Below are 56,437 nucleotides of genomic sequence, written 5' to 3'. Positions count from 1 at the left end.
ACCGTGCTGAGCTATTGCGGAAGCGATTCCGACTGGTGCTCTTGCGGAGTCGTCAGGCGGATCGCCATGAATAGCGCACCGATCAGCAGCATCAGCAGATAGATTTTCATGGTGTTCTCCGCTGGCCCATTGCAGCCTCTCAACGGGGTTTTTGCAAAACACGTTCCGGGCCCTTCCAATGACAGTCGCGTGATAAGAAATGGTTAATCAGAGGTAACGGCATGGCCGAACAATTGAACGATCGTGAGAGTTCCGGCCTGGCCGACAAGCTCATGCAATATCTGCCGGCGCGCTTCCGTCCCGGCACGGCCGTGGTGCCGGTGGTGCGGCTGTCCGGTGTGATCGGCGCGGTGACGCCGCTGCGTCCGGGTATGACGCTCGCGACCGTTTCGCGGGTGCTGGAGCGGGCGTTTTCGACGCGCAACGCCAAGGCGGTGGCGCTGGTGATCAATTCGCCCGGCGGCTCGCCGGTGCAGTCGCGCCAGATCTACCTGCGCATCAAGCAGCTCGCGGCGGAGAAGAAGCTGCCGGTGCTGGTGTTCGTCGAGGACGTCGCGGCCTCCGGCGGCTACATGATCGCCTGCGCCGGCGACGAGATCATCTGCGATCCGTCCTCGATCCTCGGTTCGATCGGCGTGGTCGGCGGCAGTTTTGGTTTCCAGGAGGCGATCAAGCGGCTCGGCATCGAGCGGCGCCTCTACACCGCCGGTGCGCACAAGGCGATGCTCGACCCGTTTCTCCCTGAAAACCCCGACGACGTCGCCAAGCTGAAGGCGCTCCAGCGCGAGATCCACCAGATCTTCATCGCGCTGGTGAAGGAGAGCCGCGGCGCGCGGTTGAAGGGCTCCGACGACACCCTGTTCACGGGCGAATACTGGGCCGGCGAGAGTTCGATCGCGCTGGGGCTCGCCGACAGCATCGGCGATCTCCGCTCAACTCTTCGTGCCCGCTATGGCGAGAAGGTTCTCACCCCCGTGATTGCCCAGCCGACCGGTCTGCTCTCCAGCCTTTTGGGCCGGAAATCGCCCGGCGCGGGGCAGCTTTCGGCCCTGGAATCGATAGCCGGCCTGCCGGACGACCTGATCTCGGCGGTCGAGACGCGCGCGATCTGGGCGAAATTCGGGTTCTAGACGGAGCCCCTCCGCGCCATTTGGTCCCAAGGAGACTTGAGGCTGAGCCAATTGCGGCGCGGCCCGGTCTGCGCAAGAATGCGCGTGGGGGCTGAGCATTGAACAAGGATCGACCGATGCCGCCGTTCGTCGCTTTCGCGGGCGTCTTGGGCGGGCTTGCCGTGGTCCGCTGGGCCTACAAGACCGCCGTCAGGATCAACCAGGAGCTGGAGGAGATGCGCCTCTCACGCGTCGCCGAGGCCGCCCATAGGGGGGCCGTCCAGACGCTGAAGCAGGATCCCGTGACCGGAGCCTATCGGCCGGGCTAGCTGGCGTCTTTCCATACGCCGTCATTCCGGGGCGATGCGAAGCATCGAACTAGGGTGCGCAGTTGCGCACCTGAGAAGCTCGAGATTCCGGGTTCGCCCTTCGGGCGCCCCGGAATGACAGCCCATTTCAACCCCCCTTTGCCTTGATTCCCACCCCTGCCGTCGATACGGTCCCGCGCGATTCAACCCCCCGCGAGAGCCCGATCTGACGATGGACGCCTCCTTGCCCGCCCATATGCGCCCGGAACGCTCGTTCCAGGGTTTTATCCTCGCGCTCCAGCGGTTCTGGGCCGAGCAGGGCTGCGTGATCCTGCAACCCTACGACATGGAAATGGGTGCGGGTACCTTCCATCCGGCGACCACGCTGCGCGCACTCGGGCCCAAGCCCTGGAATGCGGCCTATGTGCAGCCCTCGCGGCGTCCCAAGGACGGCCGCTACGGCGAGAATCCGAACCGGATGCAGCACTACTACCAGTTCCAAGTGATCATGAAACCGTCGCCGCCGAACCTTCAGGAGCTGTACCTGAAGTCGCTCGCCGCGATCGGCATCGATTCCGCCATGCACGACATTCGCTTCGTCGAGGACGATTGGGAGAGCCCGACGCTGGGCGCCTGGGGCCTCGGCTGGGAGTGCTGGTGCGACGGCATGGAAGTCAGCCAGTTCACCTATTTCCAGCAGGTCGCGGGTGTCGAATGCGCGCCGGTCGCGGGCGAGCTTACCTACGGGCTCGAGCGGCTCGCGATGTACGTGCAGGGCGTCGATCGCGTCTACGACCTGAACTTCAACGGCCGCGAAGGTGACGCCAAGGTCACCTATGGCGATGTCTTCCTGCAGGCCGAGCGGGAATATTCGAAGCACAATTTCGAAGTGGCCGACACCGCGATGCTGTTCGAGCAGTTCAAGATGGCGGAATCTGCCTGCCGGAAATATCTCGAGGCAGGTTGGCAAAAAAATTCGGAGTCCGGCAAGCGCGAGGCCCATCTGATGTCGCTGCCGGCCTATGACCAATGCATCAAGGCAAGCCATGTGTTCAACCTGCTCGACGCGCGCGGCGTGATCTCGGTGACCGAGCGGCAGAGCTACATTCTTCGCGTGCGCGAATTGGCAAAGGCTTGCGGCGAGGCCTGGATACACACCGAAGCCGGTGGAGCGGCCTGATGCCTGATTTGTTGCTTGAACTGTTCTCCGAAGAAATCCCCGCGCGCATGCAGGCGAAGGCGGCGGAGGACCTGCGCCGCATGGTCACCGACAAGCTCGTCGCCGAAGGCCTCGTCTACGAGGGCGCGAAGGCGTTCGCGACGCCGCGCCGCCTCGCGCTCACCGTGCACGGCATCCCTGCGCGCCAGCCTGACCTGAAGACCGAACGCCGTGGACCGAAGATCGGCGCGGCCGATGCTGCCGTGCAGGGTTTTCTGAAAGCGACGGGTTTGACGTCGCTGGACGAGGCCAAGATCCAGCGCGACCCGAAGGGCGACTTCTACATCGCGCTGATCGAGAAGCCCGGCCGCGACGCCATCGACGTGCTCGCGGAAATCCTTCCCGTCATCATCCGCACTTTCCCCTGGCCGAAATCGATGCGCTGGGGCGCGCGCTCCGGCAAGCCGGGCTCGCTGAGCTGGGTGCGCCCGCTGCACGCGATCACCGCGACGTTCGGGCTCGAAACCGAAGAGCCCGACGTCGTGAAATTCGCGGTCGATGGCATCGAGGCCGGCCAGACCACCCACGGCCATCGCTTCATGGCGCCGGATGCGATTTCCGTGCGCCGCTTCGAGGATTACGAAGCGAAGCTGAAGGCGGCAAAGGTCATCCTCGATCCGCAGGCCCGCAAGGACATCATCTTTGCCGACGCCAAGGAACTGACCTTCGCGCAAGGGTTCGAACTGGTCGAGGACCAGGTACTGCTCGATGAGGTTTCGGGCCTGGTCGAATGGCCCGTCGTCATGATGGGATCGTTCGAAGCGGAATATCTCGCGATTCCCGACGAGGTGATCCGCGCCACCATCCGCAACAACCAGAAGTGCTTCGTCGTCAAAGATCCCAAGACGGGCAAGCTGACCAACAAGTTCGTCCTCACCGCCAACATCGAGGCGCCCGACGGCGGCAAGACCATCGTCGCCGGCAATGAACGCGTGATCCGTCCGCGCCTGTCGGATGCGAAGTTTTTCTATGAGACGGATTTGAAGACGAAGCTGGAAGACCGGCTGCCGAAGTTCGAGCAGATCGTGTTTCACGAGAAGCTCGGCACACAGGCTGAACGCATCAAGCGGATCGAACGTCTCGCCGCCGAGATAGCGCCGCTGGTCGGCGCTGATGTCGCAAAGGCCACGCGGGCCGCGCATCTGGCGAAGGCGGATTTGCTGACCGAAGTCGTCGGCGAATTCCCCGAGGTGCAAGGCCTGATGGGCAAGTACTACGCGCTGGCCCAGGGCGAGGACGCCTCCGTCGCCGCCGCCTGCGAAGAGCACTACAAGCCCCAAGGTCCTGCCGATCGTGTGCCGACCGATCCGGTCAGCGTCGCGGTGGCGCTCGCGGACAAGCTCGACACGCTGGTTGGCTTCTGGGCGATCGACGAAAAGCCGACGGGCAGCAAGGACCCCTATGCGTTGCGTCGCGCGGCGCTAGGTGTGATCAGGCTGATCGCTGAGAACGCACTGCGTCTGTCCATCATGAAGATGGCGGCGTCCGCACTCGCCGGCTTGTCCTTGAAGCCTGCCGATGCGCAGAAGCTTCCGAGCGACCTGCTTGCTTTCTTCGCAGACCGGCTGAAGGTTCAACTCCGCGAGCAGGGCGCGCGGCACGATCTGGTCGATGCCGTGTTCGCGCTCGGCGGCCAGGACGATCTCTTGATGATCGTTCGCCGCGTCGAGGCGCTCGGCAAGTTTCTCGAGACCGACGACGGCAAGAACCTGCTCGCCGGTATCAAGCGCGCCAGCAATATCCTCGGCATCGAGGAGAAGAAGGATAAGCGCACGTTCGACGGCGCGCCCGATGCTGCACTCTACGGCCTCGGCGAGGAGAAGGCGCTGGCCAAGGCGATCGGCGAAGTGAAGGCGGAAGCCAGCGCTGCTGTCGCGAAGGAAGACTTCGCTGCCGCGATGAGTGCGATGGCCAAGCTACGCCCGCCGGTCGATGCGTTCTTCGAGAAAGTTCGCGTCAACGACGAGGATGCGAAGGTGCGCGAAAACCGCCTGAAGCTGCTCAACGAGATCCGCAGCGCCACGCGTGCGGTGGCGGATTTCTCGAAGATCCAGGATTGACCTCGTGCCCCGGACGCGGCGCAGCGCTTCTTAGCGGTGCGCTGCAGAGCGGGGCCCATGCCGCCGCAAAAGATTCTGGGTCCCGGCTCTGCGCCGCAACGCTACGCGCTGCGTCGCGTCCGGGACACGAGAGCACGCACACACGAAGCACAAAAAGCCCCGCCCGGCGGGGGGAGGACCGGGCGGGGCCTGATGTCCGACTCTACTGCTCGCGTCAGCCTGATTGATGTGACGCGCCGGACACCTAGTCGATCCCTGAAGACGCTAGTCCATCACCTCGACGATGCGCCGCGAGCGCGGCTCGACCAGCACGGTCTCGCCGTTCACGACGGTGTAGCGATAGGTGGTGGCGCCGAAACGTTGCGGCACGTCATAATAGGTCACGCCGCTTTCAGGTAAGGTGGCACCGACCACCACGCGATCCGGGATGCGGAAAGCCGGCACACGTTGTTCGACGACATAGTCGCGGAACGCCGGCCGCTGCTCGACCGCAATGGTCGGACCGACGACGACGGGTGCGCGTCCCACTGTGACGCTGCTTTGCGCCTGCGCCGCAAGGGGCGAGCCGATCGCGGCCGCGAGCGCTGCAAGAGCAAGAATCCTGTTCCGCATGGGCAACTCCTTCGAGAAGGTTTTCGGGAAGCGCCAATGGCGCGACCGGTTGCCAATGCATGCGTCTTCGCGATGTTCCGGAAAACGGCCGCCGCATTCGCGGCATTTTCGGGCAGTTTTCGCGAAGCCGGGAACTCGCGCCCGCCCAGTGCGTCTCTACCCGCGGAACCTAGTCCGCTATGATCCCGCCGCGATTCGCCCCCACCCCACGGAAAGAAAGTTCATGCACATCACCGTCGCCCATATCTCGCCGATCCTGTCGCTGCTTGCGGGTGTGCTCATCCTGATCATGCCGCGCCTGCTGAACCTGATCGTCGCGATTTTTCTCATCATAAATGGTGCGATCGGGCTCGGATTGTTGAAGTGGCTCCATCTCTAGGCCTTCATTCTACGGAACTCTTCGACTTGCGCGGACCTGCCCAAAGTGGTGTAAGGCCCGCGATTACCCATTCCTCTCGCAGGTTGTGTGCAAGCTATGGCCAAAGCCGCCTCGAAAACTTCAGCGAAAATGCCAGCGAAATCAAAGTCCTCTGCCAAGGCGAAAGCCGCGCCGGCGGCCCGCAAGGCACTTGCCAAGCGCGCCCCGAAGCCCGTGGCCAAGGCTGCTGCCAAGCCGGCTGTGAAGCCTGCGGCCAAGGCCGTTTCCAAGGCTGTTGCGAAGGCGCCGAAGAAGCCGGTTGCGCCGAAGGTCGCCGCGAAGTCGGTACCGAGCAAGGCTGCTTCAACCAAGGCGGCGCCTGTTGCGGCCAAGGCCGGCAAGTGGGTGTTCACGTTCGGGGACGGCGAGGCCGAGGGCAAAGCGGAGATGCGCGACCTGCTCGGCGGCAAGGGCGCCAACCTCGCCGAGATGGCCAATCTCGGCCTGCCGGTGCCTCCGGGCTTCACCATCCCGACCTCGGTCTGCACCTATTTCTACGCGCACGACAAATCCTACCCCAAGGAATTGAAGTCGCAGGTTGAGAAGGCGCTCGATCATGTTGGCAAGTTGACCGGCAAGATCTTCGGCGATTCCAGGAACCCGCTGCTCGTTTCCGTGCGCTCCGGCGGCCGCGCCTCGATGCCGGGCATGATGGACACCGTGCTCAATCTCGGCCTCAACGACGAGACCGTGGAAGCGCTGTCGGAACTGTCGGGCGATCGCCGCTTCGCCTATGACAGCTATCGCCGCTTCATCACCATGTATTCGGACGTGGTGCTCGGCTTCGAGCATCATCATTTCGAGGAAATCCTCGACACCTTCAAGGACAGCCAGGGCTACACGCTCGACACCGATCTCACCGCCGACGACTGGGTCGATCTGGTCGGCAAGTACAAGGACGCGGTCGCGCGCGAAACCGGCAAGGATTTTCCGCAGGATCCGCACGACCAGCTCTGGGGCGCGATTGGCGCGGTGTTTTCATCCTGGATGAACGCGCGCGCGGTGACCTACCGCAGGCTGCACGACATTCCGGAATCCTGGGGCACCGCGGTCAACGTGCAGGCCATGGTGTTCGGCAACATGGGCGAGACCTCGGCGACCGGCGTTGCCTTCACGCGCAATCCCTCGACCGGCGAGAGCAAGCTCTACGGCGAGTTCCTGATCAACGCGCAAGGCGAGGACGTGGTGGCGGGCATCCGCACGCCGCAGGACATCACCGAGGAAGCGCGCAAGGACTCGGGCTCCGACAAGGCGTCGATGGAATCGGCGATGCCGGAAGCCTTCAACGAGCTGACCCGGATCTACACGCTGCTCGAGAAGCACTACCGCGACATGCAGGACATGGAGTTCACGGTCGAGCAGGGCAAGCTCTGGATGCTGCAGACCCGCGGCGGCAAGCGCACCGCGAAAGCGGCGCTGCGCATCGCGGTCGAGCTCGCCAATGAAGGCCTGATCACCAAGAAGGAAGCGGTGACGCGGATCGACCCCGCCTCGCTCGATCAGCTGCTGCATCCGACCATCGACCCCAATGCCAAGCGCGACGTGATCGCGACCGGCCTGCCGGCCTCGCCGGGTGCGGCCTCCGGCGAGATCGTGTTCTCCTCGGACGAGGCGGCCAAGCTTCAGGCCGACGGTCGCAAGGTGATTCTGGTCCGGATCGAGACCAGCCCCGAGGACATCCACGGCATGCACGCCGCCGAAGGCATCTTGACCACCCGTGGCGGCATGACCTCGCATGCTGCGGTGGTCGCGCGCGGCATGGGCAAGCCCTGCGTCTCCGGCTGCGGCACCATCCGCGTCGATTACGGCCGCGGCACCATGAGCATCGGCTCGCGCACCTTCAAGACCGGCGACGTGATCACCATCGACGGCTCGCTCGGTCAGGTGCTCGCCGGCCGCATGCCGATGATCGAGCCCGAGCTGTCCGGCGAGTTCGGCACGCTAATGAAATGGGCCGACCAGGTCCGTAAGATCGGCGTGCGCGTCAACGCGGACACGCCGGAAGACGCGCACACCGCGATCAAGTTCGGCGCGGAAGGCATCGGCCTGTGCCGTACCGAGCACATGTTCTTCGAGGAGACGCGCATCCGCACGGTGCGCGAGATGATCCTCTCCGAGGACGAGCAGTCGCGCCGCGCTGCGCTGGCAAAGCTGCTGCCGATGCAGCGCGCCGACTTCGTCGAGCTGTTCGAGATCATGAAGGGTCTGCCCGTCACGATCCGCTTGCTTGATCCGCCGTTGCACGAGTTCCTGCCGCACACCCATGCCGAGGTCGAGGAAGTGGCGCGCGCCATGAACACCGACCCGCGGCGCCTGGCCGACCGCGCGCGCGAGCTGTCGGAGTTCAACCCGATGCTCGGCTTCCGCGGCTGCCGTATCGCGATCGCCTATCCCGAGATCGCCGAGATGCAGGCGCGCGCGATCTTCGAAGCGGCAGTCGAGGCCGAGAAGCGCACCGGCAAGGCCGTCGGCCTCGAGGTGATGGTGCCGCTGATCGCCACCAAGATGGAGCTCGACCTCGTCAAGGCGCGCATCGATTCCACCGCGAAGGCGGTGATGCGCGACACCAACACCAAGCTGACCTACCAGGTCGGCACCATGATCGAGCTGCCGCGCGCCTGCCTGCTCGCGGCCGAGATCGCGGAGAGCGCCGAGTTCTTCTCGTTCGGTACCAACGACCTCACGCAGACGACCTACGGCATCAGCCGTGACGATGCCGCGAGCTTCCTCGGCACCTACGTGTCCAAGGGCATCCTGCCGATCGATCCCTTCGTCGCGCTCGACCAGGAAGGCGTCGGCGAGCTCGTCAAGATCGGCGTCGCACGCGGCCGCAAGACGCGCGCCTCGCTCAAGGTCGGCATCTGCGGCGAGCACGGCGGCGATCCCGCCTCCGTCGCCTTCTGTCACGCGATCGGCCTCGACTACGTCTCCTGCTCGCCCTACCGCGTCCCGATCGCCCGCCTCGCCGCCGCGCAAGCCGCGCTCGGCAAGGCGGTTGCGAGCCAGGCATAAGCGACGAGTTGAAATGTTGAGAACGAAAGAGGCGGGGGCTAAACCCCGCCTCTTTTGTTTGGAGCGATGCTCTCGCCACGCCGCCATTGCGATCACCGCACACTCGCTGTCATCGCCCGGCTTGACCGGGCGATCCAGTACGCCGAGACGTTAGTGCTTGAACGCAGAAGCCGCGGCGTACTGGATGCCCCGCCTTCGCGGGGCATGACAGCTACTGTTGATGTGGCGATGGGACCGAACCTATCGCGTCCCGTAATGACACGTGCGAGCAAGAGTTCCTTCACCATTCGCGTTGACCAATTGTTTACCGCGCAGCGTGAGGGCGCGTTTACCAATGCGCATCGTCGCCCCGTGAAAACACCTGCGATTGCTTGCGTGTGCCGCATGCGCAACGCCGATTAACGCCCCGGCAACCTAAATTAGATACTCACGATAAAGATCGAATTGCACGGATGTACTGCGGCTCGATTTTTCTAGCGTAAGCGTAGCGTGAGCGTATCGATGTTTTTGTTGCGTACCCATCCGAAGGGCGCGCGGTTCGCGTCCTTCGGCATCGGTCTCTGCATCTTCGCATTGATGCCGAGAGAGACCGGCTATCAGGACGTTGCCTCGCTGCTGGCGCGCCAACCCGGCGTCGCGGAGCGTTGGCAGAAGCAGGTATTCTCTGCTGCGTCCTCCATACAGCTGGCCACTTACAGTTTTTCCCGGCCGATCGGCACTTCGGCTCCGCAGAGCGCGATGGTTCGTCTCGCGAGCCTCGACGGCCGCGACGTCACCGGCGCGATCAGCCGCAATCCGGCGCTGCAGGCGCCGCCGCGCTACCAGGCCGCCGATTTTCCCAAGGTCGATCGCTCGATGAAGGGTGACCGCCTCGCAACGGTCACACCGACGCAGGCTCCCGAAGCGGGCGCGCCGACGGCAGCGCCGACGCAGGAAGATCCCGCGACGTCGAACAGCTCGGTGTTCGGCGCCAAGACCGTCGCGCTGCCACAGGCGATGTCGCCGGAGTCCGCGGCCGCGCTCGATCCCGAACTCGCGGAGGCGCTGCGCGCGCCGCCGCTGCCGCAATACACCAATGCGCCACAGGCCAGCGACGCCGCGCGCTCGATCGCGCTCCAGCCGCTCGAAGCGCTGAAGCAGGCCACCATTCCGGCTGCACCGCCGCGCGATCCGTTCCGCGTCAAGACCTCGAACCTATTCTTCGGCAGTTCCTCGCTCGGCGGCAATGTCGAGAGCATCGAGAGCTGGCAACCGGGTGCGGAGCCGCTGATCGTGATGCCCGACCCCGACATGAAGGTGACGGCCTCGCTGTCGCCGCCGTCGGAGGATATTGCGAAGGATATCGAAAGCGGCGAGAGCGTCGCGCCGAAGGGTGAGGTCAACGTCGACAACCAGCGCGCCAGATCGCCGGCGGAACGGCTCGCGCTCGACGACAAGTCGCGCGCGAAGTCCGAAAAATGCCTCGCGGAGGCCGTCTATTTCGAGTCCCGCGGCGAAGCCGTGCGCGGTCAGATGGCGGTTGCGCAGGTGGTGATGAACCGCGTGTTCTCCGGCAAATATCCGGACACGGTGTGCGGCGCCGTCTATCAGAACAAGCACCGGCATCTCGCCTGCCAGTTCACCTTTGCCTGCGACAACAATGCCGACGTGATCCGCGAGCCCGAGATGTGGGAGCGTGCGAAAAAGATCTCGAAGGCCATGCTCGACGGCCAGATCTGGCTGCCCGAGGTCGGCAAGTCCACGCACTACCACGCCTACTGGGTGCGCCCGTCCTGGGTCGCCGAGATGAAGAAGATGTACAAGACCGGCGTCCACACCTTCTATCGCCCACGCGCCTGGGGCGACGGCAGCGAGGAACCGAGCTGGGGCACGCCGGCGCAGACCGCCGCGCTCTCCGCCGAACTCACCCAGGAAGCCAAGAGCTCCGCCGAGATGGGCACGACCGAGCGAAGGTAGCGCCTCACATCTCGATATCCAGCGCGCAGTCGAAATTCGGTGCCGAATGCGTCAGCGCGCCGGCTGAAGCGTAGTCGACGCCGGTCGCCGCGATGGCTGCGATCGAGCCCAGGGTGACGCCGCCGGATGCCTCCAGCTTGAGGCGTCCCTCGTTGATCCCAACGGCCTCGCGCAGCGTCGCAATGTCCATGTTGTCGAGCAGCACGGCGTCGGCAAGGCCGGTGTCGAGCACCTCGCGCAACTGCGTCAGCGTGTCGACCTCGATCTCGATCTTGACGAGATGGCCGGCATGGGCGCGGGCGCGCTCCAGCACGGGGCGGATACCGCCGGCGACCGCGACGTGGTTGTCCTTGATCAGGATCGCGTCGTCGAGCCCGAAGCGGTGATTGAAGCCCCCGCCGCAACGTACCGCGTATTTCTCCAACGCCCGTAATCCCGGCGTGGTTTTTCGCGTGCAGCAGATCCGCATCCGGGTGCCCTCGGTGCGCGCAACATAGTCCGCCGTGAGCGTCGCAACGCCTGACAGGCGGCCGACGAAATTCAGCGCGGTCCGCTCCGCCGTGAGGACGGCGCGTGCCGGCCCCGAGATCGTCAGCACCTGCTGCCCGCGGGCGACGCGCGCGGCGTCGCGAACATGTGCGCGTACCTCGATGTCGGGCGAAAGCCTTTGCAGGGTGGCGAGCGCCAGCGGCAAGCCGGCGATCACGCCGGATTGCCGTGCGACCAGGATCGCTTGCGCCTTCGTTGCCTCGGGGATCGTCGCAAGCGAGGTGATGTCGCCGGCGCGGCCGAGATCCTCATCGAGCGCGCGGTGCACAGCCTCGTCGATCGCGAGCGGGGAGAGGAAGGCGTCGGGGTAGAGCAGAGAGGTTGGGGTGATCATGGCGGACTCCGTCAAGCGATCATGGGTTGCGCGATGCGTGGTGTCGGGCGTTCGGTTAGGCCATCTGCGATCTCGCGCACTGCTGCGAGCGTCGTCATCGTGCGTTGCGCGAGCGCGGGAACGTCCGCGGAATGGTCGGAGCGGAAATGCGCGCCGCGGCTCTCGCGCCGGTTCCAGGCCGACGCCGCCACGAGCAGGGCTGCCGTTGCCATGTTGCGGACCGTGATGCTCGCGGCCTCGCATTCGAGCGCGGCGAAGCTGCGGACCGCCTCCGCAAGCCCCTCACCATTGCGGATCACGCCGACATGCGCGCTCATCAGCGTCCGCAGCCGGTTCACGTCCGCAGCATCCGGCGCGTCGCCCCGCGGCGTCGGCACGTCCGCAAGGCGCGCGGGCGAGGGAATGGTGCGGCCGGCGATGTCGTCGGCGATGCGCGCGGCGTAGACCACGGCCTCCAGCAGCGAATTCGACGCAAGCCGGTTCGCGCCATGCGCGCCGGTGGACGACACTTCGCCGCCGGCCCAGAGCCCGTCGATCGAGCTGCGGCCGCGATCGTCCACCGCGATGCCGCCCATGTGATAGTGCGCCGCCGGTGCGATCGGGATGGCCTGCGTGGCGGGGTCGATGCCGGCGGCGATGCAGCTTGCATGAACGGTCGGGAACCTGTCGGCAAAACGTGCGCCCAGCGCCTGCCGCGCATCGAGGAAGGCGCCGCGCCCGGCCGAGATCTCCGCGAACACGCCGCGGGCCACGATGTCGCGCGGTGCGAGCTCGGCGAGCGGATGGCGCGCCGCCATGAAACGCTCGCCACGGCCGTTGATCAGCGTCGCGCCTTCGCCGCGCAGGGCTTCCGTGGCGAGCGGCGCGGGATCGCGGCCGACCATGATGGCGGTCGGGTGAAATTGCACGAATTCGGGATCTGCAATGACCGCGCCGGCGCGTGCGGCGATCGCAAGGCCGGATCCGCTGGCCTCGCGCGGATTGGTGGTGACGGCATAGAGATGGCCGATGCCGCCGGTGGCGAGCACCACCGTCCGCGCAGCGAGGAGGACCGGCCGTGCGGCGTAATTGCGGACTTCGCGCAGTTGAAGGCCGATGACAGCGCCGTCCTCGGTCAACAGCGCTTCGGCGACAAAGCCTTCGATCAGCCGGATCGATGGTGTGCGCCGCACGGCCTCGCTCAGGGCTGCGATGATGGCGGCGCCCGCGCCGTCGCCGCGCACATGGACGATACGCCGCGCCGAATGTGCGGCCTCGCGCCCGACGGCGAGCCTGCCTTCGAGATCGCGGTCGAACGGCACGCCATAGGCGAGAAGATCGTGAATCCGCGGCGCGGCCTCGCGCGCGATTTCCAATGCGACAGCTTCGTCGACGATGCCGCCGCCAACGGCGATCGTATCCGCGGCGTGCGCTTCCGGCGTATCGCCTTCAGCTATTGCGGCGGCGATGCCGCCTTGCGCCCATGCGGATGACGCGCCCTGTCCGAGCGGCGCGGCCGAGATCAATGTCACCGGCCGCGGCGCGAGCTTCAATGCGCAAAAGAGTCCGGCGAGACCGCCGCCGACGATGACGACATCGTCGGCGCTGCGGGCGAGGGGGTGGATGGTGTTTGTTGTCATAGCTTTCTCCAAGCTCTCAGCTGTCGTCCCGGCCTAGTGCGCAATTGCGCACTAGGCCGGGACGACCGCTGTGTGTGTTGCTAGTTCTTCAGATTGATCATCCGCTCGACCGAGCGCCTTGCGCGGTCCGCAAGCGTGGGATCGATCGTGACCTCGTCGCGAAGCGTCAGCAGGCTCTCCAGAATGTTGGCGAGCGTGATGCGCTTCATGTGCGGGCAGATGTTGCAGGGACGCAGCATCTCCACATCGGGCAGCTCGGCGCGCACATTGTCGGCCATCGAGCATTCCGTGATCATCACCAGCCGCCGCGGCCGCCGCTCGCGCACCCAGTTGATCATGTGCGCGGTCGAGCCCGTGAAGTCGGCCTCGGCCAGCACGTCCGGCGGGCATTCGGGATGGGCGATGATCTGAACGGAGGGATCGGCCTCGCGGTAGCTGCGCAGCTCGGCGCCGGTGAAACGCTCGTGCACCTCGCAGGCGCCCTTCCAGGCAATGATCTTCACGTCGGTCTTCGAGGCCACGTAAGTGGCGAGATAGCGGTCGGGCAGGAAGATCACGCTGGGCGCGCCGAGGCTCTCGACCACCTGAACCGCGTTCGACGAGGTGCAGCAGATATCGACCTCGGCCTTCACCTCCGCGGAGGTGTTGACATAGGCAACGACAGGCACGCCGGGAAATTTTTCGCGGAGCAGGCGGACGTCGGCGCCAGTGATGCTGGCGGCGAGCGAGCAGCCCGCGCGCGTATCAGGGATCAGCACCGTCTTGTCCGGATTGAGCAGTTTCGACGTCTCCGCCATGAAGTGCACGCCGCACTGGACGATGATGCCGGCCTTCGCCCTGGTGGCTTCGACCGCGAGCTGGAGCGAATCACCGCCGATGTCGGCGACGCAGTGGAAGATCTCCGGCGCCTGGTAATTATGCGCGAGAATCACCGCGCCGCGCGCCTGCTTCAGTTCGTTGATCGCCTTGATCGTCGGGGCCATCAGCGGCCATTCGATCGGCGGGATCACCTGTTTCACGCGCTCGTAAAGCGGTGCGGTGGCTCGCTCGACCTCCGGCGTCCATTCCAGTGAAGGCATCGGCAGCGGAGGTCCGGTTCGCGCCTGCCCCGGCCGTGCCGGCGCGATGACGTGGCCCTGCGGCCGGTTGGCAAAGTCGTCGGGGCCGTAAATTCCAGTTAGCGGCATCGAAGCCTCCCGAGTATGTCAGTTGTACTCAATATGAGTATATTTGTGGCCTGAGAAATCCGGCCAAGGGGGCCGGTGGACCTTCGATATGCTCAACTTGAGTAAATCGAAGATAACACGGCGCGCGGCGGGCCGCCAGATCTTGCCGCACACATTTCCGTCAAGTCCGGCGCCCGGCGCGTCGGCTAAGGTCGCGAGGAAATGCAATGCTCCCGCGCCAGCTCTTCGCGGAATGCAATCGTTTTTGACTTGGGGTTTTCATGCAGATGCATTAAACGAGCTGGCTCGCGGCTGCCATTTGCGAATCCGCGACGACGCACGAGGAACAGCATGTCGACACAGATGGGCGAGCTCGGTTCGGTCTCCCGTTCCTCCTCCTGGCGTACGCCGGCGATCATCATTCTCTGCGGCTGCGCGATCGGGATGCTCGGCTTCGGGCCGCGCTCGGCGCTCGGTTTCTTCGTACAGCCGATGAGCCATGAATATGCCTGGGGCCGCGACGTGTTCGGCCTCGCGATCGCGTTTCAGAATTTGCTGTGGGGACTGGGCCAGCCCGTCGCCGGCGCGGTCGCCGATCGCTTCGGCCTGTTCCGGGTAATGTGCGTCGGCGCTCTGCTCTATGCCGGCGGCTTGCTCCTGATGCGCTATTCCTCGACGCCGCTGTCGCTCAACATCGGCGCTGGCGTCATGGTTGGCTTCGGTCTCGCCGGCTGCTCGTTCAATCTGGTGCTCTCGGCATTTACCAAGCTCTTGCCGGCCGAGAAGCGCGGCCTTGCGCTTGGCGCCGGCACTGCGGCGGGATCGTTCGGGCAGTTCCTGTTCGCGCCGATCGGTGTGGCCCTGATCGACAATTTCGGCTGGCAGCAGGCGCTCACCGTGTTCGGCTTCCTGATGCTGCTGATCATCCCGCTGGCGCTGGCGCTCTCGACGCCGCCGGTCGCAAGCACGGCAAACGCGGCGCCCGCGGACCAGCAGACTTTCACCAAAGCGCTCGCGGAAGCCTTCGGCCATCGCTCCTACGTGCTGCTTGTGCTCGGCTTCTTCACCTGCGGCTTCCAGCTTGCCTTCATCACGGTGCATCTGCCGGCCTTCCTGGTCGATAACGGCATCTCCACGCAAATCGGCGGCTGGGTGATCGCCGCGATCGGCCTGTTCAACATCATGGGATCGCTGAGCGTCGGCTATCTCCAGAACTCACTTCCCAAGCGCTACATCCTCTCGAGCATCTATTTCACCCGCGCGCTTGCGACGTTTGCCTTCATCTCGTTCCCGATCACGCCATTCTCGGCGATTGCGTTCGGCGCGGTCTCCGGCCTGACCTGGCTGTCGACCGTGCCGCCGACCTCGGCGCTGGTCGCGATCATGTTCGGCACGCGCTGGTTCGCCACCCTCTATGGCTTCGCCTTCGTCAGCCATCAGGTCGGCGGCTTCCTCGGCGTCTGGCTCGGCGGCATTGTGTTCGAGCGGTTCGGTTCCTACACGCCGATCTGGTGGCTCTCGATCCTGTTCGGCGTGCTCTCGGCGCTGATCAATCTTCCGATCGTGGAAAAACCGGTCCAGCGGGCGGTTGCGCAGCCTGCCTGATCGGCTAAACATCCCCTGAAACAAGTCAGGGAGTTTTGCTGTGGCGACGTTCAAGGCGATCCGGATCGACAAGGCGGACAAGGGCACCACCGCGCAGCTCACGCAGTTCGACGAAGCCGAGCTGATGGAGGGCGACGTCACCGTCCGCGTGGAATGGTCGACATTGAACTACAAGGACGGCCTTGCGCTCACCGGCAAGGCGCCGGTGGTGCGCCGCTTTCCGATGATTGCCGGCATCGATTTCGCCGGCACCGTCGAGCAGTCCTCGCATCCGCAATGGAAGGCGGGCGATAAAGTCGTCTGCACCGGCTGGGGCATGGGGGAGACCCATCTCGGCGCCTATGCCGAGAAGGCGCGGGTGAAAGGCGACTGGCTGGTCGCTCTTCCGCAGGGCCTGTCGGCGCGCGACGCCATGGCGATCGGCACCGCCGGCTTCACCGCGATGCTGTCCGTGCTGGCGCTGGAGAAGCACGGAGTGTCGCCGAACAGCGGTCCGGTCGTGGTGACGGGCGCGGCGGGCGGCGTCGGCTCGGTTGCGACCGCCGTGCTCTCGAAGCTCGGCTATCACGTCATCGCGTCCACCGGCCGTGCCTCCGAAGCCGACTATCTGAAAGAGATCGGCGCGACTGAGGTGATCGACCGCAACGAATTGTCAGCGGCCGCCAAGCCCATCGCCAAGGAGCGCTGGGCGGGTGGCGTCGACAGCGTCGGCTCGACCACGCTCGCAAATCTCCTGTCGATGACAAAGTATGGCGGCGCGATCGCGGCCTGCGGCTTGGCGGCCGGCATGGACCTGCCGTCTTCCGTCGCGCCCTTCATTTTGCGCGGGGTGTGCCTTCTCGGCATCGATTCCGTGATGTGCCCGATCGAGCCGCGGAAAGCCGCCTGGCAGCGCCTGGCGTCCGATCTGGATCGGACAAAACTAGCTGAAATTACTCACGAAATTCCGCTTTCCGAAGTTCCGGAGTGGGGCGCGAAAATCCTGGCCGGCCAGGTCCGCGGTCGCACCGTTGTAAAAATTCTCTAACGGCGTTCAGACTTTACCAACCATGCTGCTTCAATGTCGCCATGGTTAGTATGGTAAGCAGCGGGTAAAGAGATAAGGCATAGCCCGCTGCGGGGTTGGTTCGGAGTTGAGCATGCTTGCGCGTATTGTGTTGGGGGCGGTCACGGCGGTAGCGACGTTTGCGCCGGCCATTGCTGGAAGCATGAACGCCGATGAGGCGCGCCGCTTCGTCGCCGGGAAGGTGTTTGCTTTCACCTGCTTTGACGGCACCCGCGGGGCTGGCCGCATCATGGACGACCTCGGCGCCGCCGGCGCCGTGCAGTTCTCGGGTGCAGGTCCGGTGAAACATCTCCGTCTGCCCGGCAACACGCTTCAGATCCGCGGCCAGAACGTCTGCGCCTCGATCAAGGGCATTCCGTTCGAGCCCTGTTTCAATCTTGAAAAGACCGACGATCGCAGTTTCCGCGGCTCGGTGTCGGGGATGGGCTTTGCCTATTGCGACTTCCATCACCAAGGCGGCAACCAGATGCTGATGGCGCGCGCCGTCGCGCGGCCGCGCTCGCTGCGCACCTCGGAACACACGGGTTCGGTCGGCGCGACCAACACCGAAGTCGCCGCGCGTATCGAGACCCCACGCGTCGAGAGCAGCCGGCTCGAGCCGGTGAAGCCGCAAGTTAAATCGGAGCCCGCCAGGGACGACGCCCCGCTGGAGCTGCGCCGCTCGACCCAGTGAGTTGGCTGCGCAGGACAGTCCGCGCACTTTGTCGTTGAGAGCTGCCATCAAACACGAAGCCGCCGCGCCGTAGTCATACGGACGGCGGCTTTCATGCGTTGGTAGCTGTTCGCGCCCCAGTTTGCGTACGGCCGGGGGGCGCGGCCCGATCAAAGGGTTCAACGATGTCGCTGTACTTCTTCCGTATCAGCACGGGCCGCTATTCCGGTGCTGCCGACCAGCCATATGAGTTCGAGGACCGCGCCGCGGCCTGGACCGAGATGACCGAAGTCTGTGCCAATTTGCTCGGCGGCATCTCACGCGGCCTGAAACAGGACGCCGAATGGCGCATGGAGCTGCTCGACGAGAACAAGGAGCCGGTGTTCCGGATCAGCCTGATCGGCGAGAGCCAGAAAGCCCTTGGTCGCACTGGCTAAAAATCGGGCATCCTACCGCCGCGTGTGGTTAACCTGTTAAGCGCGCGGACCGTGCCATTTTTCAAGGGATTTCCCGGCGAAGCCGGTATTTGTCCGGGGGCGGCCGTTAACCGGATCACCACACCTGAAGCTCAGTTTTTAGGCAAGGGCGATCAACGCCGAGGGCGGCCGACAATGACTTGGCCGCGCATCCCGGGAAACGCCCTCATGTCGAGACTCATCCAGAATCTACAAATTGGTACCAAGCTCGCGCTCACTTCGGTGTTCGGCGTTATTCTCGTCGGCGCCATGATCGCGAGCCAGGTCATCGGCAACAACACCGTGCGTCATTCCAACCAAGCAGCAATTGCGCAGCAGGAATTGGTGCGCGAGGCCACCGAAGCCAAGCTTGGAATACGTGGCATGCAGCTCGCTGTACGCGACATGCGTCTCGCCAACAATCAGGGTGACTTGCAAAAGGCGAGCGAGACTCTGCTGGAGCGGTCGAAAGCGCTGAACGGCGTCATCGATTCCATGCTCAGATTGACGCACTCCCCGGAAAATCGCGCGCGGATGGAGAAGCTCAAGTTGACGTCCGCCGATTACCTGAAGGGCGCACAGCAGAACGCCTCTTTTCGCAGCGAGGCCATTGCCATTGCGGCCACGGACCCCGCGCGCGCGGCCAAGATTTCCGAGGAAGGCGCGCGCCAGATCCGTGAGGTGACGCTGCCGCTTGCGACGCAACTGGATAATTTGACCAGCGAGATCGCCGATTTCGCCAAGCACAAAGGCGAGGAAGAAATCGCTGCCGCGACCAGGAGATGGCCGCGAGCGAGCGTCTCGGCATGGTGGTCGGTGCGTGCGCCGTGCTCGTCCTCGTCGGTTCATGGCTGATGTCCTTCCTGACCATCGCGCGGCCGATCCGCGCGCTCACGGTTGCCATGGACAAGCTCGCTGGTGGTGACTTCTCCGTGGTGCTGCCGGGGCTCGGCCGCAAGGACGAGGTCGGCGGCGTCGCCGCGTCCGTCGAAAAATTCAAGATCGTATCCGAGCAAAAGGCGCGCGAGGATGCCGAGGCCAAGATCAGGCAGGACCAGGTCGCAGCCGCGCAACGCAAGGCAGAGATGCACAAGCTCGCGAACGGCTTCGAAGCTGCCGTCGGGGAGATTGTCGACACCGTCTCCTCGGCCGCGACGGAGCTCGAAGCGTCGGCCTCGACGCTGACCTCGACGGCGGAGCGGGCACAGGAACTGACGATAGTGGTTGCTGCGGCCTCGGAGGAGGCGTCGACCAACGTGCAGTCGGTGGCGTCGGCCACGGAGGAGCTGTCGTCCTCGATCACCGAGATCAGCCGACAGGTGCAGGAATCGGCGCGGGTCGCGAGCGAGGCGGTTACCCAGGCCCGCACCACAACGGACCGTGTCGGCGAATTGTCCAAGGCGGCGGCTCGCATTGGCGACGTGGTCGAGCTGATCAACACCATCGCCGGCCAGACCAATCTGCTGGCGCTCAATGCCACCATCGAGGCCGCGCGCGCGGGCGAGGCCGGCCGCGGCTTTGCCGTGGTGGCTTCCGAAGTGAAGGCGCTGGCCGAGCAGACCGCAAAGGCGACCGGCGAAATCGGCCAGCAGATTTCGGGCATCCAGGCGGCGACGCAGGACTCGGTCGCCGCCATCAGCGCCATCAGCAACACCATCGAAAAGCTGTCCGAGATATCGTCTACGATCGCTGCGGCCGTCGAGGAGCAGGGCGCGGCGACGCAGGAGATCTCGCGCAACGTGCAGCAGGCGGCGGAAGGCACCCATCAGGTCTCGTCCAACATCACCGACGTGCAGCGCGGCGCGGGCGAAACTGGATCGGCATCCTCGCAGGTGCTGGCAGCGGCACAGTCGCTGTCCGGCGACAGCAACCGCCTCAAGCTCGAGGTCGGCAAATTCCTCGACACCGTGCGCGCGGCCTAAGAACCTCGTTCCGGACAGCTCGGAAGACGCCCTGCCTCCTTAGGCGGGGCGTTTTTGCATCCGATCGTCGCCGCGAACGTCTCGCGCAGGCCTTCGGCGAACGTCGGCTGCAAAAACAAACAGCGGCGACCTCAAGCTGAAATTTACAACCTGCTCGCGAAATTACCCCTTCGATTTCAACTATTTGGGCTGAAATCTCAGTATTTCTCCGAACCCTCCCGTTAACCAGAATGCGAAAACACGAGGACTAGATTCTCCGGCAAGGGCGATCAACGTCCATGCAGCCGGCAAGGACTTGGCTGCGTGTTTCCTTCGGGGGAAACGTACCATGTTGAGCCCTGCACATCATCAGGCCCGAACTCAGGCCGCCAGCGCGTGGAGTCGGCTCGGACATGTTCGGATCGGCACGATCTTGCCGATCATCATCTCTGCCCTGGTCTTGCTGGGGTTGGCCTCGGCCGGATTCATCGCCTATGAGGCCATCCTCAAGAGGCGAGAGTCCGGGGCATTCCTGAAGGTCAATGCAGTTGCCCAGCTGCTGCTGCGCAGCGCAGGACATTGGGCGATTGAACGCGGGCTGACCAACGCCGTGCTGAAGTCTCCTGATGTCGTCAGCCCCGAGCGCCGTGCCGAAATCGCAAAGGCGCGCGCGACGGCCGACGAGGCCTTTCGCCAAGCCATCCTCGATATCAGCGCGATTCCCGAAATGGGGGCGGGGCAAAGACAGATTGCGGACGCAGCGACGAAATTCGAGGCGCTGCGTCTCCTGCGTGAGAAGGCCGACGTGGGAATGTCGCGCCCGCGCGTCGAACGCGAACCTGACCTCGTCGATGGCTTCGCGCCAACGATTACGGAGGTGATCGACGTCGCGAGCAACCGCTTGCGGCTGACGCTCGAAACGCTCACCAGCCCGCCCGTGGCAAGGCTGGCGCAGCTCATCGGCTTGCGACATCTGACAGCTCAGATGGCCGAGAATGCCGGAAGGGAGCGGGCCCTGCTGGCCGGTGTCGTCGGTGCGCGTGCGAAGCTCGGGATGGAGGGCTATGAGCGCCTTTCGGCGCTGCGGGCCAAGGTCGAGCTCGCATGGGACACGGTATTGCCGGTGCGGCTGCGCTCGGACCTCGCCCTGCAGATCGGCGAGGCGATGACGGAGGTCGAGAAGTCCTATTTTGGACTCTACGGTGAAACGCGGGCGCTTGTGCTCGCCGGTGGCGAAGCCGGGGACTACAAGATCACGGGACCCGAGTACTTCACGCGGGCCACTGCCGGCATCAATGCGGTGCTGAAGCTCGGTGAAGCCATTGGCGCGGCCGCTGACCGCGAAGCCACGATGCAGGCAGAAGTCAGCACTCGTAATTTCGCTTTCACGGTCGTGTTGCTCTGCGCCTCGGTGATGCTCGCTGGCCTCAGTTTCTGGATCACCTTTGGCCGGATCCTCAAGCCGCTTTCAGCCATTTCGGTTGCGATGGGTGGGCTCGCCAATGGCGACTTCACGACGGTCGTACCAGGCACCCGCCGAGGTGACGAGGTCGGCGAGATGGCACGGACCGTTGAAGTCTTCAAGCAAAACGGCCTCGAAGTCGAACGCATGCGCGGCGATCACGCTGCGGCCGAGAAGCGGGCAGCCGAGCAGCGCAAGGTGGAAATGCGGAAGCTGGCCGACGGCTTCGAAGCCGCGATCGGGGAGATCGTCGACACCGTGTCCTCGGCAGCGACCGAGCTGGAAGCCTCGGCGTCGACGCTCACATCGACTGCGGAGCGTGGGCAGCAGCTCACGACCATGGTTGCTGCGGCCTCCGAGGAGGCGTCCGCCAACGTACAGGCGGTGGCGTCGGCGACCGAGGAGCTGTCGTCCTCTATCACCGAGATCAGCAGGCAGGTGCAGGAATCGGCCCGCGTGGCCCACGAAGCTGTCGGCCAGGCGCGTGTCACCACCGAGCGTGTCAGCGAATTGTCCAAGGCGGCGACGCGGATCGGCGCCGTGGTCGAGCTGATCAGCACGATCGCAGGTCAGACCAATCTCCTGGCGCTCAACGCGACCATCGAGGCCGCGCGCGCCGGCGAAGCGGGTCGCGGCTTTGCGGTTGTCGCCTCCGAGGTCAAGGCACTCGCCGAACAGACCGCGAAGGCCACCGGTGAGATCGGGCAGCAGATCGCCAGCATCCAGACCGCGACCGAGCATTCGGTCGGCGCAATCAAGGACATCAGCGGCACTATCGAGAAGCTCTCGGAGATTTCCTCCACGATCGCGGCGGCCGTGGAAGAGCAGGGCGCGGCGACACAGGAAATCTCCCGCAACGTGCAGCAGGCGGCGGAAGGCACCCATCAGGTCTCGGCCAACATCACCGACGTGCAGCGCGGGGCGAGCGAGACCGGCTCGGCGTCGTCGCAGGTGCTGGCGGCGGCCCAGTCGCTCTCTGGCGACAGCAACCGTCTCAAGCTCGAAGTCGGCAACTTCCTCGATACCGTGCGCGCAGCGTGACGCGGCATCGCGCAGCGCAAGCGGAACGCGAGATCGGGTTCGTCTGCTGAGCGACGACGCGCCCGCGCACTGGGATCGACGTTAACGCACGTGACGCGGCAAATTCGCGAGGCGTGTTTCGATTGCGCGGGATGGTTGCGATAATCCGGCAATTGAGCGACATATTCAGTATTTCTACTCAAGCGGCATCGCCTCGCGCTTAACGTTAATGGAAAGCTCGCAGACTAGCCTCCAAGGCTGTTCGCGCGCTTCGCCGCGACAATGCGTATCCCGGGGATGTTTTCGATGATGTTCATTCAGAATCTGCGAATTGCCACCAAACTCGCCATCACCTCGGCGCTGACCCTCGCGCTCGTTGCGCTGATGATCCTCCTCCAGATGAGCGGAAGTGCCGAGGTCCAGAAGCTCAACAATAGCGCATCGGGACAGCAGGCGATCGCGCAAAACGCCGCGGAAGCGAAGGCGTCGGTGCGGGGCATGCAGATCGGCATTCGCGACATCCTGACCTCGTCCTCGCCTGCCGAGTTGCAGAAGGCCGCCAGCTATTTCAACGACCGCCAGACGGCTGCCCTTAAGTTTTCCGGTGAAATGGCAGGGCTCTCGCAATCGCCGGAGAACCACAAACGTATCGACCGCCTGACCGTGTTGATTGGCAATTTCCAGAAAGGCGAGCAGCAGATCGAGGCGATCCGTAAGCAGGAGCTCGCGCTCGAGTCGAGGAAGGACGGCGAAGCGGCGACGCAATTGGCAAAGCTGACCGCTGAAATCATCCGCATCCGCAAGGAGATGCTGATGCCGACCAACGCGGAAATATCGGAACTGGCCGACGAGATCACGAACTTCGCCAAGCATAAGAGTGCAGAGGCGCGCACGGCGGCGGAAACAGAGGCTGCGTCCGTTGCGCGGACGTCATTCGTCGCAGGCGTGCTGGTCGCGCTGGTCCTGATCGGCGCGTGCGTCTTCTCGATCTTCAGCATTGCCCGTCCGATGCGCGCCCTGACTGTCGCGATGGAGAAGCTCGCGGGCGGCGACTTCGCTGTGGTGCTGCCGGGCCTCGGCCGCAAGGACGAGGTCGGCGGCGTTGCCGGTGCCGTCGAAAAATTCAAGACCGTATCCGAGCAGAAGGCGCGCGAGGAAGCGGAAGCCAAGATGCGGCAGGACCAGATGGCGGCCGAGCAGCGCAAGGCCGAGATGCGCAGGCTTGCCGACAGTTTCGAAGGCGCCGTCGGCGAGATTGTCGGCACGGTGTCGTCGGCCTCGACCGAACTCGAAGCGTCGGCCACGACGCTGACCTCGACCGCCGAGCGCACGCAACAGCTCACGACCGTGGTTGCAGCAGCCTCGGAGGAAGCCTCGACCAACGTGCAATCGGTGGCGTCTGCGACCGAAGAGCGTCCTCGATCACCGAGATCAGCCGCCAGGTGCAGGAATCGGCGCGGGTCGCGAGCGAGGCGGTGACCCAGGCCCGCACCACAACGGACCGTGTCGGCGAATTGTCCAAGGCGGCGGCTCGCATTGGCGACGTGGTCGAGCTGATCAACACCATCGCCGGCCAGACCAATCTGCTGGCGCTCAATGCCACCATCGAGGCGGCACGCGCGGGCGAAGCCGGTCGTGGCTTTGCCGTGGTGGCTTCCGAAGTGAAGGCGCTCGCGGAGCAGACCGCAAAGGCGACCGGCGAAATCGGCCAGCAGATTTCGGGCATCCAGGCCGCGACGCAGGACTCGGTCGCCGCCATCAGCGCCATCAGCAACACCATTGAAAAGCTGTCCGAGATATCGTCCACGATCGCTGCGGCCGTCGAGGAGCAGGGCGCGGCGACGCAGGAGATCTCGCGCAACGTGCAGCAGGCGGCGGAAGGCACCCATCGGGTCTCGTCCAACATCACCGACGTGCAGCGCGGCGCGGGCGAAACCGGCTCGGCATCGTCGCAGGTGCTGGCAGCCGCGCAGTCGCTGTCGGGCGACAGCAACCGCCTCAAGCTCGAGGTCGGCAAATTCCTCGACACCGTGCGCGCGGCCTGACGGGCGCATATCTCTGAGAGAACTGCAACCGCCGCGCGTAGAAGCGCGGCGTTTGCGCGCGTGCATATTGCGGCGCCGCGACGAAGACCGCGCAGGGTTAACTTTCCGGAAAACCGATGCAGTCATGATCCCCGCAATATTCCGGGCGCTGAGTCGCCCTCACGTATTGCGTATCGACGTATTGGAGCACACTCATGAGCGGCCCTTCCATTCGCCTCGCCCACAAGGTCATGGCGATCGGACTGTTCGGATTGTTGGGCCTCGTCGCCTTCGGCGCGATCTACGAGATCGGCAGTCTCTCCCAGGACGCCTCTCGCGAGATTGCCAACCGGGCTCGTGCGATCGCCGACATCGACAAGCAGCTCTCGATCGAGATGCTGGAGGCTCGCCGGGACGAGAAGAACTTCCAGCAGCGCCGCAACGAAAGCTACGCCAAGGCCCATGCCGAATTGATCGGCCCGATCAACCGCGACTTCGAGGAGATCGAGCGGCTGGTTGCGGCCGGCGGCATGGGCGCGCTGTCCGACCGGATGAAGCAGGCGCATGACGGCTTCAAGCGATACGCGTCGGACTTCGGCGCATTTGTGGCCGCGGAGACCCGGCTCGGCCTGAACGAGACGCTGGGCCTCTCCGGCTCGCTCCGCGCCGCCGTGCACGACATTGAGGCCAAGCTCAAGGAGATCGACGATCCCAGGTCCACGAGCTGGATGCTGATGATGCGCCGGCATGAGAAGGATTTCATGCTGCGGCGCGACCCAAAATACATCGCCGAGATGAAGAAGGCCGCAGTTGAATTCTCCAAGGCGATAGAGGTTGTCGCGGTCCCTACGGCGGTGATGAACGACATCACGGCCAAGCTGCAGAAATACCAGTCCGAGTTCGCGGCGTGGGCCGACACTGCACGGCAGAGCGCAGCCCTTGACGCCAGCATGATGAAGACCTTCCGCGAGCTCGAGCCGGGTATGGTCGAGGTACGCAATACAGTCGAAGGCCTGTACAAGCAGGCCGAATTTGGGGAAGCCGCGACCCGCGATGCCGTGCGCATATGGATGATGGTCGCCTTCGGCGTCACCGTCGTAGTGCTCGCCGCAGTCGGCTTCCTTCTGGGGCGTTCGATCTCGAAGTCGCTTGCCGGCATGGTCGGTGCGATGACGCGGCTTGCGCGCGGCGAGCTTTCGATTTCCGTTCCCGGCATCGGGCGCAGGGACGAGATCGGCGAGATGGCCGGTGCCGTCGAGGTGTTCAGGACCAACATGGTGGAGGCCGAGCGGCTGCGCGTCGAGCAGATCGATGCCGAGGCGCGCGGGCGCCAGCAGCGTAAGGCCGACATGCACCGGCTCGCCGATAATTTCGAAGGCGCGGTCGGCGAGATCATCGATACTGTTTCATCGGCTGCAACCGAGCTCGAGGCGTCTTCGAACACGCTGACGCAGGCCGCCGAGCGCGGCAACGGGCTTGCCACCGTCGTGGCGGCCGCCTCCGAAGAGGCCTCCGCGAACGTGCAGTCGGTGTCTTCAGCGAGCGAGGAAATGACCTCCTCGATCTCCGAGATCAGCCGTCAGGTGCAGGAATCGGCGCGTGTCGCCGATGTTGCCGTCGAGCAGGCCCAGCGCACCAATGCGCGCGTCGCCGAGCTGACCAAGGCCGCTTCCCGCATTGGCGACGTGGTCGAGCTGATCAACACCATCGCCAGCCAGACCAATCTGCTGGCGCTCAACGCGACGATCGAAGCGGCGCGAGCGGGCGAGGCCGGCAAGGGTTTTGCCGTGGTCGCGACTGAAGTCAAGGCGCTCGCCGAGCAGACTGCGAAAGCGACCGGCGAGATCAGCCAGCACATCGGTGCGATCCAGACCGCAACGCAAGACTCAGCCGGGGCGATCAAGGAGATCGGCGACACCATCGCGCGGATGTCGGAGATCTCGTCGACCATCGCGGCCGCGGTCGAGGGGCAGGGCGCCGCCACGCAGGAGATCTCCCGCAACATCCAGCACGCCGCGAATGGCACCTCCGAAGTCTCAGCGAATATCGGCCACGTCCAGCGCGGCGCAGGCGAAACCGGGGCTGCCTCGGCGCAGGTGCATTCGGCTGCGCAATCCCTTTCGCAGGAGAGCAACCGGCTGAAGAGCGAGGTCGCGCGCTTCCTGGAATCGGTACGGGTGGCGTGACAGCCGCTGCCGCGTTGGGGCGCAAGCGGACACGCTGCGCGTGGCAGCATGAGGTGGCTGCGAGCTGCAACAAATGGTTGCATGAGAAATAGCGACTGTCGGAAGTGTCCCGTAATTTTACGTAGGTCCCTGTTAACGCCTGCTTGCGACTATGTGTGCAATCTCACGGGATAAGAACCAGCCAGCATTGTTGAACTGACATCCGTCTCGCCACCGTCGTGGCGATCACGGCGCAGGTGATTTGCGCGTTGTCAGGTAACATCGGGATTTGTCGTGATGTCGAAATTGTCGATCGTCTTCAAGCTTCTGGCCGTGCTGTCGGTCCTCGTTCTTTCGCTCGCCGGTGTCGGCGTGACGGCGATCGGCACCATGCAGAACATCAATTCCCATACGGTCGAGATTGCGGAGAGCTGGCTGCCCAGCGTGCGCGCGCTTGGCTCGCTTCGCGCCGACATTAACGAGCTGCGCGTGGCGCTTCGTCTGCATCTGATGCAGGACAGCGTCGAGGGCAAGGACGCCGCCGAGAAGCGCTTGGCCTCGCTGCGCGCGCGCATCGACCAGACCCGCAAGGTCTACGAGCCGCTGATCACCTCCGCCGAGGAGCGCTCGCTCTATGGGCAATGGAGCACGGCGTGGGCCGAGTATCTGAACGGCGTGCAGGACGTGATGGCGTTGTCGCGCAAGGGCGTGGGACGTTTCCCGGCCGACGCTAACGAGCTGTTGCAGACCAAGGTCGCGAAGATGGCCCAGGCCGCCGACCCGCTGCTTCAGAAGGGCATCGAGATGAACAATCGCGGCGCCGAGCTGGAGACCAAGCAGGCCGCCGACAGCTATGCCATGATCTTCCGCGTGCTGGTCGGCATCATCGTGCTCTCGGTCGTGATCGCGATTGGCGCCGCCTATTATCTCGTGCGCGACGTTTCCCGTGGCATTGCCTCGATTATCCGCCCGATGCAGTCGCTCGGCGAGGGTGACCTTTCGGCCGAGGTGCCGCATCGCGGCGAGCGGACCGAGATCGGCTCGATGGCGGATGCGCTGCAGATCTTCAAGGAGGCGCTGATCGCCAAGAAGGCCGCCGACGAGGCCGCCGCGCGCGACGCCGAAGTCAAGATCGAACGCGGCCGCCGCGTCGACGCCATCACCCGCAAGTTCGAAGCCATGATCGGCGAGGTCGTCGGCACCGTATCCTCGGCCTCCACCGAGCTCGAGGCCTCCGCCTCGACGCTGACCAACACCGCGCAGCGCGGACAGGAACTCGCGACCGTCGTCGCAGCCGCCTCCGAGGAAGCCTCGACCAACGTTCAGGCGGTAGCATCCGCTTCGGAGGAGCTGTCGTCCTCCATCACCGAGATCAGCCGCCGGGTGCAAGATTCGGCGCGGATGGCCGCGGAGGCCGTCGAGCAGGCGGCGCGGACCAACGACCGCGTCAACGCGCTGTCGCAGGCGGCGTCCCGCATCGGCGACGTCGTCGAGCTCATCAACACCATCGCGGGCCAGACCAATCTGCTGGCGCTGAACGCGACCATCGAAGCCGCGCGTGCCGGTGAAGCGGGCCGCGGATTCGCGGTCGTCGCCTCCGAGGTCAAGGCGCTGGCCGAGCAGACGGCAAAGGCGACCGGTGAGATCGGGGCGCAGGTCTCGGGCATCCAGGCAGCGACGCAGGAATCGGTCAGTGCCATCCAGGAGATTGGCGGCACCATCGAGCGGCTGTCCGAGGTGGCTGCGGCCATCGCCGCCGCCGTCGAGCAGCAGGGCGCGGCCACGCAGGAAATCTCGCGTAACGTCCAGCAGGCCTCGGTCGGCACGCAGGAGGTCTCGTCGAACATCACCGATGTGCAGCGGGGTGCGTTCGAGACCGGCGAAGCTTCGAACGAGGTGCTGTCGGCGGCAAAATCGCTCGCGACCGACAGCACCCGTCTCAAGGTCGAGGTCGCGCAATTCCTGGAATCGGTTCGCACGGCCTGATCCTCAAATGCTCGTCTGCGGAGCCGGCGGCGATGCGACCGGCCGCCGGAACAGGATACGCTGGTAGAGCCAGCCGATCGCTACCAGCACGATGCCGAGGCACATGAAGGACAGCGCGCGGTAGACGCCCGTCAGCGTCGACATGTCGATGACGAAGGCCTTCAGGATCGTCAACGCGATCACGACGGCCGACGCCAGCCGCGCCCGCTCCGAATTGACGAGAATGCCGACGCCGAGCAGCACCACGCCGAAGCCGAGCCAGCCGATCGAATAGGTATATTGCTCGGCGCCCGTCGTCGCCCCGGCGGAGAGGATCGGGCCGTGATAGAAGCGGCGGATCTCCAGCGTGACATAGGTCAGCGCGAACAGCAGCGCGCCGCCCGCAATCGTGTTGGCGTAGGCCTTGCCGCGTTCGCCAGCTACGGCATAGGACAGCAGCAGCATCAGCACCGCCGGCAGCGCGTAGCCGAGCAGCAGCAGGTTGAACATGGTCCCGCCGACATCGGTGCGCCACAGCAGCGGGTTCTCCAGGATCAAGAGGCCGAACACGCCGACGAGCCCCGCGATTGCCGTGAGCACGACCGCGCCGACATTGTGCACGATGCTGCGGCTGCGCTGCCGCAGACGCTCCAGCCCGATCGCCATGGCGAGCGCGACACAGGCCTGCAGCGCGCATTCGAGCAGCGACGGTGCCGACGTCACGTCGCCGCCGGTCGCAAAGTGCCGGATCTCCATGAAGGCGAGCAGTGCGGTGAACAGGATCGCGGCGCTCTCGATCATGCGCAACGGGGCGTCGTCGCCGCGGCGGCGCAGGAACAGGCTCGCCGCCCAGAACGATGCCGCCGGCACGCCGTAGCCCCACAACAGCCAGTTGAAGATCGGCGTGGTTCCGACGGCGTCGCCGACGATGCGTGGATCATAGCCGATCCGAGCGGTGACCAGGCCTGCGAAGATCGCGGCCAGCCAGCGCAGGAACGGGATCGGCCGCTGCATCGAGATCCAGGCGGTGCCGAGCGACATCAGCGCGAGTGCGATCGTGAGCCAGCCCTTCTCCAATGCAAATGTCAGCGCCAGCGCCAGCGCACCGAGCGTGCCGGTCGCGAACAAGGCCGTGGAGATCATGGCGCCCGGCCGGGTCTCGCGGCGCGCAAGCGCTTCGGTGGCAGCGCCGAAGGCGGCGGCGAGCAGTACCGCGAGGATGGCGAACGGGATCGAGCGGTCGAGATGCGCGATGCGTGCGTAGAGCGCGACCAGGATCGCGATCGGCGTCGCGACACCCGCGACCGACCACACCACCGGAATGATCGCCGAGTTCGAACGGCCCTGCGCGAGGAAGCCCGCGATGCCGAAGCCGGCGGCGAAGATCGCTGCCATCACCAGATGTAGCGTCACCGCGCTGTCGATCGCCGTCGGTGCGATGCCGGCGATGGGGCCGCCCGGCAGCACCAGCATGTCGGGATTGGCGCGCACCGCCCATTCGGCGAACACGATGAAGACGGTCGCGGCGGCCGCGCCGAGCGCGCCGGTGGCCGCCGGCGCGCGCCAGGCGACAAGCAGCGTCGCGCCGACGAGCAGCGTGAAGGCGATCAGCGCCAGGTCCGCATGCGCGCTCGACAGCACGATCAGCATCGCGCCGAACAGATAGGCACCGAGCGAGCCCGACGAGACCGGCTCGATCTCACCGTCCTCGATCGTCGGGCCGAACATGAAGCCGCAGACGACGAGAAGAGCGGCAAGAACGAAGCCTGCGATCACATGCAAAGCGTGCGGCGCGACCTGCAAGTCGCTGGTATCGAGCCCCGGAAAGATCCAGAGCACGGCGAAGGCGATCGTGGTGACCGCAAGCCAGCGCCACAACCGGATACGGGCGAGGCCGAAGCTCGCGGCGGTGACGATGGCGAGATAGATGTAGAGTGCCCAATAGTTCGGCTTGTCGCTCGAGACGAGGATCGGCGTCACGAACGCGCCGACTACGCCGAGGCCCGCGAGCGCGGGCCCGTGCAAGAGCGCTGCAGCCAGCGTGCCGAGCGCGACGAGGCCGAGCAGCACGAAGGCGGTCGCGGGGACGAGGAATCCATAGAGCGCGTAAGCCGCGTAGATGGTCGCAAATGCCACCGCCGTGCCGGCCGCGGTGAGGATCGCGGGAATGTTGGCGATCGGCAGCGCGGCGATGTTGGAGATGCTCTCCTTGCGGCGTGACCATTCGCCGGCGCCAAGCAGCGCCAGCGCGAACACGCCGCCAAGGAACACGCGCACACCGGGGCCGACGAGGCCGGCCTCGATCGAATAGCGCACCATGAAGAAGCCGCCGAGCGCGAGCGCAAGGCCGCCGATCCACACCACCCAGCGCGTGCCGAGCCGTTCCTCGAAGCCGGGCGCGGGCGCGGGTGCGGGCCGCGGCGGCGGCGCGTCGGCCTCGGTGCTCGGTTCGAGCGGAGGCGGTGAAACATCCTCCGTGACGGGCGGGGGCGGCGCCTCGGCTCCCGGTTCGGCTTGGGGCACAAGCGGCGGCGGCGCTGCAGAAGTCGTCGCGGACGCTTCAGCCCACACATCTGCCGGGATCCGCGGCGGCTGCACGGGCCGTTGCGCGTGGAACGTCGCTTCGAGCGAGCTCAGCCGTCGTCGCAGCTCAGCCGCCTGGCTGGAGGCCTTGATCGCGATGATGAAAGCGATGACCGCAATGATCAGCGCGAAGACGTCGAACGGGCCGTCAGACATAAAGCCTCCAGGCAATCGGCGGGCAGGGGCCGATCGCGCATATCTCGGGTTAGCGCCGGGAGCGTACGCGCAAGCCCGGCGCGGGCCGCTCCTGGAGCACGTCGCGACGGAAGCGGTAGAGCGCCGCCGGACGTCCGCCCGTCTGTGTCGACATCACCCCGGTCGGTTCGACCAGGGCTTCCATTTCGACCAGGCGGCGGAAATTTTGTTTGTGCAGGTGTCGGCCGGAGATCGCCTCCACCGTATACTGCAATTCGGTGAGTGTGAACTCGGCGGGCAAAAGTTCAAAGACCACAGGACGATACTTCAGTTTTGCACGCAGTCGCGCGATCGCTGTCGCAAGAATCCGGCGATGGTCGAAGCGCATGGATGTGCCGAGCGCGGACAGGGCCTTGCGCGCTAATGCCGCAGGGCGGCCGTCGCGCCGTGCTTCCTCGACCAGCCCGGCCTCGTACAGGAGCTCGTAGCGGTCGAGCACGCGCTCCTCGTCCCAGGACGCGCCGTCGAGACCGAAATAGAAACGCACGCGATCCTTGCGCGGCAGTGCGCGCGTCGTCTCCGGCGTCTCCTCTTCGGCCCACTCGGTCAATGCAGGGATGATGTCGTCCGCGATGATCGCGGGCGGCCCCTCGCGCCAGTCCTCCCACGGCAGGAAGCGATACCACGGCGCGAAGCTCGCACTCGTGGCTGCGAGTTCGCCGCCGATGGCGCGCGTCAGTGCGAGATAGCCGATCGACACCATGTGCGCGCCGATGTCGCCGGCTTCGGCATGCCGGCCGCGATCGCCGAACGTGTAGAGCTGTTCGACATAGCCGAGCCGCAGGCCCGTCTGTTCCTCGACCCAGGCCCGCAGGCCGATCTCGAAAGTGCGATGGCTCGGCGCATCGAACGGGCCGAACGGCAGGCCGGCCAGGCCATCACTGTCGCGCGCGGTGAGGATCAGCGGTTCATGATTCTCGATCGCGACGATCGCGGCAGTCAGGCCGATCTCGATCGGCGTCAGCAGCTTTTCGCTCATGCGACAGCGATCGCGTGAGTGATGAGATAGGTATGCCAATTGTTTGAGCCGGTCTCGCCGCGGGCTCGCTGTAACCTCTCCCGCTTGCGGGAGAGGTCGGCGCGCAGCGCCGGGTGAGGGCTTTCTCCTCTAGGGGACTGTCCCGATGCGGAGATACCCTCTCCCCACCCCTCTCCCGCAAGCGGGAGAGGGAGCACACCTCTGCTGTGGTGCGCAACTGTCATTCGAGCTCGATCACGAACGGGCGGCCCTCGACCATCATCGCGCCCGGGCCCATCTCGTCGAGTGCGCGCAGCATGCGGCCGTTGCGTCCCAGCGCACGGTCGGCAAGGCTGACGATGCGGCGGTTCGGCGAGGCGATCGGGGAAGCCGCTCTAATCTTCTTTGCGATCTCGGTCTCGTCGCGATCCGGATTGAGTGCGCACACGGCGGCGAAGGCGCTCGCGGTGGAGCGGCTGATGCCGGCATAGCAATGCACCACCAGCGGCGCGTCACGGTCCCAGCTGCGCACGAAGTTCAGCACCTGCTCGATATGCGTTTCCGATGGCGCGACGAAGCCGTCCATCTCCTCGGTGATGTCGTCCATCGATACCTTGAGATGGTTGGCCGGCAGCACCGACACCGGCCGCGCCACCTGCTCGACATTGGCCATCACGGTCAGCACGTGGCTGGCCTTGGTGAGGCGGACGGTTTCGGGAAGGGCGGCGAGGGAACAGACGTGGATCATGGCGGACCTTTTTGGCGGCGAGTATAGCGAGCGCCCGTAGGGTGGGCAAAGGCGCATCGCGCCGTGCCCACCATTTCGCAACTGCGCATCTCCACCAGTTTGGTGGGCACGCTTCGCTTTGCCCACCCTACGAAGGGATAGGGTTCACGCAAACACGGCGCCAAACCGCTCCAGAAACTGCTTCTCGGCCCGGGCAGCCGTCCAGGGGGTGAGATAGTCGCGCCGGACGCTGTCGGGCAGGCCCGGATCGCGGCCGAACAGGCGCCTGGACTCGCTTTCGCTGAAGCCGGCGAGCGTCGTCGCCTCCAGATAGGCCGCGCCGCGATCGGCGGCCTTGATCGCCAACGTGATCTCCTCCGGCAGCACCGGCGGCAGGCCAAAGCGGATGTGGATGGCGCCGAGTAGGCGTTTTTCGACTGCCTTGTAATGACCGTCGAGCACGGCCTTGAACGGCGATATCATATCGCCGATCACGTATTCGGGCGCATCGTGCAGCAGCGCGGCAAGCCGCACGCGCAGATCCACGCGCGGGTTCTCGTGCCGAATCACGGTTTCGACCAGCAGCGTATGCTGCGCGACCGAGAAGATGTGTGCGCCGATGGTCTGGCCGTTCCAGCGGGCGACACGCGCCAGCCCATGCGCGACGTCGGCGATCTCGATATCGAGCGGGGAGGGATCGAGCAAATCGAGCCGCCGGCCCGACAGCATGCGCTGCCAGGCACGAGACGCCACATCGGGTGACGACTTCCTGGCCGTCATTTGGACTTGAGGCGCGGCTTGCGCTGCGTCTTGCCGCAGCTCGCGTGACAATGGCAGTCGACGAGATGATCGTTGACCATGCCGGTCGCCTCCATGAAGGCATAGACGATGGTCGGGCCGACGAATTTGAAGCCGCGCGAGGACAGCTCCTTGGAGATTTGCGTGGAGAGCGGCGTCGAGGCCGGTACGCTCGCGGTGGTCTTGAAATGATTGACCTTGGGCCTTCCGTCCATGAAGTCCCACAGGAATTTCGAGAAGCCGGGGCCCTTCTCCATGATGTCGAGATAGGATTTCGCGCTTGATATTGTGCCGTCGATCTTGGCCTTGTTACGCACGATGCCGGCATCGTTCATCAGCGCGTGAACTTTCTTCTCGTTGTAGCGTGCGATCTTTTCCGGCTGGAAATCGTCGAAGGCTTTGCGGAAATTGTCGCGCTTGCGCAGGATCGTGATCCAGGACAGGCCGGCCTGGAAACCGTCGAGGATCAGCTTCTCATAGAGCGCGCGGTCGTCATATTCCGGCACGCCCCATTCGGTGTCGTGATAGGCGACGTAGAGCGGATCCTCGCCGGGCCAGGGGCAACGCGTCTTTCCGTCGGGATGCAAGCGTGGAGCACGGCTCATGCGATGGGTTGCTTCGTCGGAATGCGGACGATTTCAGGTTCCGCTAGCCTCACAGCGAGGCCACCGGCAGTCAGCGCCTGTCCTGCGTCGAGCGCATCGGCGACGCGGTCGATGCGCACCAGCGCGATACCCTTGCCCTGCGCCGACGAGCCCATCGTGCCGACCGGCTTGTCGCCGGCGAGAATGCTGACGCCGGGCTCAGGCGAGGAGTCCTCGAGCAGTACCTTGACGCTGCGGGTGCGGGCGGTGCCGCGATGCTGCATGCGCGAGACGACCTCCTGGCCGACATAGCAGCCCTTGTCGAAATCGACACCGGCCAAACGGTCCATGTTGGTCTCGTGCGGGAACGCATCGCTGTACGTGAAATCGAGCCCGCCGCGCGGCACGCCGAGCGCGATGCGGTGGGCCTCGTAGGCGGCGGCGTCGACGAGCTCGGCGCCGATCAGATCGGACAGCTTATGTTTGAGATCTTCGGGGATCAGGATGCGGGTGCCGAGGTCTTCATTGCGCGGATCGGCGAAGGCGAGGTCGGGCTGGGCCGCAGGCTTGCCGTCCCAGGCCGCGAGCACGCCGAGATCGTCGGACAGGTTTTCCACCGTGACCTTGGCGCGCAGCTTGTAGAATTTCAGCTTGGTGGCGAGGCCGTCGGCAAGCGGCTTCGGGCAATCGATCAGGAACCCGCCGCCATGGCCGGCAGGCGCTTCCGTGATCAGGAAATCTACGATGATCTTGCCCTGCGGCGTCAGCAGCGCGCCGAATCGGCCGAGGCCCGGCTTCAGCTTGTCGACATCGGTCGTGACGAGGCCATTGAGGAAGTTGCGCGCATCCTCGCCCGCGACCTTGATCACGCCCCGGTCCGGAAGAAACGCTGATTTCATACGAAAATCTCTTGCGACATGTTGCTCCGGAACGTAAGCCCGCAAGGCAAAAACGACAAGACCTCAAGCCCTGCGCTTGGGGACGAGAGAGGCCTTCAGCCATGACCCAGCGTTTCGACGTGATCCTCAAGGGCGGCACTGTCGTCAACCAGGACGGCGAGGGAGCCCGCGATATCGGCGTCGTCAACGGCCGCATTGCCGAGATCGGCACCCTGTCGCAGGCTTCCGCCGCGGAGGTGATCGACTGCAAGGGCCTGCACATCCTGCCCGGCGTGATGGACACGCAGGTGCACTTCCGCGAGCCCGGGCTGGAGCAGAAGGAAGACCTCGAGACCGGTTCGCGCAGCGCCGTGATGGGCGGCGTCACCGCCGTGTTCGAGATGCCGAATACGTCACCGCTCACGGTGACGGAAGCCGCCTTCACCGACAAGGTGAAGCGCGCCCATCACCGCATGCATTGCGATTTCGCCTTCTTCATCGGCGGCACGCGCGAGAACGTGCAGGACCTGCCGGTGCTGGAGCGCGCGCCGGGCTGCGCCGGGGTCAAGGTGTTCATCGGCTCCTCGACCGGCGCGCTCTTGGTGGAGGATGACGAAAGCCTGCGCCGCATCTTCCAGGTGATCCGCCGCCGCGCGGCGTTCCACGCCGAGGACGAGTACCGCCTCAACGACCGCAAGTCGCTGCGTATCGAGGGCGACACGCGCTCGCACCCGGTGTGGCGCGACGAGACCGCGGCGCTGATGGCGACGCAGCGCCTGGTGAAGCTCGCGCACGAGACGGGCAAGCGCATCCACGTGCTGCATATCTCGACCAAGGAAGAGATCGAATTTTTGCGCGACCACAAGGACGTCGCCTCCTGCGAGGCGACGCCGCATCATCTCACGCTGGTGGCGCCCGAATGCTACGAGCGGCTCGGCACGCTGGCGCAGATGAATCCGCCGGTGCGCGGCGCCGATCATCGCGCCGGGATCTGGCGCGGCATCGAGCAGGGCATCATCGACGTGCTCGGCTCCGATCATGCCCCGCATACGCTCGAAGAGAAGCAGAAGATCTATCCGGCCTCGCCCTCCGGCATGACCGGCGTGCAGACGCTGGTGCCGCTCATGCTCGATCACGTCAATGCGGGTCGGTTGTCGCTGGCGCGTTTCGTCGATCTCACCAGCGCCGGCCCCGCGCGCCTCTACAATATGGCCTGCAAGGGCCGCATCGCCGCCGGCTACGACGCCGACTTCACCGTCGTCGATCTCAAGCGCAGCGAGACCATCACCAACAAATGGGTGGCCTCCAAGGCCGGCTGGACCCCCTATGACGGGTTGCGCGTCACCGGCTGGCCCGTCGGCACCTTCATCCGCGGCCGCCGCGTGATGTGGCAGGGCGAGCTCGTGACGGCCTCGCAAGGTGAGCCGGTGCGGTTTCTGAAGACGTTGAAACAGTAGGGAGCGGCACAAGCGTTCCGCACTCCCGGCGTCGTCCTGGCGAAAGCCAGGACCCATTACCCCGACTGCATCTTGTGCGAAGACTGGTGGCCAACACTTGCGCGCCACAACTTGATCCTGTGGTAATGGGTCCTGGCTTTCGCCAGGACGACGCCGAGGGAGGAATGAATGTCCCAACCGACACCCCTCATCACCACCGAGCAACTCGCCGCCATACTCGGCGATCCCAATCTCCGCCTCTACGACTGCACGACCTACAACGAGCCGGTGCCGCCGGGCAGCGACGTGCCCTATCGCGCCGTGCCCGGCGACAAGACGTTCGAGGCCGGCCACATTCCAGGCGCCGATTTTCTCGACCTGCAAGGCGAGTTCTCCGACGCCTCTGCGGAGCAATTCTTCATGATGCCTGACGTGGCCCAGCTGGAGACCGCCTTCGGCCGCCACGGCCTCGATGCGTCCAAGTCCGTCGTGCTCTACAGCATCGGCACCATGATGTGGTCGACGCGGTTCTGGTGGATGCTGCGCTCGCTCGGCGTCGACGCGCGGGTGCTCGACGGTGGCCTCGACAAATGGAGGGAAGAGGGACGGCCGATCGAGACAGGCGCGCCGAAGGGCTATCCGGCCACGACCTTCAAGGCGGCGCCGCGCGCAGGCTTCTTCGTCGACAAGAATGCGGTGAAGGCACGGCTCGGCGATCCCGCGACTGTTATCGTCAACGCGCTCGGTTCCCAGTTTCATCGCGGCCTCGAGCCGAGCCGCTACGGGCGGCCCGGCCGCGTGCCCGGCAGCGTCAACGTTCCCGCGGCGGTTCTCACCAATGCCGACAAGACGTTGACGACGCTCGCCGATGCCGAAGCCAAATTCGCCGCGGCAGGCATCACCCGCGACAAGAATGTCATCCTATATTGTGGCGGCGGCATCTCGGCGACGATCGATCTGCTGCTGCTGACGCAGCTCGGTTATGACAAGCTGACGCTGTACGATGCTTCGATGGGGGAGTGGGCGAAGGATCCGGCGCTGCCGATCGAGACGGATTAGGACATTCCCTGGTCTCTCCCCCAGGGGAAGGACAGAAACTTGGGAACCTTTCCCTTGGGGCGGCATCCAATGTCCGGAACGAAGCCAAACAAGCAGGTGACCGCCATGCCACGGACCGCACCCGGCCTGTCCGCCGGCGCTAAGACTTCAGAAATCCGGACATTGGAAGCCGAACTGGTCGAGCGGGCGCGGGGCCGTGACGAGGCCGCGTTACGCGAGATCATGCAGGCCAACAATCGCAGGCTCTATCGTCTGGCGCGCGGAATTCTGCGCAGCGACAGCGAAGCCGAGGATGTCGTTCAGGAAACCTATATCCGCGCCTTCACCCATCTCGACGGTTTTCGCGGCGAGTCCGGTCTGTCGACATGGCTGTCGCGCATCGCCATCAACGAGGCGCTTGGCCGGACGCGAGGCGCCAGGCCGCATGTCGAGCTGGGCTCGGTGCCCGAAGCGACGCTCGAGGCGCAGATCATCAAATTTCCCGCTTCTCCCGCAGGCGATCCGGAAAGGACCATGGCCCAACGTGAAATCCAGCGCGTCGTCGAGCGCGCCATCGATGAGTTGCCGGATGTCTTCCGCATGGTCTTCGTCGCACGCGTGATGGAAGGCATGAACATCGAGGAGACCGCCGAGCTGCTCGGCGTCAAGCCCGAGACCGTGAAGACGCGACTGCACCGTGCGCGCACCATGTTGCGCGAGAACGTGGAGAAGGAGATCGGTCCGGTGGTGATGGATGCGTTCCCGTTCGCCGGGTGGCGCTGCGAGCGGCTGACCGTGTCAGTGCTGAAGCGGCTCGGCATCGGCGGCTGAATTTTTCGGGAACGTTCGCGCGAAAATTCCATCCAACGCCTGTGAAGCAACGCGCCGGCAAAACATCCGGCACCACAGGAGTGTCAAACCATGTTCGTTCGTTGGACCACGGCGGTCGCCGCTGCAATTTTGTTGTCGAGCCCCGCGCTGCTGCAAGGCGCCAGAGCAGCCGACAAGCTGACCAATCCGCAGATCGCCCATATCGCCTACACCGCGGGTGTGATCGACATCAACGCAGCCAAGCAGGCGCAGAAGAAAGCCAAGAACAAGGACGTGAAGGCGTTTGCCGACGACATGCTGCGCGACCACGAGGCCGTCAACAAGCAGGCGCTCGCGCTGGTCAAGAAGCTGAACGTCACGCCTGAAGACAACGACACCAGCAAGGCGCTGTCGAAGCAGGCGAGCGAGAAGCTCGCCGAATTGGACAAGCTGAGCGGTGCGGCCTTCGACAAGGCCTACGTCGCAAACGAGGTCGCCTACCACAAAACCGTCAATGGCGCGCTGGAAACCCAGCTCATTCCGTCCGCCAGCAATGCCGAACTGAAGAGCCTGCTGCAGACCGGCCTGAAAATTTTCCAGGGCCATCAGCAGCACGCCGAGCACATCGCGGCGGAGCTGAAATAGGGAGGCGATGATGCCGGGACGATTGTCTGCGATCGCGTCAGCGGTCCTGCTCGTGGCGTTGGCCGTCCCGGCGCACGCTGCGACCATAGAGATCACGATGGAGAATCTCGAAGTGTGGCCGAAAGACGCTTCGGCCAAGGTCGGCGACACCATTGAATGGATCAACAAGGACGTGTTCGCCCACACCGCGACGGCCAGGAACGGCGATTTCGACGTGAACTTGCCGGCGAAAAAATCGGGGACGTTGGTTCTGAAGAAGGCAGGCACGGTCGATTATTACTGCCGCTATCATCCCAACATGAAAGCGACGCTCAAGATCGAGCCGTAACGGGCTGGGGAGCGCATTCCCGACGGCAGCGGAAACCGGCCCCGCCCGCGTGGCGGGGGCGTTTTCGGCAAGGCTTACTGCCTGAAGAAAGACTTACTGTCGGGAGATGTCGACCGAGAATTCGCCGTTGCGGATGCGGCCAGGAAAGCCTTCGACGAACTTCGCCACCGCGTCCTCGCCATAGGTGCCGACGAGCTCGGCAAGGGCCGCGAACAGGCTCGCCTGCGCCAGGCAGTCGCCGTCGACGCCGTCATGGCGCGCTTCGGCCCAGGCCTCGTTGAGATAGCTCAGTGCGGCCTGTTTCTGCTCGTGATCGGGCAGCGGCGCGCGTGCGGGGGCGTAGGACACTGGATGGCTCATGAAACTCGTCAGGGCTGGGGCGCAATCCACGGCGATGCGCTGTGCGAGAGGTGTAGCACGCGGGTTAACGCCCGCTAGGCCACTTCTTTAGGAACGGTTAACGGCTGTGTACAAAGTCGATGACAGGGTTCCCGCCGCTGTCATTCCGGGGCGCGACGATGTCGCGAGCCCGGAATCCATCTGGTCGCAGAGGCGGTGGAAGAATGGATTCCGGGCTCGCGACATCGTCGCGCCCCGGAATGACGAATGGAGAGTTCAGTTCGCGTAACGCGCCGTGAGATCGCGCGAGATCTTCGCGCCTTCCTCGATGTAGCGGCGGATCGCCACCGTCGCGGCCGGCGTGCAGCTCCGGTAGGTCTGCTGAAAACCGTTATAGCCGCGGTTGAAGCCGGCGATCATGCGGGTGCGGCGTTCGCCCGCGGGGGTTTCGGCATCGATCAGCGCCTGCATCTCGCTGCGCCATTTGTTGCCCTCGTTGGACCCACAGATGCCGCGCAGATAGTGCAGCCCGCCGAGGATCTCCGCCAGCCGCTGCAAATCGCCGTCAAACGGCGCTGCCCCGTCCTGAGCCCTCGTGGGCACCGAGGCGCAGGCGAGAATCAGGGCAAAAATGGCCAGAAATCGCATCGACATCGGCCGGGTGTATGCCTCCTCGGGGCGGTGGACGCAAGGCGCCGGGCCGTGCGAGCGTTGCGCTCCCTCCCCGCTTGCGGGGAGGGTCGGGGAGAGGGTATCTCCGCAGGCGAGCACCCCCAAGAGGAAAAGGCCCTCACCCGCCGCGCTCTCGCGCGTCGACCTCTCCCGCAAGCGGGAGAGGTGCGGCGGAGTTCGCCGTGCTGCCTATGCCTCGATCAGGCGCGCGGCGGACTGGATGACCTCTTCCAGCCCGCCGGTCAGCTTGAGGTCGCCAAGGCTCGCCAGGGCCTCCGGGGCGATCCAGCGGAAGTCGTCGAGCTCGTCGTTGAGAACCGGCTCCCGGGCCACCCAGCGGGCGGCAAAGGACATGATCAGGTAGTGGCCGGCGCCAGCCGCGGCCGGCAGCACTTCGCGCCAGCCCGCGAGGCCAATGATGTCGATATCGAGCCCGGTCTCCTCGTCGATCTCGCGCGCCAGCGCCTGGTGCAGCGATTCGCCGAACTCGACCCGGCCGCCGGGCAGCGAATAGAACCCCTTTGCCGGCGAGCGTGCACGACGGGTCAGAAGCACCTTGCCGTCACGAAAAATCGCGGCACTGACCGCGATCTGGGGACGGGTCGGCTGAACGATCGCAGCCATGACTTCACCTGCTCGAGCTCAGTTCGCCATGATATTGTCGACGTCGGCTTCAGCGCCGCCATTGATGATGCCGCCGCAGGCCGCGATCAGCGGCCTGACCCACTGGGCGGCCTGCTCGGCGAGGCGAACGCGGGTCGTGTCCTTCTCGACCTCGCGCATGGCCGAGCCGACCGCGGTCAGGATCGAGGTCATGGTGTCCGTGAGGTGGTCAAACTGGGCGCGCACGTTCGGGTCGGCCTTTTCGTAGGCCTCGATCGCCAGATCCCGGGCCTTGAAATTCGAGGCGGTGAAATGCTCGGCATAGGACAGCGGCGACCAGGTCAGAAAATCTTCCGCGCATTCCGGCATGTCGGGCACCATTTCCAGCAGCATCACGGCTTCATTGAAATGGTTGAGATAGTCGGTGGCAAGCCCGGTCCGCGGGTTGATGTTGGCCACGCGCAGCCGCTCGGCCCAGGCCGCGGCCTCGGGCGCCGTCTGTCCATGCATTCGCGCCGGCTGGGAGACCGTTGAGCTCATCTGCCGCAGTGTTAACGTTCGGGGTTAAAAGGACCTGAACGGACCCTATATAGGCCCTCAAGGATGTGTGGACGCTTCGTCATAACTTCGGCCCCCGCGGCTTTGCGGCAACTATTCGGCTACATTGAGCAGCCGAACTTCCCGCCCCGGTTCAACGTGGCCCCGACGCAACCGATTCCGGTCGTGCTGGCCGAGAACGGCGCGCGCCATTTTCGCCTGATGCGCTGGGGCCTGTTGCCGGGCTGGGTCAAGGATCCCCGCGGATTTACGCTCCTGATCAATGCCCGTTCCGAGACGGTGCTGGAGAAGCCCGCCTTCAAACGCGCGATCCGCCGGCGCCGCGGCCTGATTCCGGCCGACGGCTATTACGAATGGAAGGCGGAGGGTGGCCGCAAGCAGCCCTTCTTCATCCATCGCGTCGACGGCGCGCCGCTCGGCTTTGCCGCATTGTTCGAGACCTGGGTCGGGCCGAACGGCGAGGAGCTCGACACGGTCGCGATCGTCACGGCGGCGGCGGGCGAGGATCTCGCCACGCTGCATGACCGCGTGCCCGTCACCATCAGCCCGCGCGATTTCGAGCGCTGGCTCGACAGCCGCAGCGATGACGTCGATGCCGTGTTGCCGCTGATGACCGCGCCGCAAATCGGCGAATTCGCCTGGCACCCGGTCTCCACCCGCGTCAACCGCGTCGCCAACGACGACGACCAGTTGCTCCTTCCGATCAGCGCGGAGGAGATGGAAGCGGAGCTAGAGGCCGCGAAACCGAAGCGGGCGGTGCGGAAGGCCGCGGCCGGCTCGGCGGATGACGGGCAGGGGTCGTTGTTCTGAACACTGGCGCCGTAGGGTGGGCAAAGCGAAGCGTGCCCACCATTGCGCACCGAAGAAGCGGATAGGTGGTGGGCACGGCGCGTTGCGCCTTTGCCCACCCTACGGCAGCGGAGTTTGCGGCAGCCCTACACAATGTCTTTCGCCCGTAGTCCCGCGATCTCCGCCGCGTCAAATCCCAGCTCGCCCAGCACCGCGTCCGTATCCGCACCGAGCTCCGGCGCCATGCGGTCGAGCCTGCCGCCGCCATGCGCGAGCTTGAAGCCGCTGCCGGCGAAGCGCAGGCGACCGTAGGGCGTATCGAGCTGCTGGATTGCGCCGCGCGCCTTGATCTGCGGATGGTCGATGACTTCCTCGACCTTCCAGATGCTGGCGCAGGGCGCGCCGGCATCCTCCAGGATTGTCTCCCATTCGCGCGCCGGCCTGGCCGCGAGCGCCGCTTCGATGATGGCGCGCAGGGCCGGCTCGTTCTCGTTGCGGGCGAACCAGTCGGCGAAGCGCGGATCGGACAGCGTGTCCTCGCGGCCGAGCGCGGACATCAGCGCGCGATATTGCTTCTCGTTATTGACGGCGAGCAGGATGTGACCGTCGCCGCATCTAAACAAATTCGCCGTGGTCCTGCGGCTGACGGCCTGATTGCCCGACAGCTGCTGGCGATGGCCCGCGACCGAGAAGTCCGCGATCTGCCCCGACAGAAACGCCATCGTTGCCTCCAGCATGGAGACGTCGATGAGTTGGCCCTTGCCGGTGCGATCTCGCTGGTACAGCGCGCTCGACACGCCGAACGCAGCGGTCGCGCCCGACAGCACGTCGCACACGGCAAAGCCCGCACGCGTCGGGCCGGTTTCGGGATGACCCGTGATCGCCATGATGCCGGACAGCGCCTGCATCTTGCCGTCATAGCCAGGGCGCAGCCGATCCGGACCGGTCTGGCCGAAGCCTGAAACCGCGCAGTAGATCAGCTTCGGATTGATCGCGGACAGCGCCTCATAGCCGATGCCGAGCTTGTCCATCACGCCCGGGCGAAAATTCTCCATGACCACGTCGACCTGCGCGGCGAGCTTCTTCACGATCGCGATCGCATCGGGTTTTTGCAGATCGAGCGTCAGGCTGCGCTTGTTGCCGTTGATGGCCTGGAACGCTGGCGCGAGACCGCGGTCGGCCCATTCGCGCGAGAGCGGCGTGCGGCGCATGTCCTCGCCCTCGCGCCGCTCGATCTTGATGACGTCGGCGCCCAAGAGCGCGAGCTGGTAGCTCGCATAGGGGCCGGCCAGCACTTGCGTGAAGTCCAGGATCTTCACGCCCTCGAACGGTCGCGTCACGTCGCTCTCCCTTTTTGTTGTGGTTGTCGGAGGACGTCAGGCGGCGCGATTGCCGCGCGCGATCTCCTTCTGCTTGTCGAATTCGGCACGGCGGCGCGCCAGCTCTTCGGCTGAGAGCTGCGCGACGTTGTTGTAGTCGAGCTTCCAGGAGGCGTCCTCGCTCCAGCGCAGTGGCGACTGCATGGTGGTCTGCGGGCCGCTCGCGGTCTCCAGCAGCCTGAGCGCCAGCTCGAGCGTCTGCGCCTGCGAAGCGACGTCGTGCGGCTTGCCGGCGGAATTGCCGAGCGGGAAATCCGAGAACAGGAAACGCGGCACGGCGGCGTGCTCGATGATGTCCTTGGCGCAGCCCATCACCACGGTCGGAATGCCGTTCGCTTCGAGATGTCGTGCCACCAGCGCCGTGGTCTGGTGGCAGACCGGGCAGTTCGGAACCAGCACCGCGACATCGACCTTGTCGGCAAGGCAGCGCGCCAGAATCTCCGGCGCGTCGGTGTCGAGCGTGACGCGATGGCTGCGGTTGGTCGGCGCGCCGAAGAAGCGCGGGGCCATCTCGCCGATGCGCTCCGCAGCGCTCGCCTTCAAAAGCTGCGGCAGCGGAAACCAGGTGCCGTTGTCGGTGGCCGTGGTGTGCTTGCGGTCGTAGCCGATATGCGAGATGCGAAGGTCGTGCTGCTTCGCCGTGTCGCCGTCATAGACCTGGTAGAATTTCGCGCCGCCATTATACGCCGCGCCCGGGCCCTGGTCGCCCTTGGTGGGGTCGTACGGCGCGGCCGTCGTGATGATAGTGACGCGTGATTGCGACAGCGGCTTCTTCAGCGGCTGGAACGGCGCCTCGGTGTAATGGGCCCAGCGATACGCCGTGGTGTAGCCAATCGCGGCGTAATAGTCCCGCGTGCGCTGCATATAGGGGACGGGGGCGTCATAGTCGGGCGCAAAGCCAAATTCGTCGTCGCGCGAAGCGGACATGGGCGCGTCTCCTGGTTCTTGTTGGCGACAGACTAGAGATAGTCGGGGGAGAGCTCAACGGGGGGCAGTGCGATGCAGGTCAGAATTGCACTGATAGAGCCAAGCCCGCTTTTTCCCCTCCCCCCTCGCAAGGGGAGAAGGAAGACAACCTACCGAAACACATGCAGCGCCACATGCTGCAGCAGCATGATCGCCTTGGCGTCGATGATGCGCCCGTCCGCGATCATCGCCAGCGCCTCGTCGATGCCAAGCTCCAGCACCTCGATGTCCTCGCCTTCGTGTTCAAGGCCGCCACCATCGCTGACCCGCATCTCCGGCTCGTACTCGGCGACAAAGAAATGCAGCGTCTCGGTGATGGCGCCGGGACTCATGAACGCTTCGAACACCTTGTGGACGTGGTGCAGGCGATAGCCGGTTTCTTCCTCCGCTTCGGCGCGGATGCGTACCTCGGGCGAGGCATCGTCCAGCACGCCGGCGGCGGCTTCGATCAGGAGATCGTCGTAACCGCGGATGAAGGCCGGCAGGCGGAATTGCTTCACCAGGATCACCGTACGGCGTGCCAGATTATACGGCAGCACGGCGGCGGCGTTGTCGCGCTCATAGGTCTCGCGGTGCTGGGTCTGCCATTCGCCATTGGCGCGCCGGTACTCGAACGTGGTGTTCTTCAGCGTGGTCCAGCCGTCCGAGAGCACGCGGACGTCCTTGATGCGGACGCGGTCGGAAATCGTCATGGCTCGATCTCAATTGCTTGGCGTTGTGGTGCGGCCGTCGAGCCACTTCTGAAACATCACCGAGGTCGATTCCTCGAAACCCAGCGACTGGTAGAACGCATTGGCCTGCTCATTGCCGCGCCGGACCAGGAGCTGGAGCTTTGCGATGCCGGCCGCGCGCAGCCAGTCCTCGGCCGCCGCCATGATGACGCGGCCGTAACCACGTTTCTGGCTATCCGGATCGACCGCGACGTAATAGACCCAGCCGCGATGGCCGTCATGGCCGACCATCACAGTGGCGACGATGGCGCCGCCGTCGCGGCCGAGCAGGATGGTAGAATTGTCGCGCCGCCGCGCCAGCGCGATGTCCGCATGCGGATCGTTCCACGGCCGCGTCAGGCCGCAGCGCTGCCACAGCGTGACCACGGGCTCGACATCGGCCTCGGTGATCGCATCGATCGTGAGCGCACTCACAGCACTTTTCCCGGGTTCATGATTCCAAGCGGATCGAGCATCGCCTTGATGGACCGCATCAGCTCGATTGCAGTCTTGTCCTTCACATCGGGAAGCTCGTCGCGCTTGAGCACGCCGATACCGTGCTCCGCCGAGATCGAGCCGCCCATGCGCAGCACGATGGCGAACACGACCGCGTTCATCTGGTGCCAGCGCGCCAGATAGTCCGCGGTGTTGGCGCCGATGGGCTGGCTGACATTGTAGTGCAGATTGCCGTCGCCGAGATGGCCGAACGGCACCGGCCGCGCGCCGGGGATCAGCTTCACCACGGCTTCATTGGCCTCGGCGATGAAGGCCGGCACGGTGGCCACCGGCACGGAGATGTCGTGCTTGATCGAGCCGCCCTCCGGCTTCTGCGCCGACGACATCTCGTCGCGCAGCTTCCAGAAGCCGGCGCGCTGGGTGAGGTTGGCCGCGATCACCGCGTCGTCGACGATCTCGTCCTCCATGGCGCGGCCGAGGATCGTTTCCAGCGGCGTGCGGGCGTCATCGCCGGGGGACGACAATTCCATCAGAACGTACCAGGCATGCTTTTGCGCCAGCGGATCGCGCACGTCGATGCCGTGGCGGATCGAGAAATCGACTGCCATCTCCGACAGCAGCTCGAAACTCGTCAGCGCATTGGCGGCCTCGCTTTGCGCGATCGCCAGCAGTTTCAGCGCGGCGTCCGGCGACTTCAGCCCGACGAAGGCGGTCTCGATCGACCGAGGCTTCGGAAACAGCTTCAGCGTCGCCGCGGTGATGATGCCGAGCGTGCCTTCGGCGCCAATGAAGAGGTTGTGCAGATTGTAGCCGGTGTTGTCCTTCTTCAGCTTCGAGAGCACGCCGAGCACGCGCCCGTCCGCCAGCACCACCTCGAGCCCCAGCGCCATCTCGCGCGCGACGCCATAGGCGAGCGCGGCCGTGCCGCCGGCATTGGTCGAGAGATTGCCGCCGATGGTGCAGCTCCCTTCCGCGCCCAGCGAAAGCGGAAACAGCCGGTCCACGTCCGCGGCCTTCTGCTGCGCGATCTGCAGCACCACGCCGGCCTCGCAGGTCATGGTGTTGGAGGCGGTGTCGATCTCGCGGATCTTGTCGAGCCGCCGCAGCGACACCACCACCTCGCCATTGTGCGGGGTCTGGCCGCCGACGAGCCCGGTGTTGCCGCCCTGCGGCACCAGCGCGATCTTGTGCTCCGAAGCGAGCTTGCAGATCGCGGCAACCTCCGCGGTCGAGCCTGGGCGCAGCACCAGCGGCGAGCGGCCGTGGAACAGATTGCGCTCCTCGGTGACATAGGCCTCGATGTCGGCCGCATCGGTGATGGCGTGCCTCTCGCCGACGATCTTGCGGAATTGTTCGATCAGCTCGGGCGCAAGCGGAGGGGTGGCGGAATGATTAATGTTCATTGTCTTGTCTCTTGCTTCGCTCTTATCTCGCCACGGCCGCCCGGCGCAGCCGGTCGTTGATCGCTTCGCCTAGATCCTCCTCGGGGATCGTCATCACCGCGATCGCCCGCGGGCGCCTCTCATCGAGGGCGCGAAGATAGCCGAACAGATTGGCGGCGGCTTCATCGAGATCACCGCTGGGCGACAAATTCATGACCGCGGCAGCGGCCTCCAGGCCAGGCAGGCGCGCGGGGCCGAACGCCAGCAGCGCTTCGCCCGGCGCGACGTCCTGCGCATTGAGCCGCACATGGGCGCGCGGCGCGTAATGCGAGGCCAGCATGCCCGGCGCCAGCGGCTGGCTGTCGTCGCTGTCGGCCTCCGCCGGCAGTCGCGCCAGCGGTGCGCCGAGCACGGCCTCGATCCGCTCGCGTGACAGGCCGCCGGGCCGCAGCAGCATCGGCGCCGCAAAGCAGCCGACGATGGTCGATTCGACGCCGACCGTAACCGGCCCGCCGTCGACGATCAGGTCGATCCGGCCCGCAAGGTCGCCCTCGACATGAGCTGCCAGCGTCGGCGAGACGTGGCCGGAGAGGTTGGCAGACGGCGCCACCACAGCCCCGCCAAAGGCGCGCAGGATCGCCTGCGCCACCGGATGGGCCGGAATGCGGATCGCGACCGTGTCGAGGCCCGCAGTGGCAAGCTCGGCCACCGGGCAGTTTTCCGTCTTCGGCACCACCAGCGTCAGCGGCCCCGGCCAGAACGCCTCCGCAAGGCGCGAGGCGCAGGCGTCGAATCGCCCGATCCTGCGCGCGGCCGCGAGGTCGGCGACATGCGCGATCAGCGGATTGAAGGCCGGCCGCCCCTTGGCGGCGTAAAGATGGGCGATCGCGCCGGCATTTCCGGCATCCGCCCCGAGCCCGTAGACCGTTTCGGTCGGGAACGCGACCAGCCCGCCGGCGGCCAATGTCCGGGCGGCAGCCTCCGCGCCAGCCTCGCCGGCCGGTAAAATCAGCGTTTCAAGACCCGTTTTCACAGGGATAAGATTCCTCAGCTCGGCCGCTTGCGGTGCGCCAAACCCGACGCTATAAGCCGGCCTCTTGTCGGAGTGTGGCTCAGCCCGGTAGAGCACTGCGTTCGGGACGCAGGGGTCGCAGGTTCGAATCCTGCCACTCCGACCATTCTTCCAAAAGTCAACGTTTTCCTAAGGCTCGTTCCCAATGGCTTGGCGGACCGGCCGCCGGCGCCCGGGAGCGCCTTCTTGCAACGATTTTCGGGGCGGGTCCACGGCCGATTTGGCCGGGCAGGGCGGCTTGTGTGAGCGGCATGGCTCGGCATTTGCCGATATCAATGATTCGGCGTTGTAAGCTAGGTCAGAGGACTACCGCCGCGCCACCAGCACGCCGATCATGAACGCCACCATCAGCGCCGGCAGCGGCGCCTCGCGCACCATGCCGCGAACGACGTGTGTCCAATGTTGCTCCGGGACGAGGTTCGGAGACCTGATCTCCGGCGTTGGCGTGATGCCCCATTCCGACGCTAGCTCTGCGACCTCGCTCGATGCGAGCCGCACGCCATCGCGGACGCGGAAGATCGCTGCGTCGGATCGTTCGCCTGGTGCGAGCGCCATTAGCGTCGCGACGGCTGTGCGCAACGTCATCTCGCCGTAGCCTTGCAGCCTGACCGATTCCTCGGGGTCGGACGTCATCGCAAATACCTCACAGCGCCAAATGCTCTACAGCGCGAAGTGGCGCGCGATGGTGAAGGCCATCGTCGCGCACAGGACCAGCGTGGATACCGCGCCGGCCACGCCGCGCACGAGATCGGCCCGCGTCAGGTGCCTGGTCATGATCTTGCTCCCATGCTCGGCATGGCAATGGCGGGGAGGCGGCGTTGGTTCCTTGCGCGACGGGCGAATCGCGAACCGCGGCTATTTCCGCAGCAGCTCGCTCAGTGCGGCCGTCGCCTCGGCGCAGCGGATATCGTCGATTTCGCGCGACAGGCTGAGGGCGCTCGATCTGAGCTCTTCGACTTTCCAGCTCTCGGGGTGCTGGGTCTCGAGTTGACCGAGCCGCTTGTTCAGATCGTCCAATCTGGTCTGCAACTGCTCGACGCTGGCAGCCCCGTTCACCACCCAGACTCGTTGCGCACGCATCGTCGTTCCCCTGCTCGTCTCACGGCGTTGTGAGAGGGGTTCGTGGCCGCAATGGGAGTTTCTTTTGTCCGGCTTCAGACGGACGGGAACCGTTGCAGATCGGCAACGGGAGTTCCTTCGTGTTAGCGTGCGTCTGGAGCTCGGCCCGTCGCCGCATCAGGCCGCGCGCGGCCACTCGGTCGATTGCTTTTCAAGCCGGCTTTCGAGAATGGCGACGCTCACCCGGATATTCTCGCGCCGAGCCCGCAGGTTGTGCGCGAGCATGGGGTAGGCGACGTTCTGGGGATCGCAGATTCCAGCCTTCCGCTCTTCCTCCAGAATGTCGGCGTCGATCATTCGCAGGCGCCAGCGCAGGTCGGAGATCAATGCGTGGAGCTGTGTCGGCATGGTCGCTTCGAAACGGGACGTCGGGTGCATGATCGCCTCACGATGAGACAGACCCACTGCGGGTCTGAGGGATTTGACTGCCGTGCAGCAAGCGGAATGCCAGTGGGCGGCTGAGCGTCTCGCGCGATTGCTCGACGGCGCACCGGAACGATTGCCACGTTTTCCCGTTGCTGCAGGGGCCTCGACAACGAGGCGATCGAGGGACCCATGCCGCTCATCCGCTATTTCGTCTTCACCGGCGGCGCTCTGCTCGCCCTCCTGTACCTCGCTGACTACTACCTCGCCGGCCCCGTAAGCGCCGCCGCCGAAACCGGACCGGACCTCTCGATCGCCCGAATTCATTCTGCACAGACCTGGCCGGAGAAGATCGTCTTCGACACCAACGTGCGACAGATTCCGTTGACCAAAACTGTGGCGTCAACGTCAGACGCGGCGGCGCCAGTCGCGCCGGACGGTACGCGCCAGGCATTTGCCACGGCGGCGCAGCCCGCCGCGGAGCCCAGGCAGGCCAAGGCGGCCTCTCCGAACAAGCGCGTCGCGGAGCGGCATCGGCGCCGCCAGCCGTCGCGCATGGTGGCGCGCAGTCAGTTCTTCAACGAGCCCGTCGCCGCAGAATGGTGAGTGGCGCCCCGTGAGGGTGTTTGCGCGCGACGTGGATGCGATCAATCCCAATTCATCCTCGGCGCTTCCCGCGGAACGGTCGGGCTGCCTCTCGGTTGGGCACCGTGCCGGACAGCGAGGCTGTGCGCGCGGCGCATCGCGCGATAGGCTCTGCCGCGACCTGACCCGGGAAGCGGACGAGGGAAAGATTCGTGGCGAGATTTGTAACTGTTGCGGCCGGCCAGCTTGGCCCTGTGGCGCGGACCGAGACCAGAACCGCGGTCGTGGCGCGCCTGATGGCGTTGATGCGCCAGGCGCACGCAAACGGTTGCGACCTGATCGTCTATCCCGAGCTCGCTCTGACCACGTTCTTTCCGCGCTGGTATTTCGAGGACCAGGCCGAGATCGACAGCTTCTTCGAGCGGGAGATGCCGGGGCGGGAGACGAGAGGCCTGTTCGATCTCGCGCGCGAGATCGGCATCGGATTTTACCTTGGCTATGCCGAGCTGACGGTCGAGGCCGGACTTGTCAGGCGCTACAACACCTCGATCCTGGTCGAGAAGAGCGGCGCCATCGTCGCGAGATATCGCAAGGTTCATCTGCCCGGGCATGCCGAGCACGAGCCCTGGCGCGAATTCCAGCATCTGGAAAAACGCTATTTCGAGCCCGGCGATGGTTTTGGCGTGACCGAGGCCTTTGGCGGCGTGATGGGGATGGCGATCTGCAATGACCGCCGCTGGAGCGAGACCTATCGGGTGATGGGCCTGCAGGGCGTCGAGATGGTGATGATCGGCTACAACACGCCGGTGCACAATCCGCCCGCGCCCGAGCATGACGATCTCTCGCTGTTTCACAATCATCTGGTGATGCAGGCCGGCGCCTACCAGAACGGCACCTTCGTGGTCGGCGTCGCCAAAGCGGGTGTCGAGGAGGGCGTCGACCACATCGGCGGAAGCTGCGTCATCGCGCCCTCCGGCGAGATCATCGCGCGATGCACGACCAAGAGCGACGAGATCGCGCTCGCGCGCTGCGATCTCGATCTCTGCAACTCCTACAAGCGCACCACCTTCAATTTCGACGTTCACCGTCAGCCGCAGGCGTACGGGATGATTGTCGAACGGAAGGGCGTGACCATGATGGCGGATGGAACGCCGGTGCGAACGACGGGGTGATCTCCTGTAGCCCGGGTGAACGTAGCGATACCCGGGGCCGCTCGCGCGGCGTTCGCACCTTCCCGGATTACGCTTGCGCTCCATCCGGGCTACGGGACTTCCTGTGTCGCCCCCTGTCAGTCCGCCGCCGCTTAGAGGCGATGCTATCCCGTGCTTCGCTCGGAATTGGCCATGTCGCGGCAGTCAGGCGCAACAATCTCAAATGTCGTCCTGGCGAAGGCCAGGACCCATACCGCGAGGTCAAGCGATTTGACGCGGTATCAATCCCACCGAACGAATGTCCGCCAAACCCCTCCCTGGATAATGGGTCCTGGCCTTCGCCAGGACGACGCCTGAGCCATCAGTTTGATCCGTGATCTCATCACAACCAAGTGTCTTTATTCGGAAACAATCATTCCCTATTATTCCGCAATGCAAAAGACCGCCCGCAAATCCCAGCCGATTGCCCGTCCGCCCGGCCGTCCCCGGGAGTTCGACATGGACACCGCGCTCGACAGGGCCGTCCGCGTGTTTTCCGAGCGCGGCTACCATGCCACCTCGATCGGCGATCTCACCACGGCGATGCGGCTGGCGACCGGCAGCGTTTACAAGGCATTTCGCGACAAGCATGCGGTGTTTCTCGCCGCCTTCGAGCGCTACGTGGCTCTGCGCCAGGAGCAGACGCGTAGCGCGGCGGCGAAAGGCGCCAATGGCCGCGAGCGGCTGCGCAACATGCTGCTGTCGTATGTAGAGCATTCCCAGGGCAGCGAGGGGCGGCGCGGCTGCCTCGTGGTCGGCAGCGCCGTCGAATTGTCCGCGGTCGATCCGGTGGTCGCCGCCCTCGTCAGCGCGCGGCTGGAAACCAACGAAGGCTTCATCGCCGGCCTCATTCGCGAGGGGCAGGCCGACGGCTCTATACCCCGCCATGTCGCCGCCGATGACACCGCGCGGCTGATGATCTGCATCACGCAGGGCCTGCGCGTCGTCGGCAAGGCGCGCCTTTCGCTCGACGGCAAGCGCCTGGTCGCTGTCGCGATGAAGCTGCTCGCCTGAATTTTTTGTCATATTAGGGAACAAGCGTTTCCTATAGTTCGGAGACTGTGTGAATGACGATGAATGCCACGATCGAGACCGCGCCGGATCCGGATGCGGTGTCGCAGCTCCTGACCTTCGTGCTTGCCGCGGCCTGTGGCATGGTCGCCGCCAACATCTATTACGCCCAGCCGCTGATCGCCCCGATCAGCGCCGCGCTCGGCCTGTCGCATGAAGCGGCGGGGCTGATCGTCACCATGACGCAGATCGGCTACGGCGTGGGGCTTCTCTTCATCGTGCCGCTCGGCGACCTCGTCGAGAACCGTACCCTGATCTGCTCCGTCATCACGCTCGGCGCGGCAGCCCTGCTCGCCGCGGGGTTCGCGTCCCACGCGCTGCCTTTCCTGATCGCCGCGCTGTTCATCGGGCTCGGCTCGGTCGCGGTGCAGATCATCATTCCCTATGCGGCGCATCTGGCGCCGGCAGCCATTCGCGGCCGCGTCGTCGGCAACGTCTCGACCGGCCTGATGCTCGGCATCATGCTGGCGCGGCCGGTGTCGAGTTTCGTCACGGCGATGCTGTCGTGGCACGCGGTGTTCTTCTCTTCGGCCGCGCTGATGATCGTGCTCGCAGCCGTGCTCTGGATGACGCTGCCGAAGCGTAAGCCGGTCGCGCGGATGCATTACGGCGAGTTGCTGCTGTCGATGCCGCATCTGGCGCGGACCACGCCGCTGCTGCGCCGCCGCGCGCTGTACCAGGCCAGCCTGTTCGGCGCCTTCAGCCTGTTCTGGACCGTGACGCCGCTGCTGCTCGCGAGCGAGTTCGGCTTCACCCAGAGCGGCATCGCGCTGTTCGCGCTCGCCGGTGTCGCCGGCGTGTTCGCGGCGCCGATCGCGGGGCGGCTTGCCGATCGCGGCCACAGCCGCATGGCAACACTGGTCGCGCTGCTGCTCGCGGCCGTGGGCTTCCTGATCACGCATGTCGGCGCGGCCGGATCGGTGCTGAACCTCGCCTGCCTGGTCGTGGCCGCGATCGCGATCGACATCGGCGTGCAGGGCAACGTCGTGCTCGGCTTCCGCGCGATCTTCGCGCTGGGGCATGAGCACCGCAGCCGCCTCAACGGCCTCTACATGGCGACGTTCTTCACGGCGGGCGCGGCGGGCTCGGCGGTCGGCGCCTGGGCGTTTGCGCAAGGCGGCTGGACGCTCGCATCGGCCATTGGCCTCGCGTTGCCCGTCGCAGGGCTGATCTATGCGGCCACCGAGTAGCGGCCGCGGTGGTCCAGATTGCGCGATTCGGCCCGTTTACCAAGGCCGTCCGGCCGGCAATTTCCACCTCGCAGTTTCCCTGCCGCTGTAGTACTTTGGTCGCAAGCGAGCCTGGTTAACGGGCGGCAGGGGGAGGCTGATGAGGCGTGCGGGGCTGGTTGGCGTACCGCGGGTACGACCATGGTCGTGGCAGGCGTTTCTGCTTGGATTCGTCGTTGTCGCGATGTCGGCTGCGCTTCAGGGCGTCTGTGTTGCGCTCGGCGCAAAACTTTATTTCGCGGCGTTCCTACCCAGCCTGTTCGTGCTCGGCATTGTCGCGGGCGCACCGGCGGCGGCGTTCGCCGCGGTGCTTACAATTCCGCTGGTGTGGTGGGCGTTCATGCCGCCCTTCTTCGAGTTCAATTCGCTGACCAGCGCGCATGCCGATTCCATCAAGCTGTTCTGCCTGCTCGCCGTGCTGGTGATCGGCCTTGCCGATCTCTGCCGTGCGACGATGGCGATCATCAGCCGCGGCGGGTTGAAGCCGCGGAGCGAGAGCGCGGCAACGAATTCGCAATAGATCGGCCTTGCGCGGTCGCGCACGTTGCGCGCAGGCAACAGTCCGGAAACCATTCGCACGCTTGCTGTGCGGCGCTAACTTTTCGAAAAAGATTTGGCCGCAATTTCTCCCCCGGGAATGACGAGGGAGTTTTCGGACATGAACGGCCAAATCACCGGTCACGCCATCTTGGAGAACGTGCGTCGCTACCGCGGTATCGCGTCGCTCTATCGCCAGACCGCTGCATTCCGTCCGGGCCAGAGCTGGTCGCTGCTCGAGCAGGCGAAGGATTGGGAAGCGCGGGCGCTGCTGGAGCTGGAAGCCTATTTTGCCGCGCGGATGGACTACGCCGCGACGCGTGCGGCCTGATCGTTAACCATCGGCGCGGCCTTGGGCAGGCCCGCCGAGGGGCCGGTCGTCGGGTTGCGTACGGAGACCACGGGGCGATTACGGAGTTCTCTCGACGCCCGCCTGTGCTAGCAACGTCCCGACCGAGACATCCCAATTCGGCCGGGGCAAGCGATGACCACCTTTAACCGCATCTTCACGACCGAGCGCCTGCTCCAGATCATCGTCATTCTCGCGGCCACGGTCGCGATGAAGCTGATGGGCTGAAATTCGACGGGCTATCGCGCGCCGAGTTCGGGCAATTCGGGAAGATAGTTCGACCCCTCCGATCCCAAGAAATCGAACATCGCCTGCGCCGGTGGCAACAGCACCTTGTCGCTGCGGCGGATCACGTACCATTGCCGCACGATCGGCAGGCCCGCGACGTCGAGCACGATCAGCCGGCCCTCGGTGAGCTCGTGCGCCACGGTGTGGGCCGAGATGAAGGCGATGCCGAGCCCGGCGATGACAGCCTGCTTGATGGTCTCGTTGCTGCTCATCTCCATGCCGATGATCGGCTCGAGATCCGACCTCTGGAACATGCCTTCCATCAGTGTCCGCGTGCCCGAGCCGGGCTCGCGGGTGAGGAAGGTCTCGTGCACGAGGTCGGTCAGGTTGAGGCCGGAATCCTTCTCCAGCCAGTGCCCCCTGCGGGCGACGATGATGTGCGGATTGCGTCCGAGCTGCCGGACGTCGACGCTGACATCGGCCGGTGGCCGACCCATCACCGCGAAATCGAGATCGTAGCCGTGCATGGCCTCGCGGATCTCCTCGCGATTGCCGACCGTGAGCTTGAGCTCGATCTTCGGATACCGCTTCGAGAATGCCGCGATCGCGTGCGGCACGAAATACTTTGCAGTCGAGACAGCGCCGAGATGCACCGTGCCGCCGGTCCGCCCCGCAAGCAGGTCGAGCGCGCCCTGGCAGTCGGCGATTGCGGCTTCGACCCGCTCGGCGAGGGTAAGCACCTCCTTGCCCGCCTCCGTCAGCAGCATGCCGTCGCCGGTCCGCTGCAGCAGCGGCAGTCCGGCGAGATCCTGAAGCTGGCGCAGTTGCTGGGTCACGGCCGGCTGCGTCAGGCCGAGTTGGGTCGATGCGGCCGTGACGCTGCCCTTGGCCGCGAGCGCCGCGAGCGAGCGAAGCTGCCGGATCGTCAGATGCCGGAGCTGTGCCGAGGCATTATAAGATAATTCTTTGGCACTCATTATGAATAGAAATTTTCCTTATTAAGCCGCCCCTGTCAATCTCATCGTTGTTGGCACTGACCGCACCGGACCTCCAGCGGGGAGGGAACTGGATACGGCACCAGCAAGGGGATGGACGCAGATGACCGGGCAACTCAGGCTGGACGACCACCTTCAGCGGTATTCCGAGACGGCGCCGCATGCGCTGGCCGTGGCGGCCGCGGTCG

The 56,437-nt window shown here is 65.2% G+C and carries 52 protein-coding genes, 1 tRNA gene and 2 pseudogenes (2 of these 55 only partly in view); 31 read left to right on the top strand and 24 right to left on the bottom strand.

The features are described 5' to 3' along the window. From ABIB80_RS10650 to glyS, 5 genes are all read left to right on the top strand, one after another. Positions 1–10, top strand: partial view of a tRNA1(Val) (adenine(37)-N6)-methyltransferase gene (locus ABIB80_RS10650; protein WP_219684682.1) — the 3' portion only. The gene continues 761 nt to the left of window position 1, outside the view; the window shows 10 of its 771 coding nt (coding positions 762–771); its start codon lies beyond the left edge, outside the window; it ends in the stop codon at positions 8–10. Positions 11–221: 211 nt separating this feature from the next. After that, positions 222–1,130, top strand: coding sequence for a S49 family peptidase (locus tag ABIB80_RS10645; RefSeq protein WP_219684681.1), 909 nt, complete (start codon positions 222–224; stop codon positions 1,128–1,130). A gap of 116 nt (positions 1,131–1,246) precedes the next feature. Continuing rightward, a complete protein-coding gene (locus ABIB80_RS10640; protein WP_007607173.1) occupies positions 1,247–1,438 on the top strand; it encodes a hypothetical protein in 192 nt (63 codons plus the stop codon). 211 nt (positions 1,439–1,649) lie between these two features. Further along, on the top strand, positions 1,650–2,597 hold the full coding sequence (locus ABIB80_RS10635; protein WP_219684680.1) for a glycine--tRNA ligase subunit alpha: 948 nt from the start codon (positions 1,650–1,652) through the stop codon (positions 2,595–2,597). Further along, positions 2,597–4,696: a glycine--tRNA ligase subunit beta gene (gene glyS / locus ABIB80_RS10630; RefSeq protein WP_219684679.1), complete on the top strand. Its 2,100-nt coding sequence runs from the start codon at positions 2,597–2,599 to the stop codon at positions 4,694–4,696. Before ABIB80_RS10635 ends, glyS begins: the two co-directional genes overlap by 1 nt. A 264-nt stretch (positions 4,697–4,960) precedes the next feature. On the opposite strand, the gene ABIB80_RS10625 is transcribed toward glyS, so the two are convergent. Then, complete coding sequence (locus tag ABIB80_RS10625) at positions 4,961–5,308, bottom strand: DUF1236 domain-containing protein (RefSeq protein ID WP_354127367.1); 348 nt, start codon at positions 5,306–5,308, stop codon at positions 4,961–4,963. A 223-nt stretch (positions 5,309–5,531) separates the two neighbouring features. On the opposite strand from ABIB80_RS10625, the gene ABIB80_RS10620 reads away from it, so the two are divergent. The 3 genes from ABIB80_RS10620 (at position 5,532) to ABIB80_RS10610 (ending at position 10,694) form a co-directional block, all read left to right on the top strand. Beyond that, positions 5,532–5,687, top strand: coding sequence for a DUF3096 domain-containing protein (locus tag ABIB80_RS10620; RefSeq protein ID WP_007594951.1), 156 nt, complete (start codon positions 5,532–5,534; stop codon positions 5,685–5,687). A 96-nt stretch (positions 5,688–5,783) separates the two neighbouring features. Then, positions 5,784–8,738: a pyruvate, phosphate dikinase gene (gene ppdK, locus ABIB80_RS10615; protein WP_354127366.1), complete on the top strand. Its 2,955-nt coding sequence runs from the start codon at positions 5,784–5,786 to the stop codon at positions 8,736–8,738. A gap of 501 nt (positions 8,739–9,239) precedes the next feature. After that, a complete protein-coding gene (locus tag ABIB80_RS10610; RefSeq protein WP_354127365.1) occupies positions 9,240–10,694 on the top strand; it encodes a cell wall hydrolase in 1,455 nt (484 codons plus the stop codon). Positions 10,695–10,698: 4 nt separating this feature from the next. Here the strand turns inward: ABIB80_RS10610 and nadC are convergent, their stop codons facing one another. The 3 genes from nadC to nadA form a co-directional block, all read right to left on the bottom strand. After that, on the bottom strand, positions 10,699–11,577 hold the full coding sequence (gene nadC / locus ABIB80_RS10605; RefSeq protein ID WP_007594942.1) for a carboxylating nicotinate-nucleotide diphosphorylase: 879 nt from the start codon (positions 11,575–11,577) through the stop codon (positions 10,699–10,701). A gap of 11 nt (positions 11,578–11,588) precedes the next feature. Then, on the bottom strand, positions 11,589–13,196 hold the full coding sequence (locus ABIB80_RS10600) for an L-aspartate oxidase (RefSeq protein ID WP_219684677.1): 1,608 nt from the start codon (positions 13,194–13,196) through the stop codon (positions 11,589–11,591). 80 nt (positions 13,197–13,276) lie between these two features. After that, positions 13,277–14,383 (bottom strand): quinolinate synthase NadA, encoded by a 1,107-nt coding sequence (nadA, locus tag ABIB80_RS10595; protein WP_354127364.1) that lies wholly within the window; start codon positions 14,381–14,383, stop codon positions 13,277–13,279. Between the two features lie 330 nt (positions 14,384–14,713). Between nadA and ABIB80_RS10590 the strand changes: the two genes are divergently transcribed. From ABIB80_RS10590 to ABIB80_RS10550, 9 genes and pseudogenes are all read left to right on the top strand, one after another. Continuing rightward, the gene (locus ABIB80_RS10590) at positions 14,714–15,967 is read left to right on the top strand and encodes an MFS transporter (protein ID WP_219684676.1); all 1,254 of its coding nucleotides are present in this window, start codon (positions 14,714–14,716) and stop codon (positions 15,965–15,967) included. Positions 15,968–16,007: 40 nt separating this feature from the next. After that, positions 16,008–16,994, top strand: a complete 987-nt coding sequence (acuI, locus tag ABIB80_RS10585; RefSeq protein ID WP_219684675.1) for an acrylyl-CoA reductase (NADPH) — start codon at positions 16,008–16,010, stop codon at positions 16,992–16,994. 112 nt (positions 16,995–17,106) lie between these two features. Next, on the top strand, positions 17,107–17,706 hold the full coding sequence (locus tag ABIB80_RS10580) for a hypothetical protein (RefSeq protein WP_219684674.1): 600 nt from the start codon (positions 17,107–17,109) through the stop codon (positions 17,704–17,706). Between the two features lie 164 nt (positions 17,707–17,870). After that, entirely contained in the window at positions 17,871–18,122 is a 252-nt protein-coding gene (locus tag ABIB80_RS10575) for a DUF6894 family protein (protein WP_007594936.1), read from the top strand. 174 nt (positions 18,123–18,296) lie between these two features. Further along, positions 18,297–20,062: pseudogene (locus ABIB80_RS10570) on the top strand (methyl-accepting chemotaxis protein). Between the two features lie 328 nt (positions 20,063–20,390). Next, complete coding sequence (locus tag ABIB80_RS10565) at positions 20,391–22,544, top strand: methyl-accepting chemotaxis protein (RefSeq protein ID WP_354127363.1); 2,154 nt, start codon at positions 20,391–20,393, stop codon at positions 22,542–22,544. 285 nt (positions 22,545–22,829) lie between these two features. Continuing rightward, a pseudogene (locus ABIB80_RS10560) lies at positions 22,830–24,568 on the top strand (methyl-accepting chemotaxis protein). A 194-nt stretch (positions 24,569–24,762) separates the two neighbouring features. Beyond that, positions 24,763–26,733, top strand: coding sequence for a methyl-accepting chemotaxis protein (locus ABIB80_RS10555; protein WP_354127362.1), 1,971 nt, complete (start codon positions 24,763–24,765; stop codon positions 26,731–26,733). Between the two features lie 276 nt (positions 26,734–27,009). Next, positions 27,010–28,698, top strand: coding sequence for a methyl-accepting chemotaxis protein (locus ABIB80_RS10550; protein WP_354127361.1), 1,689 nt, complete (start codon positions 27,010–27,012; stop codon positions 28,696–28,698). A 3-nt stretch (positions 28,699–28,701) separates the two neighbouring features. Here ABIB80_RS10550 and ABIB80_RS10545 read toward each other — a convergent pair whose 3' ends face one another. The 6 genes from ABIB80_RS10545 to ygfZ all read right to left on the bottom strand — a co-directional run bounded on the left by ABIB80_RS10545 (position 28,702) and on the right by ygfZ (position 35,421). Continuing rightward, positions 28,702–31,416 (bottom strand): DUF2339 domain-containing protein, encoded by a 2,715-nt coding sequence (locus ABIB80_RS10545; protein WP_354127360.1) that lies wholly within the window; start codon positions 31,414–31,416, stop codon positions 28,702–28,704. Between the two features lie 49 nt (positions 31,417–31,465). After that, positions 31,466–32,434 carry an NUDIX hydrolase gene (locus tag ABIB80_RS10540; RefSeq protein WP_354127359.1) on the bottom strand — a complete coding sequence of 323 codons (969 nt, stop codon included), beginning with the start codon at positions 32,432–32,434 and terminating at the stop codon, positions 31,466–31,468. Positions 32,435–32,654: 220 nt separating this feature from the next. Next, positions 32,655–33,161 (bottom strand): tyrosine phosphatase family protein, encoded by a 507-nt coding sequence (locus tag ABIB80_RS10535; protein WP_007594910.1) that lies wholly within the window; start codon positions 33,159–33,161, stop codon positions 32,655–32,657. 144 nt (positions 33,162–33,305) lie between these two features. Beyond that, positions 33,306–33,920 carry a YfbR-like 5'-deoxynucleotidase gene (locus ABIB80_RS10530; protein ID WP_007594908.1) on the bottom strand — a complete coding sequence of 205 codons (615 nt, stop codon included), beginning with the start codon at positions 33,918–33,920 and terminating at the stop codon, positions 33,306–33,308. Then, a complete protein-coding gene (locus tag ABIB80_RS10525; protein ID WP_007594906.1) occupies positions 33,917–34,543 on the bottom strand; it encodes a DNA-3-methyladenine glycosylase I in 627 nt (208 codons plus the stop codon). Before ABIB80_RS10525 ends, ABIB80_RS10530 begins: the two co-directional genes overlap by 4 nt. Beyond that, on the bottom strand, positions 34,540–35,421 hold the full coding sequence (gene ygfZ / locus ABIB80_RS10520; RefSeq protein ID WP_007594904.1) for a CAF17-like 4Fe-4S cluster assembly/insertion protein YgfZ: 882 nt from the start codon (positions 35,419–35,421) through the stop codon (positions 34,540–34,542). The genes ABIB80_RS10525 and ygfZ overlap by 4 nt, the downstream gene beginning before the upstream one ends. 101 nt (positions 35,422–35,522) lie before the next feature. Between ygfZ and ABIB80_RS10515 the strand changes: the two genes are divergently transcribed. From ABIB80_RS10515 to ABIB80_RS10495, 5 genes are all read left to right on the top strand, one after another. Then, positions 35,523–36,857 (top strand): dihydroorotase, encoded by a 1,335-nt coding sequence (locus tag ABIB80_RS10515; RefSeq protein ID WP_354127358.1) that lies wholly within the window; start codon positions 35,523–35,525, stop codon positions 36,855–36,857. Between the two features lie 168 nt (positions 36,858–37,025). After that, complete coding sequence (locus ABIB80_RS10510; protein ID WP_354127357.1) at positions 37,026–37,895, top strand: sulfurtransferase; 870 nt, start codon at positions 37,026–37,028, stop codon at positions 37,893–37,895. A 105-nt stretch (positions 37,896–38,000) separates the two neighbouring features. After that, complete coding sequence (locus ABIB80_RS10505; RefSeq protein WP_354127356.1) at positions 38,001–38,705, top strand: RNA polymerase sigma factor; 705 nt, start codon at positions 38,001–38,003, stop codon at positions 38,703–38,705. 90 nt (positions 38,706–38,795) lie between these two features. After that, entirely contained in the window at positions 38,796–39,329 is a 534-nt protein-coding gene (locus ABIB80_RS10500; RefSeq protein ID WP_354127355.1) for a DUF4142 domain-containing protein, read from the top strand. Between the two features lie 10 nt (positions 39,330–39,339). Next, complete coding sequence (locus ABIB80_RS10495) at positions 39,340–39,657, top strand: cupredoxin domain-containing protein (RefSeq protein WP_354127354.1); 318 nt, start codon at positions 39,340–39,342, stop codon at positions 39,655–39,657. Positions 39,658–39,750: 93 nt separating this feature from the next. Here ABIB80_RS10495 and ABIB80_RS10490 read toward each other — a convergent pair whose 3' ends face one another. From ABIB80_RS10490 to ABIB80_RS10475, 4 genes are all read right to left on the bottom strand, one after another. Further along, positions 39,751–40,017 (bottom strand): hypothetical protein, encoded by a 267-nt coding sequence (locus tag ABIB80_RS10490; RefSeq protein WP_007594892.1) that lies wholly within the window; start codon positions 40,015–40,017, stop codon positions 39,751–39,753. Between the two features lie 255 nt (positions 40,018–40,272). After that, on the bottom strand, positions 40,273–40,650 hold the full coding sequence (locus tag ABIB80_RS10485) for a TIGR02301 family protein (RefSeq protein WP_007594891.1): 378 nt from the start codon (positions 40,648–40,650) through the stop codon (positions 40,273–40,275). A 207-nt stretch (positions 40,651–40,857) separates the two neighbouring features. Continuing rightward, entirely contained in the window at positions 40,858–41,292 is a 435-nt protein-coding gene (locus ABIB80_RS10480) for an NUDIX hydrolase (protein WP_354127353.1), read from the bottom strand. 18 nt (positions 41,293–41,310) lie between these two features. Beyond that, on the bottom strand, positions 41,311–41,811 hold the full coding sequence (locus ABIB80_RS10475; protein WP_007594889.1) for a hypothetical protein: 501 nt from the start codon (positions 41,809–41,811) through the stop codon (positions 41,311–41,313). 63 nt (positions 41,812–41,874) lie between these two features. On the opposite strand from ABIB80_RS10475, the gene ABIB80_RS10470 reads away from it, so the two are divergent. Further along, positions 41,875–42,639, top strand: a complete 765-nt coding sequence (locus ABIB80_RS10470; protein WP_354127352.1) for an SOS response-associated peptidase — start codon at positions 41,875–41,877, stop codon at positions 42,637–42,639. A gap of 125 nt (positions 42,640–42,764) precedes the next feature. On the opposite strand, the gene ABIB80_RS10465 is transcribed toward ABIB80_RS10470, so the two are convergent. From ABIB80_RS10465 to ABIB80_RS10440, 6 genes are all read right to left on the bottom strand, one after another. Further along, positions 42,765–43,958, bottom strand: a complete 1,194-nt coding sequence (locus ABIB80_RS10465) for a CaiB/BaiF CoA transferase family protein (protein WP_354127351.1) — start codon at positions 43,956–43,958, stop codon at positions 42,765–42,767. 36 nt (positions 43,959–43,994) lie between these two features. After that, complete coding sequence (locus ABIB80_RS10460) at positions 43,995–44,924, bottom strand: glycine reductase (RefSeq protein ID WP_354127350.1); 930 nt, start codon at positions 44,922–44,924, stop codon at positions 43,995–43,997. Positions 44,925–45,073: 149 nt separating this feature from the next. Beyond that, on the bottom strand, positions 45,074–45,655 hold the full coding sequence (locus tag ABIB80_RS10455; protein WP_354127349.1) for an NUDIX hydrolase: 582 nt from the start codon (positions 45,653–45,655) through the stop codon (positions 45,074–45,076). A 9-nt stretch (positions 45,656–45,664) separates the two neighbouring features. Continuing rightward, positions 45,665–46,108 (bottom strand): GNAT family acetyltransferase, encoded by a 444-nt coding sequence (locus ABIB80_RS10450; protein WP_007594881.1) that lies wholly within the window; start codon positions 46,106–46,108, stop codon positions 45,665–45,667. Next, complete coding sequence (locus ABIB80_RS10445) at positions 46,105–47,532, bottom strand: FAD-binding oxidoreductase (RefSeq protein ID WP_007594880.1); 1,428 nt, start codon at positions 47,530–47,532, stop codon at positions 46,105–46,107. Before ABIB80_RS10445 ends, ABIB80_RS10450 begins: the two co-directional genes overlap by 4 nt. A gap of 22 nt (positions 47,533–47,554) precedes the next feature. Next, complete coding sequence (locus ABIB80_RS10440; protein WP_354127348.1) at positions 47,555–48,544, bottom strand: L-threonylcarbamoyladenylate synthase; 990 nt, start codon at positions 48,542–48,544, stop codon at positions 47,555–47,557. 68 nt (positions 48,545–48,612) lie between these two features. Here ABIB80_RS10440 and ABIB80_RS10435 point away from each other — a divergent pair. Then, positions 48,613–48,689, top strand: a tRNA-Pro gene (locus ABIB80_RS10435). A gap of 200 nt (positions 48,690–48,889) precedes the next feature. On the opposite strand, the gene ABIB80_RS10430 is transcribed toward ABIB80_RS10435, so the two are convergent. From ABIB80_RS10430 to ABIB80_RS10420, 3 genes are all read right to left on the bottom strand, one after another. After that, positions 48,890–49,216 (bottom strand): hypothetical protein, encoded by a 327-nt coding sequence (locus ABIB80_RS10430; protein ID WP_219678648.1) that lies wholly within the window; start codon positions 49,214–49,216, stop codon positions 48,890–48,892. A gap of 222 nt (positions 49,217–49,438) precedes the next feature. Then, complete coding sequence (locus ABIB80_RS10425; protein WP_007594875.1) at positions 49,439–49,663, bottom strand: hypothetical protein; 225 nt, start codon at positions 49,661–49,663, stop codon at positions 49,439–49,441. A 156-nt stretch (positions 49,664–49,819) separates the two neighbouring features. Beyond that, positions 49,820–49,999 carry a hypothetical protein gene (locus ABIB80_RS10420; RefSeq protein ID WP_371261319.1) on the bottom strand — a complete coding sequence of 60 codons (180 nt, stop codon included), beginning with the start codon at positions 49,997–49,999 and terminating at the stop codon, positions 49,820–49,822. A 258-nt stretch (positions 50,000–50,257) separates the two neighbouring features. On the opposite strand from ABIB80_RS10420, the gene ABIB80_RS10415 reads away from it, so the two are divergent. The 6 genes from ABIB80_RS10415 to ABIB80_RS10390 all read left to right on the top strand — a co-directional run bounded on the left by ABIB80_RS10415 (position 50,258) and on the right by ABIB80_RS10390 (position 55,008). Next, entirely contained in the window at positions 50,258–50,671 is a 414-nt protein-coding gene (locus tag ABIB80_RS10415; RefSeq protein WP_354127347.1) for a hypothetical protein, read from the top strand. Between the two features lie 191 nt (positions 50,672–50,862). Further along, the gene (locus ABIB80_RS10410; RefSeq protein ID WP_354127346.1) at positions 50,863–51,822 is read left to right on the top strand and encodes an N-carbamoyl-D-amino-acid hydrolase; all 960 of its coding nucleotides are present in this window, start codon (positions 50,863–50,865) and stop codon (positions 51,820–51,822) included. A 411-nt stretch (positions 51,823–52,233) separates the two neighbouring features. After that, positions 52,234–52,854 carry a TetR/AcrR family transcriptional regulator gene (locus ABIB80_RS10405; RefSeq protein WP_035993264.1) on the top strand — a complete coding sequence of 207 codons (621 nt, stop codon included), beginning with the start codon at positions 52,234–52,236 and terminating at the stop codon, positions 52,852–52,854. Positions 52,855–52,907: 53 nt separating this feature from the next. Continuing rightward, a complete protein-coding gene (locus ABIB80_RS10400; RefSeq protein WP_354127345.1) occupies positions 52,908–54,101 on the top strand; it encodes an MFS transporter in 1,194 nt (397 codons plus the stop codon). 139 nt (positions 54,102–54,240) lie between these two features. Beyond that, positions 54,241–54,660, top strand: a complete 420-nt coding sequence (locus ABIB80_RS10395) for a hypothetical protein (RefSeq protein ID WP_007594853.1) — start codon at positions 54,241–54,243, stop codon at positions 54,658–54,660. A 138-nt stretch (positions 54,661–54,798) separates the two neighbouring features. Continuing rightward, on the top strand, positions 54,799–55,008 hold the full coding sequence (locus ABIB80_RS10390) for a hypothetical protein (RefSeq protein WP_007594851.1): 210 nt from the start codon (positions 54,799–54,801) through the stop codon (positions 55,006–55,008). 257 nt (positions 55,009–55,265) lie between these two features. On the opposite strand, the gene ABIB80_RS10385 is transcribed toward ABIB80_RS10390, so the two are convergent. Further along, on the bottom strand, positions 55,266–56,231 hold the full coding sequence (locus tag ABIB80_RS10385; protein ID WP_007594850.1) for a LysR family transcriptional regulator: 966 nt from the start codon (positions 56,229–56,231) through the stop codon (positions 55,266–55,268). 121 nt (positions 56,232–56,352) lie between these two features. On the opposite strand from ABIB80_RS10385, the gene ABIB80_RS10380 reads away from it, so the two are divergent. Beyond that, on the top strand, positions 56,353–56,437 hold the 5' end (the start) of the coding sequence (locus ABIB80_RS10380) for a class 1 fructose-bisphosphatase (RefSeq protein WP_007594848.1). It continues 953 nt past the right edge of the window; 85 of the gene's 1,038 nt are visible here — the first part of the coding sequence; the start codon lies at positions 56,353–56,355; its stop codon lies off the right edge, out of view.

The sequence above is a fragment of the Bradyrhizobium sp. i1.15.2 genome, assembly GCF_040548425.1.
GTDB classification, from domain to species: Bacteria; Pseudomonadota; Alphaproteobacteria; order Rhizobiales; family Xanthobacteraceae; genus Bradyrhizobium; species Bradyrhizobium canariense.
The sequence above is the reverse complement of the archived record's forward strand: the minus strand, read 5'-3'. Positions and strand labels throughout refer to the sequence as shown.

Coding starts and splice junctions, on each gene's coding strand:
- ABIB80_RS10645 (WP_219684681.1), top strand. CDS start 222: ATGGCCGAACAATTGAACGATCGTGAGAGTTCCGGCCTGGCCGACAAG.
- ABIB80_RS10640 (WP_007607173.1), top strand. CDS start 1,247: ATGCCGCCGTTCGTCGCTTTCGCGGGCGTCTTGGGCGGGCTTGCCGTG.
- ABIB80_RS10635 (WP_219684680.1), top strand. CDS start 1,650: ATGGACGCCTCCTTGCCCGCCCATATGCGCCCGGAACGCTCGTTCCAG.
- glyS (WP_219684679.1), top strand. CDS start 2,597: ATGCCTGATTTGTTGCTTGAACTGTTCTCCGAAGAAATCCCCGCGCGC.
- ABIB80_RS10625 (WP_354127367.1), bottom strand. CDS start 5,308: ATGCGGAACAGGATTCTTGCTCTTGCAGCGCTCGCGGCCGCGATCGGC.
- ABIB80_RS10620 (WP_007594951.1), top strand. CDS start 5,532: ATGCACATCACCGTCGCCCATATCTCGCCGATCCTGTCGCTGCTTGCG.
- ppdK (WP_354127366.1), top strand. CDS start 5,784: ATGGCCAAAGCCGCCTCGAAAACTTCAGCGAAAATGCCAGCGAAATCA.
- ABIB80_RS10610 (WP_354127365.1), top strand. CDS start 9,240: ATGTTTTTGTTGCGTACCCATCCGAAGGGCGCGCGGTTCGCGTCCTTC.
- nadC (WP_007594942.1), bottom strand. CDS start 11,577: ATGATCACCCCAACCTCTCTGCTCTACCCCGACGCCTTCCTCTCCCCG.
- ABIB80_RS10600 (WP_219684677.1), bottom strand. CDS start 13,196: ATGACAACAAACACCATCCACCCCCTCGCCCGCAGCGCCGACGATGTC.
- nadA (WP_354127364.1), bottom strand. CDS start 14,383: ATGCCGCTAACTGGAATTTACGGCCCCGACGACTTTGCCAACCGGCCG.
- ABIB80_RS10590 (WP_219684676.1), top strand. CDS start 14,714: ATGTCGACACAGATGGGCGAGCTCGGTTCGGTCTCCCGTTCCTCCTCC.
- ABIB80_RS10580 (WP_219684674.1), top strand. CDS start 17,107: ATGCTTGCGCGTATTGTGTTGGGGGCGGTCACGGCGGTAGCGACGTTT.
- ABIB80_RS10575 (WP_007594936.1), top strand. CDS start 17,871: ATGTCGCTGTACTTCTTCCGTATCAGCACGGGCCGCTATTCCGGTGCT.
- ABIB80_RS10565 (WP_354127363.1), top strand. CDS start 20,391: ATGTTGAGCCCTGCACATCATCAGGCCCGAACTCAGGCCGCCAGCGCG.
- ABIB80_RS10555 (WP_354127362.1), top strand. CDS start 24,763: ATGAGCGGCCCTTCCATTCGCCTCGCCCACAAGGTCATGGCGATCGGA.
- ABIB80_RS10550 (WP_354127361.1), top strand. CDS start 27,010: ATGTCGAAATTGTCGATCGTCTTCAAGCTTCTGGCCGTGCTGTCGGTC.
- ABIB80_RS10545 (WP_354127360.1), bottom strand. CDS start 31,416: ATGTCTGACGGCCCGTTCGACGTCTTCGCGCTGATCATTGCGGTCATC.
- ABIB80_RS10540 (WP_354127359.1), bottom strand. CDS start 32,434: ATGAGCGAAAAGCTGCTGACGCCGATCGAGATCGGCCTGACTGCCGCG.
- ABIB80_RS10535 (WP_007594910.1), bottom strand. CDS start 33,161: ATGATCCACGTCTGTTCCCTCGCCGCCCTTCCCGAAACCGTCCGCCTC.
- ABIB80_RS10530 (WP_007594908.1), bottom strand. CDS start 33,920: ATGACGGCCAGGAAGTCGTCACCCGATGTGGCGTCTCGTGCCTGGCAG.
- ABIB80_RS10525 (WP_007594906.1), bottom strand. CDS start 34,543: ATGAGCCGTGCTCCACGCTTGCATCCCGACGGAAAGACGCGTTGCCCC.
- ygfZ (WP_007594904.1), bottom strand. CDS start 35,421: ATGAAATCAGCGTTTCTTCCGGACCGGGGCGTGATCAAGGTCGCGGGC.
- ABIB80_RS10515 (WP_354127358.1), top strand. CDS start 35,523: ATGACCCAGCGTTTCGACGTGATCCTCAAGGGCGGCACTGTCGTCAAC.
- ABIB80_RS10510 (WP_354127357.1), top strand. CDS start 37,026: ATGTCCCAACCGACACCCCTCATCACCACCGAGCAACTCGCCGCCATA.
- ABIB80_RS10505 (WP_354127356.1), top strand. CDS start 38,001: ATGCCACGGACCGCACCCGGCCTGTCCGCCGGCGCTAAGACTTCAGAA.
- ABIB80_RS10500 (WP_354127355.1), top strand. CDS start 38,796: ATGTTCGTTCGTTGGACCACGGCGGTCGCCGCTGCAATTTTGTTGTCG.
- ABIB80_RS10495 (WP_354127354.1), top strand. CDS start 39,340: ATGCCGGGACGATTGTCTGCGATCGCGTCAGCGGTCCTGCTCGTGGCG.
- ABIB80_RS10490 (WP_007594892.1), bottom strand. CDS start 40,017: ATGAGCCATCCAGTGTCCTACGCCCCCGCACGCGCGCCGCTGCCCGAT.
- ABIB80_RS10485 (WP_007594891.1), bottom strand. CDS start 40,650: ATGTCGATGCGATTTCTGGCCATTTTTGCCCTGATTCTCGCCTGCGCC.
- ABIB80_RS10480 (WP_354127353.1), bottom strand. CDS start 41,292: ATGGCTGCGATCGTTCAGCCGACCCGTCCCCAGATCGCGGTCAGTGCC.
- ABIB80_RS10475 (WP_007594889.1), bottom strand. CDS start 41,811: ATGAGCTCAACGGTCTCCCAGCCGGCGCGAATGCATGGACAGACGGCG.
- ABIB80_RS10470 (WP_354127352.1), top strand. CDS start 41,875: ATGTGTGGACGCTTCGTCATAACTTCGGCCCCCGCGGCTTTGCGGCAA.
- ABIB80_RS10460 (WP_354127350.1), bottom strand. CDS start 44,924: ATGTCCGCTTCGCGCGACGACGAATTTGGCTTTGCGCCCGACTATGAC.
- ABIB80_RS10455 (WP_354127349.1), bottom strand. CDS start 45,655: ATGACGATTTCCGACCGCGTCCGCATCAAGGACGTCCGCGTGCTCTCG.
- ABIB80_RS10445 (WP_007594880.1), bottom strand. CDS start 47,532: ATGAACATTAATCATTCCGCCACCCCTCCGCTTGCGCCCGAGCTGATC.
- ABIB80_RS10430 (WP_219678648.1), bottom strand. CDS start 49,216: ATGACGTCCGACCCCGAGGAATCGGTCAGGCTGCAAGGCTACGGCGAG.
- ABIB80_RS10425 (WP_007594875.1), bottom strand. CDS start 49,663: ATGCGTGCGCAACGAGTCTGGGTGGTGAACGGGGCTGCCAGCGTCGAG.
- ABIB80_RS10420 (WP_371261319.1), bottom strand. CDS start 49,999: ATGATCGACGCCGACATTCTGGAGGAAGAGCGGAAGGCTGGAATCTGC.
- ABIB80_RS10415 (WP_354127347.1), top strand. CDS start 50,258: ATGCCGCTCATCCGCTATTTCGTCTTCACCGGCGGCGCTCTGCTCGCC.
- ABIB80_RS10405 (WP_035993264.1), top strand. CDS start 52,234: ATGCAAAAGACCGCCCGCAAATCCCAGCCGATTGCCCGTCCGCCCGGC.
- ABIB80_RS10400 (WP_354127345.1), top strand. CDS start 52,908: ATGACGATGAATGCCACGATCGAGACCGCGCCGGATCCGGATGCGGTG.
- ABIB80_RS10395 (WP_007594853.1), top strand. CDS start 54,241: ATGAGGCGTGCGGGGCTGGTTGGCGTACCGCGGGTACGACCATGGTCG.
- ABIB80_RS10390 (WP_007594851.1), top strand. CDS start 54,799: ATGAACGGCCAAATCACCGGTCACGCCATCTTGGAGAACGTGCGTCGC.
- ABIB80_RS10385 (WP_007594850.1), bottom strand. CDS start 56,231: ATGAGTGCCAAAGAATTATCTTATAATGCCTCGGCACAGCTCCGGCAT.